Raw genomic sequence first — 57,671 nt, 5'->3', positions numbered from 1 at the left:
GCCCTCGAGGATCTCTTTCTTCTCGGCCGCCGACTCACCGCCGGGGCCGCCTTCCTTGACGATGGCGCCGGCGTGCCCCATCTGCTTGCCCTCGGGCGCCTCGAAGCCGGCGATGTAGCCAACCACCGGGGTGTCCGGGATGTTGTCCCGGATCCACTCGCCGGCCTTCTGCTCCTCGGAGCCGCCGATCTCGCCGACGAACGCGATCGCCTCGGTGTCGGGGTCCTGAGCGAACGCCTGGATCACGTCGAGGAACTGCGTGCCGATGACCGGGTCACCGCCGATGCCGACGCAGGTGGAGATCCCGATGCCGGCCTGCGCCAGCTCGTGCATGATCTGATAGGTCAGCGTTCCCGAACGCGACACGAGGCCGACCTTGCCGGGCATGGTGATGTCGGCGGGGATGATGCCGACGTTGGACTTGCCGGGACTGATCAGGCCCGGGCAGTTGGGGCCGATGAGCCGGACGCCGCCGCGGCGCACGACCGTGTCGTACACCTCGGTCATGTCGTGCACCGGCACGCCCTCGGTGACGGCGACGATCGTCTGCACGCCCGCCTCGTAGGCCTCGAGGATGGCGTCCTTGGTGAACGGCGCCGGGACCATGACCATGGAGGTGTTCGCCCCGGCCTCGGTCACCGCCTCCTTCACGGTGGCGAAGACCGGGACGTCGAGCTCCTCCCAGGTCGTGCCGCTCTTCTTCGGGTGCGTACCGGCCACGATGCTGGTGCCGTAGGCCTGGTTGCGCTTGGCGTGAAACGTGCCCTGGGACCCGATGCCCTGGACGACGACCTTGGTGTTCTCGTCGATGAAGATGCTCACGAGTGGATCCTTCCGCCGCGATCGGGCGTTTGCGTTGCCCCGTCGCCGGGGTGCTGTCGCTCAGCTCAGCCCTCGTTCGCCAGCCGGACCGCCGCAGCCGCGGCGTCCTGCATGGTGGGCTCGGACACGACGCTGGGCAGGTCGGCCTCCTCGAGGATGCGCCGGCCCTCCTCGGCGTTGGTGCCGTCGAGGCGCACGACCAGCTTCTGCGGGAACTCCCCGAGCCGTTGGGTCGCCTCGACGATGCCGTTGGCGACCTCCTCGCCCCGGGTGATGCCACCGAAGATGTTGACGAACACACTCTTGACGTTCGGGTCCGACAACACCAGTCCGAGCGACTCGGCCATGGCGTCGGCCGAGGCGCCGCCACCGACGTCGAGGAAGTTCGCCGCCCGGCCGCCGTTCTGCGCGACGACGTCGAGGGTCGCCATGACCAGACCGGCGCCGTTGCCGAGCACACCGACGTCGCCGTCGAGCTTGACGTACTGGATGCCCTTGGACTTCGCCTCGGCCTCGAGCGGGTCGTCGTTGTCGATGCCCTCGATCTGCCACTCGGCGTAGCCGTCGTGGCGGAAGGCGGCGTTGCCGTCGAGGGTGACCTTGGCGTCGAGCGCGATGACCCGGCCGTCGTCGGTCTTGATCAGCGGGTTGATCTCGGTGAGCGTGGCGTCCTCGGCCAGGTAGGCGGCGAAGAGCGCGACCAGCAGGTCGGCCGCCTCCTCGCGCACGTCCTCGGGGAAGTTCGCCTCGGTCACGACCTCGAGGGCGACCTCGCGGGGCAGACCGTCCTGACGCTCGGCCGGGGTGACCTGCCGCTTGACCACCGCCTGGGGGTTGGTCCGGTTGACCTCCTCGATCTCCACCCCGCCCTCACGCGAGCAGATGATCAGCTCGCCCTTGTTGACGCGGTCGTGCATCACCGACAGGTAGTACTCCTCGGCGATGTCGGAGGCCGGCTCGACGTAGACCACGTTGACCGTGTGACCCTTGATGTCGAGGCCGAGAATGTTGGCGGCGTGCTCGCGTGCGTCGTCGACCGACGGGGCGTACTTGACGCCGCCGGCCTTGCCGCGACCACCGGTCTTCACCTGGGCCTTGACCATGACGGCGGTCGCCCCGTCGTCCTCGATGTACTGGCGGGCAGCAGCCTCGACCTCGTCGACGCTGCGGCACGCGGTGCCCTCGGCCGGGACCGGAACGCCGTTGCGCCGGAACAGCTGCTTGCCCTGGAACTCCACGAGGTCCACGTCGGGGCCTCCTCAGATCGGGTGTCGATGGTGGTGCGGGAAGGCACGTCACCGCACCTCCCGGCACGGTGGCGGCCGGTCAGACGGGCTCGCGGACGTTGTCCTTCACCCAGTCGGTGATGGTCTTCATGGGCGTGCCCGGGGTGAAGATGGCGGCGATGCCCTGTTCCTGCAGCCGCGGGATGTCCTCGGCCGGGATGACGCCCCCGCCGAAGACGACCACGTCGTCCGCGTTCGCCTCGCGCAGCAGCGCGACGACCTTCGGGAACAGCGTCAGGTGCGCACCCGAGTGGATCGACAGGCCGACGGCCTGCGCGTCCTCCTGCAGGGTCGCGTTGACGATCTGCTCGGGGGTCTGGTGCAGGCCGGTGTAGATGACCTCCATCCCCGCGTCACGCAGGGCCCGCGCGACGACCTTGGCACCCCGGTCGTGGCCATCGAGCCCTGGCTTGGCCACGACGACCCGGATCGCCATCGTCGTCTCTTTCTGCTCGATCGGTTCGGGCGGACACGGACGCGTCCCACGGCTTCGAGGCGGTCCTCAACGTCCGGCGCGAACCCGTCGCGCGTGTCGGCACGTCGCGCCGAGGATAGTCACCGCCCCGCCACCCCGACCAAGCCGCCCCGGACCATCGACGGTCAGCCCGGCGTTTTCCGCCGGTTCGGACCATCGCGGTCCATCCGGTGGGCCCGGACGCACGTGCGCCCTGATCCGCACACACCCCGCCCCGGACGCACGCACACGCCCGCCCCGGACGCACGTGCGCCCTGATCCGCACACACCCCGCCCCGGACGCACGTGCGGCCGCCCCACACGCCGGGAACCGCGCACCCCGTGGGGTCGTGGCGGTCCGGCTGGCGGTACCGTCCCCGGTGACGATGACCGACTCGCAGCGGACCGGCGCACGGCCGGAGTTCGGCCCCTCCGGCTACCTGCCCGAGCGGGCGTCGAAGCGTGCCCGCAAGATCGTGCTGCGGGCCCCGTTGGGAGTGCAGTGGATCGTGGCGTCGGTGCTCGCCGGGCTGCTCGTCCTCGTCGCCGGGGTGCTGTTCCTGCAGCGCAGCGGCGACCCGCCGTCGGCCCCGTGGGTGGCCGTCGGGGAGCTCGACGCGTTGGCGGCCAGCGCCCCGCTCGACGACCTCGACGCCGTCCTGGTCGCGGCTGGCGGCCGGGTGCGGGCGTTCGCCGACGTCCCGGGGGTGACCTACTGCCCGTCCTCGAACCGGCTCGAGGACGGCGAGCAGGTGTGGAACCTCACCGGCCGCGGTCTGGGCGGTGCGCCGTCCCTCGACGAGCACCCCACCGTCGTGCACGACGGCGTGGTCTACCTCGACCCGACGCGCACGGTGCCGGGCCCGTCCCCCGTCGCCGACCCGGCCACCCCGGGGTGCTGAGCCGGCCCGATCGCGCCGGCGCCGTCCGGTGGCGCCGGCGCGTGGCGGTCAGCTCTGCTCGCGCAGGTGGCGCTCGAGGCGTGCCAGCGTCCGCTCGATGCCGACGAGGTTGCGTCGCGGCACCGACGACAGGTCGAGCCAACGCTTGGTGAGCGCCTGCGACCAGTCGAACGTCTCGGTCACCTGCGTCGCCGGACGGCCGTCCTCGGTGGTGGCGTCCTCGAGCTCGTAGCGCCAGCGGTGCCCGTGGAAGTGCCGCCAGGCGATGCGTCGCCCCTCCTCGAATTCGACCACCGTGTTGAGGATCCGGTAGGGCACGCCGACCTGCATCGACATCCCGAACCGGACCCCGGGGCCCAGACGGTCGGGCCCGCCGGGCTGGACGTCGCGGACGGTCCCGGAGCCGTCGAGCACGGGATGCATCGCCGGATCGGCGAGCAGGTCGAAGACGCGCTGCCGGTCGGCCTCGACCAGCCGGCTCGCCCACACGCTGCGTGTCCGCTTCGTCACCGTGGTTCGCTCCTGGCCGGAATCGCGGTGCGTCAACCGTAGTGGCGGCCGGGGAGCGCGCCGGCCGCGGCGGTCACGTCCGCACCAGCGGGGCATAGGCGAGCACCAGGTGCTTGCGCCCGGCCTTGTCGAAGTCGACCGTCGCCTCCGCGCGCTCGCCCTCACCGGTCAGTGACGCGATCGTTCCGGGCCCGAACTTGGTGTGCAGCACCCGGTCCCCCGGGCGGAACTCCTCGCCCGCGATCTCGAGCAGCTCCTTGTCCCGGCGACGGGACGCCGCCGAGGTGACGCGTGTCGCTCCGCGCCGTTCGACCAGCGCGTCGGGCAGTTCGTCGAGGAACCGCGACGGCGGGTTGTACGAGGTACCGCCCCACAGCGTGCGGTGGTCGGCGTGGGTGACGTAGAGCCGCTGCTCCGCGCGGGTCAGCCCGACGTAGCACAGCCGCCGTTCCTCCTCGAGCTCGGCCGTGTCGTCGAGGGAGCGAACGTGCGGGAACACCCCGTCCTCCATGCCGACGAGGAACACCACCGGGAACTCGAGCCCCTTGGCGGTGTGCAAGGTCATGAGGGTGACCGTGCCGTCCTCGGCGTCGTCGAGCTGGTCCTGGTCGCTGACCAGCGTGACGGACTCGAGGAACGTCTCCAGCCCCGGCATCCCGACCACGCCACCGCCACGCTCGTGGACCTCGGTGGCGACCGACTTCAGCTCGCGCAGGTTCTCCTCGCGACCGAGCGCCTCGACCGTGCGCTCGGCCTGGAGCTCGCGCAGGTAGCCGGTCCGGTCCCAGATCTCCTCGATCAGCTCCGGGACGGCGAGATCGTGCTCCAGCGCCGTGCGCAGCCCGTCGAGCAGTTCGACGAACGACGTGACCGCGCCGATCGCTCGGGTCGCCAGCCCCTGGACGTGCTCGGCCTGACGGCACGCGTCGAGGAAGCTGACGCCCTCGCGGCGGGCGTGCCAGTCCAGGGCCTCGATGGTCCGGTCGCCCACGCCGCGACGCGGCGTGTTGACGATCCGCCTCGCCGAGACGTCGTCGTCGGGGTTGACCAGCAGCCGGGCGTAGGCGAGGACGTCCTTGATCTCCTTGCGCTCGTAGAAGCGCACCCCGCCGATCACCCGGTACGGGACGCCGACGCGGATGAAGACGTCCTCGAGCACGCGTGACTGCGCGTTGGTCCGGTAGAAGACCGCCGCGTCGTCGAAGGTGAAGCCCTCGGTCCGCAGCTTCTCGAGCTCCTCGGCGACGAACGCGGCCTCGTCGTGCTCATCGTCGGCGTGGTAGCGCACGACCTGCTCGCCCAGGCCCTGGTCGGTCCACAGGTCCTTCGGGTAGCGCGAGGCGTTGTTGCGAATGACCGCGTTCGCGGCGTCGAGGATGGTCTGGGTCGACCGGTAGTTCTGCACCAGCGGGATGACCGTGGCGTCTGGGTAGTCCTGCTCGAAGTCCAGCAGGTTCTGCACGGTGGCGCCCCGGAAGGCGTAGATCGACTGGTCGTGGTCACCGACGACCATGAGGTTGCGGTTCCTGGCGGCCAGCAGGTTGACCAGGTGGTACTGGGCCCGGTTGGTGTCCTGGTACTCGTCGACCATCAGGTAGCGGAAGCGCTGTTGCCAGTGTTCGAGGACCGGGTCGAACAGCTGGAAGATCTCCACCGTCTTGACGATGAGGTCGTCGAAGTCGAGCGCGTTGGCCCGCAGGAGCCGCTCCTGATACGCCTGGTAGACGTCGGCGATCTGGATCTCCGGCCATGCGCCGGCGCGCGAGGCGTAGGTCTCGTGGTCGACCAGCTCGTCCTTGGCGTTGCTGATCGCGTGCTGGATCGCCCGCGGCGACAGCCGCTTGTCGTCGAGCCCGAGGTCCTTGGCGATCTGCGTGATCAGTCGCTGGGAGTCCTGGGCGTCGTAGATCGTGAACCCGCTGCGGTAGCCCAGCCGCGTCAGCTCGCGCCGCAGGATCCGCACGCACGCCTTGTGGAACGTGGTGACCCACATCCGGTCCGAGAGTCGGTCCCCGACCAGCCCGCCGACGCGGGCCGCCATCTCCCCCGCGGCCTTGTTCGTGAACGTGATCGCGAGCAGCTCGAAGGGACTCACGTGGCGGTCGCGGATCAGGTGCGCGATGCGGTGCGTCAGCACGCGTGTCTTGCCCGACCCGGCGCCGGCGACGACCAGCACGGGGCCGTCGACGGTCTCGACGGCGTCGCGCTGGGCGGGGTTGAGCCCTTCGAGCAGGCGGGGATCGGCGGACACGGGCGCGGCCTCGGTCGGTCGTGGACGACGCCCCGCGACGCGTGCGTCGCGGGGTCGCCGACCGAGGGTAGTGCAGGGGTCCGACACCCCTTCCGGGCCGCCTCGAGGAGACCTAGAACCGGCCCTTGCGGGTGTCGATCCAGGTCCCGCGGCACGGGGAGGTCGTGCAGCGCTGGTCGTCGCCCCATGCGCTGGCGGTGAGTCGGCTCAACGGGTGGTCGTCGGTGAAGCGGTCGACCGTCAGGCCGTTCGGCAGCGTCGTGGGCTGCCCGCTGGTCCAGCCGGCCTCGTCCGTCGGAGCCGGTCCGGTGCCGGGTGCGGGCGCCGGCGCGGGGGCGGAGTCGCCACCGCCACCGCCATCGCTGCCGCCACCACCGCTGCTGCCGCCGTCGTTGCCGTCGGTCGCGTCCGAACCGCCGCCCTCGGAGCCGTTCCCGCCCGAACCGGTCCCGGTGCCGCCCGAGCCCGACCCCGGGGCCGAGGGGCCGGTCGTCGACGAACCGTCCACGTAGGTGAAGGCGTGTTCGTAGGCCTCCAACAGCCGGCCGCCGGGCGCCCGGACGCTGACGTGGACCGAGCCGGGGCGTGGGTAGGCCGGTGCCCGCACCGCGGCGACGGTGCGCAGCGGGGCGAGCACGACGGCCTCGCGCTCATTGAAGAACACGCGGGCGCCGGCCCACTCGGGCGCGTTCCAGTCCCCCTTGACGTCGACCGTCCGACCGCTCATCGGCCCCTCCGGCGGGAACACCGGGACGAACTCCTTCTCGGTCGGTGACGGCGTGCCGGACGCGGGCGCGTCCGCCGTCGGGGTCCCGGTCGCGGGCGCACCCACCGGGACGCACGTGCCGCCCTGTGGCGTGGTCCCCGTCGGGCAGGCGGCGAGCTGCGGGGCACACGTGCCGTCGGTCGGGGCGCGGCCATCGGCACAGTTCTGCAGCGACGGGACGCACACCCCGTTGCCGTCGAGCGTCGCGTTGGTCGGACAGCCGTCGCCCACCGGCGCGCCGTCGGCCGGGTCCCCGTCACCCGGATCCCCGTCACCGGGGGCTGGGTCGAGCGGCAGCCCCTCGGTGTCACAGGCCGCGGGACGGGGTTCGGTGTCGCAGTCGGGTGCGGCGTCGAGGTCGCAGTCGGCGGCCGACACGTCGCACGCCGGGTCACCGGCGTGCGACCCGTCGTCGGGCCGCGTGGGGTCGAGGGGATCGAGCGGTCCGCCGGACGTGTCCGGGTCGTGCTCGAGCGGTGGTTCACCGACGTGGAACGCGAGGTAGCCGGCCCGGCGGGTCGGAGCGGTCTCCTCGACGAGCAGCACGTAGCGGCCCGTGGGCAGCAGCGAGCCGACCGTGAAGTCGCGTCCCGTCGTCTCGAGGTCGGAGGTGTCCGGCAACCGGGGCAGGCCGAGCCGGCCCGCGCCACTGCTGGGACCGCCGACGGACGCGATGTGACCGGTGGCGGTCACCTCGACGTCACGACCGACCACGGCGTGCACGGCACCGTCGTGCCAGACACCGAGCGTGAACGCCAGCTCGCTGGTCCGGGGGGCCAGCACGTTCAGGCGCGCGACGAATTCCCGGTCCGGGTCGATCGCCTCGAAGCCCTCGCCCGTGACGACCAGCCCGCCGTCGAGTCGCGGCGGCAGTCCGAGCGCACCGGCGGCGGACACGCGCCCGGAGCTGCGCACGTGGTCGCGCAGACCGAACAGCCGGGTCGCGCCCGCCACCACGGCCTGGCGCGCGGCCGCACCGGCGGCATCGCTTCCGAGGTCCTGCCGGGCCGACAGGGTCTGCGCGACCACGCCGGAGGTGACCGCGGCCGCCATCGAGGTCCCGGACAGGGTCGCGTACCCGCCGCCGACACTCGGCCCGACGATCGACGATCCGGGGGCGGCGACGTCGACGGTGGCCCGCCCGACGTTGCTGTAGGTCGCGATGGTGTCGCTCGGCGTCGTCGCGGCGACCGTCAGCAGGTTGTCCTGCGGGAACGACGCCGGGTAGACCGGCGCGACGTCGAGGTCGGACTGCTGGTTGCCGGCTGCGGCGACGACCACGACGCCGGCGTCCCGGGCGTAGCGGATCGCGTCCTCGAGGACCGGCACGTCGTCGGGCCGTGCCTGCCCGGGCAGGGTGCCCCACGACGCGTTGACGACGTCGGCGCCGTGGTCCACGGCGTAGCGGATGGCCGCCGCCGCGCGGGAGACGAGGAACCCGTCGTCGCCGTAGGTGATCGTCAGGGGCATGATGCGGGCGTCGACGGCGACGCCACCCGGACGCGACGTGCCGCCCACCACGGGCGCCGCCGCGATGGCTCCGGCGATCAACGTGCCGTGGGCCGCCCCCTGCGCCGGGCGGTCGAGGGCCAGTGGCGCGTCGGCCACGAAGTCCCAGCCGTAGCAGGTGTCGAGTTCGACGCAGGTCTCGTCGTCCTGGTCCTGCCAGATCCGGCCCGCGAGCGCCGGATGCGTGACATCGACGCCGTTGTCGACCACGGCGACCACGACGTCGGCACCGGTGGCGGCCAGCGACGGCTGCTGTGTGCGTTCCCAGTCGATGTCGGCACCCGGCTCGGCGCCTGGCTGACCCGCGACCCGCTGACCACGGTTGTGCAGGTGCCACTGCTCGGGCCGGGCGGTGGCGGCGAGTTGGGCGTGGGCGTCGTCCTGGGCGGCGAGCACGCCGTCGAAGGTCGCCGCGGTGGCGCCGTCGACCCCGTCGAGCGCGTACCAGTCCCCGAACAGCCGCCGGACCTCTCCCACACCCGGATGTGCGGCCAGCGCATCGGCGGTCGTGGCCGGGTCGTCGCCAGGGCCGTCGACCGGGTCGACGCGCACGACGGCGGCGGATCCGACCTGCTCGAGCGGGACGCCGTCGAGCGTGACGATCGGGCCCGCGCCGAGCACACCCCGCTCCTCGTTCGGCGGGCCGACGTTGGCGGCCACGACGGAGGCGACCAGGAGCAGCGCGACCACGGGCGCGGCGATGGCCGCGTGCCGCGAGGACGCGAACCGGTGCAGAGAACCTGCTGTCGTACGGACCATGGCGCTTGAGGACCTCCGTGTCCCTGCCGACGGGTCGGGGCGGATGGGTCGAGGGACCTGGCCCCTCCGCCTGCCGGGCCGAACTGCGGCCCGGACGCCGAGCGTCGACCGAACCGGAGCCCTGCCGTGACCACCCAGACCGTCCCGTCGAACCGCCGCCTGCGCGGAGTCGTCGCCGTGTCGATCGTGGTGTCGCTCCTCTGCATCGGCTGGTGGGGCGTCCGACTCCAGTGGTTCGCCGCAGAACCCGACGTCTCCGAGCACGTCGTGACCTTCGAGCCGCAGACCGTGACCCTGCGCGACGGCGCCCACGCCCGGATCGGACTCGCCGTCGTGGTGGTCGGTACGGACGGCATCGGCCCGGTCGAGGCCGGGGACGAGCTCGTGCGGGCCGCACTCGTCGACCGGGGGCTCGCCCTCGACGCCGCGACGCTGCGCAGCGGTGACGGTCAGCTCCAGTTGCGCAGCGACCTGCTCGACGCCGTCCGGGGCATCGCGCCCGACACCCGGCTCGACCGGGTGCTGTTGACCGAGGTGCTCGTGCAGTGACCCCACCGCACGGCTGCGCGCGACACGACGGCGCGCCGCCCCCGAGGACGACGCGCGGTCGGTGGCGCCAGCGGCGCCGGACTCACTTCACGAAGCGGACGGTCAACGGATAGCGGTAGCCCTCCCCGTTGGCCGCCTTGACGGCCGCAACGACGGGCAGGACCAGCCAGACCACGCCCAGCACGGCACCGGCGAGGCCGATCGGCAACAGCGCGATGCCCAGGGTGACCACGCCGAACACGATGCCCGACACGAACAGCACCACCGCGTACAGCGCGAACGAGAGGTTGAAGTTCAGCGACTCCTTGCCGTGATGGTCGACGAACGGGTGGTCGCGCTTGATCAGCCACGTCAGCAGCGGTCCCACGATCGGTAGACCGATGAAGGCCAGGTACGCCGACGCGTGGGCGCCGATGCCCCAGGCCCGGATGTCACTGGGCAGGCCGGACGGGTGGAGCGTCGGTTGCCCCCACGCAGCCCCGCCGCCGTAGCCGCCGCCGTAGCCGCCGCCATAGCCGCCGCCATAGCCGCCATAACCGCCGGAGCCACCTTCGGAGCCGCTGGAGCCGCCATGGCCACCCTCGTAGCCGCCGCCCGACGTGCCCGGGTCCGCACCACCGGGGGGCATCCCCCGACCGAGGTCACCCGACGACGGTTCCCAGGCCGCCGACCCGCCCGGCTGCTCCCAGGCCGTCGGATCGCCCGGTCGCCCGCCGGACGCCCGGTCGCCGGGCTGCCGCCACGCCTCGTGCCCGCTGGGCTGTCCGGAGGCGCCCGGCGTGCCGGGCACGTTCGTCCCGCACACGGGGCAGGTCGTCGCGGTCGTCTCGAGGCTCGCGCCGCAGTGCTGGCAGGTCACCGTCGTTCCTTCGTTCGGCGGCCGCTCGGGAGGTGGTGGCCGTGGATCCGCTGCCTCCAGCGTCGTCGTCCGCCGTCGCGACGACCATCGGGGAGCACCCTTGCCCGGCCCTGAGACCGCCCCGGATCCTCAGGGGCCACCGCGACGGCAGGCCCCGGCAGCGGGCCGGATCGTCGGCATCGAGACGCTGACACACGGCTGGGGCGGTCCGTCGGACCGCCCCAGCCACGCTCGTCCCGTCGGGCCTAGGTGCCCGAGCAGGGGGAGCTGTAGTCGTACTCGTCCGCCGTCGGACCCGTCACGCCGGTCGCGATCGTGCGCAGGCGCAGCGGCTCGTCGGCGTCGGGCTGGCCGAAGACGGCCGTGCGCACGGCCGACTCGTTGGCGTCACCGGTCAGCGTGCGCTCGGGCAGCGCACCCTCGTAGTCGATGGTCAACCCGTCGATGGCGTTGCGCACCCCTTCGCGGGTCAGGTCGCCGTTGGCCGCCGCCTGCTCGAGCAGCGACTTCATGGGGTAGGACCAGACCCAACCGAAGGTCCAGCCGTCGTTGGTCGGCAGGTTGCCCTCGCCCAGGTGCTCCTGCATGGCCTGGTGCGCCTCGGAGTCCCCGGTGAAGGGCTCCCACGGACCGACGTGCGTGAAGACCGCCTCGAGCGCGGGCGCGGCCGGGGAGTCCATCAGTGCCGGGTTCCAGGTCGGCACGGAGCCGATGAAGCGCCCTTCGAAGCCGTTGGCCATCGCCCCACCGACGAGCTCGGCGGTCTCCGCCGGACCGACCGCGACGATGACGCGGTCCGCGCCACTGCCCACGACCTGGCCGATGGCGGCGTCCTGCGAGCCGACCACCGCGTTGGGGGCGGTCTCGACGAAGCCGAGGTACTCGACGTCGTTGGCCTCGGCCCAGGCCTCGGCACCGGCCGCCGCGTCACCGCCGTAGTCGCCGGGGTACCCGACCGCCATCACGCTCGTGATCTCGCCCTCGTTCTCGTCGGACCAGTCGAGCGCGATCTGGGACTCGATGCAGTACGAGTACCCGGAGTTGAGGATCAGGCCGTAGTCGGCGGACTCGTGGTCCCAGCCCGACCACCAGGACGCCGGGACGCCGACCACGTTGTCCTCGTCCATGTCGGGCAGGATCGCCTCGGTCGGCGGCGTGCCCAGCGTCTGCGCGAGCGCGAGCACGTCGGGCTCGATCTCGCGGTAGAGCTGGGACTGGGTCTGGGGGTTGTACTCGTTGTCGCGGGTGTACTCGGTGACGTTGACGTCGTAGCCGCCGATGCCGCCCTGCTCGTTGACGCGCTGCCAGAACGCCTCCTGGCCCTCGACGATCTGCACGCCCAGCGCCGCGAACGGGCCGACGGTCAGGTCCGAGAGCGTGCCGAGGTAGATGCAGCCGTTGTCCGGGTTGACCTCCTCCGGACAGGGCTCGTCGGTGACGCCGATGTCGGTCTGGATCTCCCCACCGGCGGCGTCGTCGCCCTCACCGGCCGCCGGCGCGTCGTCCTCGCCGGCCGGAGCGGCGCCCTCGTCCCCTCCGCCACATGCCGTCGCCACCAGCGCGACCACACCCAGTGCGGCCACCGTGCGCCGCAGTCGCCTTGTCTCCCGCATCCCTTCGTCCTCTCTGTCGTCTGAAGGGTCTCCCGACGTCCGACCCGAGCGGGGCGGACGAGAACTGCCGTCGTGCCGACCCGGTTCCCGGCCGGGCCGTGCGACGCCTGCCTCCCCTTCCGTCCACCGGTACGGCGGCGGGAGGAGTACTACATGGGTCGTAGATCATCGAGCGTAGACGTCGGCGCGCCCGACCGGGCCGGGTTCTCCGCGTCGCCGGCGCGAGATCGCGTCTCAGTACGAGAAGGGCCAGGCCTTCCAGTAGTTGCGGACCCGCAGCCACAGGCCGTACAGCCCCCGCGGCTCGAGGACGATGAAGGCCACGATCAGCGCGCCGAACAGCAGCCCCTCGAACTGGAACACGGTCAGCAGCCCGTCTCCGGTCGATCCGCGGCTGATGCCCGGGACGTAGTGGGCGTAGGTCTGCACCAGGCGTGGCAGGAGCACCACGAACGCCGCTCCGGCCAGCGAGCCGCTGATGGTCGCCACGCCGCCGATCAGGATCATCGCGAGGAAGTCGACCGAGAGCAGCAGGTCGAAGCTGGCGGGTTCGATCACGCCGTAGGTGATCGCGAGCAGACCGCCGCAGACACCGGCGTAGAACGAGGAGATGGTGAACGCGAGCACCTTGGTCCGCGTCAGCGGCACGCCCATGACCTCGGCCGCGATGTCGCGGTCACGGACGGCGGCGAAGGCGCGCCCGGCCTTCGAGCGGGCCAGGTTGCGGGCCAGCACCGCCGCGACCAACAGCAGCACGAAGCACAGCAGGTAGAACAGGTCGGCGCCCTCGAAGGTGACGCCGAAGAACTCCTGTCGCCGGCTGAGGTCCAGCCCCCCGACGATCGGGGCGGCGGCGCGACGTCCCACGCCGGGCCCACCGGTGAAGGTGCGGGCCTCCTTGAAGACGTGGTCGCCGATGAACACCAGGCCGAGGGTCAGGATCGCGAGGTAGAGCCCGCGCACCCGGGCCGCGATCGGCGCGACCAGGAAGCCGACGACGGCCGGCACGAGCCCGGCCAGCGGCAGCCAGACCCACAGCTCGAGGCCCAGGCCCCGCAACGATCCGGTCGGTTCGTTGCCGACGAACGCCGCGGTGTAGGCCCCGAGTCCGACGAAGAACGCGTGCCCGAGCGACACCTGGCCGGCGTAGCCGGTGACGAGGTTGAGCCCGATCGCCCCGATGCCGAAGATGAACACGGTGGTGAGCAGGCTGGTCAGGTCCCGGCCGAGGAAGAACGGAGCCGCGAGCAGGCCGACGACCAGCAACGCCGTCCAGGCCCGCTTGGCCGGCGTGTTGAGCATCGCCTGGTCGGTCGCGTAGTCGGTGTAGAGCTCGGGTCGCCCCCGCAGGGTCACGGCCCGCCGGTTGCCGATCGGTGACGTGCGACGCTCGGTCATGCCCGCTCCTGTCCGACCGCGACGGCGGCCGTGCCCCCGCCACGCGTGCCGCGCCGGTGTCCGCGGTGGTCGCTGCTCATACGCGCTGGACCTCCGGGGTGCCGAACAGGCCGTAGGGCCGCACCATCAGCACCAGGATCATGATCACGTAGGGCACGACCACGTCGACGTTGGCACCCACGTAGCCGGTCAGCGCCGCCGAGTTCGCCCGCGTGAAGGCCTCCGCCACGCCGATGACCAGCCCGCCGATGTAGGCCCCCTTGAGCGAGTCCAGGCCGCCGAGGATGATCACCGGCAGGGCCTTGAGCGCGACGAACGCCGTGGTGTTGTCCACGCCCTGCCCACCGCTGCCCACCATCATCCCGGCCAACCCGGCCAGGCCACCGGCCATCGCCCACGACAGTCCGAACATGCGGCCGACGTTCACGCCCTGCGCCAGGGCCACCTCCTGGTCCAGCGAGGTGGCGCGCATCGCCAGCCCCACCCGCGAGCGGGCGAGGAACAGTCCGACCCCGGCGAACGCCCCGGCGGTCAGGGCGATGCGCCAGCCGTCGGCGACCCGCATGCGCACCCCGCCGGCCAGCACGGCCGTGTCCAGCCCCCACGGGTCACCGACGGTGAGCACGTTGGAGCCGATGAGTCGGTTGGCCACGATCGTGAGCACCAGGAAGACACCGACGGTGACCATCGCGGCGCTGAACGGCGGCTCGCCGACCATGGGCCGCAGCGCGATGCGCTCACAGGCGGCCCCGATCATGCCGACGACCAGGATCGAGCCGAGGATCGCGAGCGGGAACGGGATCTCGTAGGTGCGTACGAACAGGGCGGTGAAATAGGCACCGAGCACCATCAGCGCCGGTTGCGCGAAGTTCACCACGTCGGTCGCGCGGTAGATCACCACGAAACCGGCCGCCAGCAGCGCGTACACGCTGCCCTGGGCGACACCCCGTACGAGGATCGTCAGCAGGTCCTCCACTACGCGACCACCCCCTGTCCGCGTCCGGCGCCGGCGCCGGCACCCTCGGTCTGCTCGTCACCCGCCGGCGTGTGCACGTCGACGAGGTCGCCGCCGGCATGCTCGGTGCGGTTGGCGTACATGTCGTCGACGAGGTAGCCGAACATCTCGTGCAGCGAGGCGCGCTTGACCTTCTGCGTCGCCGTGAGCTCGCCGTCCTCGTGGTCGAGTTCCTTGGGGATCACGCGGAACTTGCGGATGTTCTCCACCCGCGCGAACTTGTCGTTGGTCTCCGCGACGACCCGCTGCACCAGCTCGAGGACCTCGCGCTTCTCCGACAGGTCCCGATAGGTGGTGTAGGGCAGCTTCCGGCGCTGCGCCCAGTCACCGACCGTGTCGAGCTCGATGCCGATCAGCGCGGTCAGGTACGGCCGCTTGTCGCCGATGACCACCGCCTCCTTGACGAACGGCGAGGTCTTGAGCGAGTTCTCGATTTCCGAGGGCGAGATGTTCTTGCCACCCGCGGTGATGATGATGTCCTTGATCCGGTCGACGATCTTGACGTGGCTGCCGTCGACCCACTCCCCGACGTCGCCGGTGTGCAGCCACCCGTCCTCGTCGATCGTCTCGGCGGTCTTGTCCGGCAGGTTCCAGTAGCCGGCGAACACGCCCGGGTGCCGGGTGAGGATCTCGCCCGTCTGCTCGTCGATGCGCAGTTCGATGCCGGGCTGCGGCTCGCCGACGGTGCCGAGCTTGACGCGTCCGGGCCGGTTGACCGTGCCGACCGCGGCGTTCTCGGTCATGCCGTAGATCTCGTAGATGATCACGCCGATGCCGAAGAAGAACTTCAGCACCTCCGGCGCGATCGGCGCGGCGCCCGACCCCGCGGAACGCACCTTGCGCAGTCCGAGTCGATCGCGCAGGGCACGGAACACGAACGGGTAGCCGAGCGCGTACAGCAGCCGGGTCCGGGGGGTGTGGCGGCCGTCGTTGCGCACCAGTTCGTCACCGATCTGGTTGGCGATGCGCATCCAGAACCCGAACACGGCCCGCTTGAGCGGTGAGGCGGCGTTCATCTTGATGTGGATGCCGGCGTGCAGCTTCTCCCAGATCCGGGGGACCGCGAAGAACAGCGTCGGCTGCACCTCCTTGAGGTTCGCGGTCACCGTCTCGATCGACTCGGCGAAGTGGACCGTGACCCCGGCCTCGGCGTTGACCCACTCGGTGGCGGCCCGCTCGGCGACGTGGCACAACGGCAGGTAGCTGAGGATGACGTCATCCGGGCTCGCCGGCGGGTTGTAGAACCCGCCACCGGACACCAGCGTCTCGATGGCGAACTCGACGTTGGCCACCGTCAGCATCGCGCCCTTGGGTGGTCCGGTCGTCCCGGAGGTGTAGATCAGGGTGACGACGTCGTCCTCGGTGGCCTCGGTGGCGCAGCGCTCGAGCAGGTCCGGATGCTGTTCGCGGTGGGCACGCCCCTGCTCGAAGAAGTCGTCCCACGCCAGCAGCTTGGGATGGTCGTACTCGCGCACGCCGCGGGGCTCGAGGTAGACGATGTGTTCGAGGTCGGGACACTGCGCCTCGACCTCGAGTGCCTTGTCGACCTGCTCCTGGTCCTCGGCGATCAGCACCCGACTGCCCGAGTCGCGCAGCAGGTAGGCGACCTCCGTGGCGGGATTGGTCGGGTACAGCCCCATCGTGATGGCCCGGATCGCGACCGCACCGACGTCGCCGTAGAGCCATTCGGGCCGGTTCTCGGAGTGGACGGCCACGCGGTCACCCGCCCGCACGCCCAGGGCGCACAGGGCGTGGGCGACGACGCTGACGTGCTCCCAGTAGTCGGCCCAGGTGATGTCCTGCCAGATGCCGTAGCGCTTCTCGCGCATGCAGACCCGCTGCGGGTCGCGTTCGGCATGCTCACGGACGCGGGCCGGGACGGTCCGGATCCCGCGGGGGCCGCTGGCCCGGGACGCGGTCTGTTCCAGGGTCGCGCTCATCGTCCGGCCTCCTCGGTCGTCACGGCGGCTGCGGTGGCCGCCTCCGTCTGCAGGTCGGGACCGTCGTCGCCCTCGCCGAGGTAGGCCCGGATCACCTCGGGATCGTTGGACACCACGTCGGGGGTGCCGAGTGCGATCGGCTTGCCGAAGTCGACGACCAGGATGCGGTCGGCGAGGTCCATGACCAGGCCCATGTCGTGCTCGACCATGATCATGGCCAGTTCGAGCTCGGTGCGGATGTCGAGGATGAACCGCGCCATGTCCTCGGTCTCCTCGACGTTCATGCCGGCGACCGGCTCGTCGAGCAGCAGCAGCTTCGGTTCCATCGCCAGCGCGCGTCCGAGTTCGACCCGCTTCTTGACGCCGTAGGGCAACATCCCCACCGGCAGCTTGCGGAACGCCTCGATCTCGAGGAAGTCGATGATGTCCTCGACGATGCGCCGGTTGTCGAGCTCGGCGCGCTTGGCCCGCCCCACCCACAGCATGCCGGCCAGCATCCCGTACCCGACGTGCTGGTGGCGGCCGAGCATGAGGTTGTCGAGCACCGTGAGGTTGTCGAAGAGCTCGATGTTCTGGAACATCCGGGCGACACCGCGGTCGGCGACGACGTCGGGCTTGAGCCCGAGCAGGTCCTCACCGAGGAAGCGCACCCGCCCCTCCTGCGGCCGGTAGACGCCGGAGAGACAGTTGAAGATCGACGTCTTGCCCGCCCCGTTGGGGCCGATGACCGCGAACAACTCGCCGCGCTGCACGTCGAAGCTGACCCCCCCGACGGCCGTCGTGCCACCGAAGCGCAGGACGAGGTCGTCCACCTGGAGGACCGGTTGCCCCGCGGGAACGTCCACCGAGGTCCCCGTGAGGGCCTCCGACAGCGGTCGGATCTGTGCCACGCGTCGCTCTCCCGTCGCTGGGCCTGGCTGTGGACGTCGCCGTCAGGACAACCAGCGCTTCCGTCGCTTGTAGTGCTTGACGTCCCGGAAGGAGGTCGCCTCCTCGCCGCCGTGGCGGCCGAGATAGAACTCGCGTACGTCCTCGTCCTCGCGCAGCACGGCCGCCGGCTTGTCCATCACGACCTTGCCGGTCTCCATGATGTAGCCGTGACTGGCGATCGACAGGGCCATGTTGGCGTTCTGCTCGACGAGCAGGACCGACGTTCCCTGACGGTTGATGTCCACGATGAGGTCACGGATCTGCTGCACGATCAACGGTGCGAGCCCCAGGGACGGTTCGTCGAGCAGCAGCAGCTTCGGGTCCGCCATGAGCGCACGACCGATGACCAGCATCTGCTGCTCGCCGCCCGAGAGGTAGCCGGCCATCTGCCGGCGACGCTCCGCGAGCCGCGGGAACAGGGTGAAGACCCGGTCCAGGCCCGCGTTCACCGAGCCGCGGTCGGCCGTGTGGGCGCCGATGCGCAGGTTCTCCTCGACCGTGAACTCGGCGAACGCGCGGCGGCCCTCCATGACCTGCCCGATGCCGGCGGCCACCGTGCTCGGCGCGTCGAGCCGGTGGATCGCCTCACCGTCGAAGGTGATGGAGCCCTTGGTCACCTCGCCCCGGTGGATGTCGAGCAGCCCCGTGATCGCCCGCAGCACCGTGGTCTTGCCGGCGCCGTTGGCCCCGAGCAGCGCCACGATCGATCCCTTCGGGACATCGATGCTCACGCCCTTGAGCACGAGGATGACGTCCTCGTAGACCACCTCGAGATTCTGCACGGTCAGCACGAGCTCTCCCAGCGTGTGCGACCACTCGACGACGAGCACCGCGGCCTCCCAGCCACGGCCCGGTTCCGTACGGATCCGGCCCGTCGTTTCGTGGTTCCCACGAAACACTCCCGGTGCGGATTGGTACCGGGCGGCGACTCGGGTGTCAACGACTTCGCGCGTTCGGGCGAATCCGGGATGGACGCACCAACGGGGCAACTCGTAGGATCACCGACCACGGGTTGGGAGACCTCGTGCTATTCACGAGGCGTGTCGGGCGGGAGCACACGATGAGCCAGCAGACCGGCCGACCGCCGACGGGGACCGACGCGGAGGCGCCGCGCTCGCGGACGGACGAGGACGCCGCGTTGCCGACCGGGGACCTGCTGCCGGCCGACCTGCGCGTGCCGCCGGCCGCGGCGTCGTCACGGCGCGCGATTCCCGACGGCTGGGAGGGCATCGCCCAACTGGCGGCCAGCGTCGAGCGCCGGCTCGACACGCTCGCCGACCGGGTCACCGACGACATCCAGGCCGAGATCCCGACCTACCGCCGTGGGCTGGTCCCCACCAGCGACCTGCGCCACTCCGTGCTGCGCAACATCCAGAACACCCTGGCCGGCCTGGCGGAACACCGGGCCCCGCGTGACGACGAGCTGGCCGTGCGCGGCGAGCTCGGGTCGCGCCGGGCGCTCCAGGGCATGCCCGTCGACGCGGTCATCAAGGCGTACCACATCGGCTATCGCGAACTGTGGCTGGCGCTGGTCGACGCCGTGCCTGCCGACCAGCCGGAGACGGCGACGCAGCTGCTCACCGCCGCGACCCTGGTGTGGCAGTGGGTCCACGAGGTCACCGACGCGCTCGCCGAGTCGCACGCGTCCACGGTCCGCTCGCTGGAGGCCCGCACGGTCGGTGCCCGACAACGCCTGGTCGAACTGCTCGTCGGCGGGGATCTCGACAGCGACGAGGTGCCGCGGTTGGCCGCCTCCCTCGGCTTCGACCCCGCCGGCGGGTTCCTGGTGTCGGTGCTCCGGGTGGACGACGTCGACCTCGACGTCGTCGACCTGCAGCACGCGCTGGACGACGGTGCCGGCCGCCATGCGGTGGTCGCCCGCGGCACCCAGCTCGTCTGCCTGTCGCAGGACGCGGAGCAGTCGGCGGTCGCGGCCGCTGCCCGCTCCACCTACCCGTCCGCAGCCGTCGCGCTGGGCGCCACGCGCCGCGGGCTGCGGGGCGCCCGCGCCTCGCTCACGGACGCCGAGCTGACCCTCGCCGTCACGGCGGCGTCGAGCACCGGCCGGTTCGAGGACGCCTGGCTGTGGGCGACGCTGACCGGCGCCCGCGAGCGCCTGGAGCCGCTGCTGGCCGACGGTGCCGGGGCCGCTCAGCGGCACCCGCACCTGGCCGAGGCCGTGCGGGCGTTCGCCGACGCCGGCTTCAGCGTGAGCCAGGCCGGCCGCTTGCTGTCCCTGCATGCCAACACCGTCGCCTACCGGCTCGACCGCTGGGCCGAGCTGACCGGGTGGGACCCGCGCACGTTCGCCGGACTCAGCCGCTCGTTGGCCGCCCTGCGCGTGCCCCGATCCTGACCTGCGTCGGCGCCGCTCGCGACGCACGGCGCCGCCGTCAGCGACACCCGCTGTGCGACGTGGCGCCGGGCGAGGGCGGGTCCCCCACCTGCGACGGGGTCACGAGCGTGGGGGTGGCGGCGGTCCCGAGGCCCCCGGGGAGCCGGGATGCCGGCCACCGGTGCCCGGGAAGCGCAGGGGGTCGAGGGCGTCGGAGCCGCCCCGTGGGCCCGACGACGGTGGTGGCGCGGACGGACCCGGCGACTGCGGCGGTGGCGGCAGCGGGTCGTCGAGGCGCACCGTGCCGGCGTTGAGCCGGGCGAGCCGCTCGATGCGCTCGCCGATCGACGGGTGCGTGGCGAAGCGCCGCGCCATCTTCGCGCCACGGTCCTTGCCCTTGGTGTCGTTGGGCTCCTCGAACCACAGGTGGGCGGTCGCGACCTCGAACTGCCGGATCTCGGTCCGGTCCGCGTCGAGACGCCGCAGCGCGTTGACCATCGACTGCGGGTCACGCAGCAGGTCCGCCGCGGTGGCGTCGGCGAGGTACTCGCGCTGCCGCGAGACGGCGAAGCGGATCAGTTGGGCCGCGATCGGCGCGAGCACGACGGCGAGCAGCCCGAGGACCAGGAAGACCACCTGGGCGGCGCCGGCACTGTTGCCGCCGCGGTTGCCGCCACGCCCGCCGCGGCCACCGAACCACATCGCCCGGACCAGCACGTCGGCCAGCAGGGCGACCAGACCGGCGGTGGCGACCGCGACCGTGACCGCGCGGATGTCGTCGTTGACGATGTGCGCGACCTCGTGGGCCAACACGGCCCGCAACTCGTAGCGGGGCAGGCGCTCGACCAGGCCGGTGGTGACCGCGACGTGGCTGTCCTCGAGGCGCAGACCGGTCGCGAACGCGTTGGGGGCCGGGTCGTCGACCACGTACAGCTTGGGTCGCGTGTTCGCGATCCCCGCCGACACGCACACCTCGTCGAACACGTTGTGCAGTTGCGGGTACTGCTCGCGCGGCGCGGGCCGCGCCTTCGCGGCCCGCAGGGCGATGGCCGGCCCCCCGCGGTAGGCGAGGTAGGTCCCGCCGACCCCGAGCAGGGCGCCGCCGGCGGTGATGGGCACAGCCGTCACCGGGTCCAGGGCCGCCTGCGGCGCGAACCAGCCGACCAGGATCCAGACCAGCACCAGGGCGAGGAACACGGTTGCGCCGAGCAGCAACCGGGTCGCCCGCCGGTTGGCACGCTGCAGCTCGTCGTAGACGGCGGGCTCGGGTCGTCGTGCGCCGTCCCGGTCAGGGCCTCCGCCGTCGGCCACTACTCGAACGAGACGTCGGGCACCGCGCGGACCTCGACGGTCTCGACCTCGAAGTACTCGCGTCCCTCGAAGTTGAACATGCCGGCGATCAGCGAGGTCGGGAACACCTGCCGGGTCTCGTCGTAGGTCCGCACGCTGGCGTTGTAGTGACCGCGCGCGCCGGCGACCAGGTTCTCGGTGTGCGCGAGCTCCTCCTGCAGCTGCCGGAAGTTCGCGTCGGCACGCAACTGGGGGTAGTTCTCGCTGATGGCCAGCAGGCGGCCCAGCGCCTGCGTCAGCTCGTTCTCCGCCTCGGCGAGCTCACCCGGCTGCGCGACCTGCAGCGCGCGGGACCGCGCGGCGGTGACCTCCTCGAAGGTCTCCCGCTCGTGAGCGGCGTAGCCCTTGACCGTCTCCACCAGGTTGGGGATCAGGTCGTGTCGCCGCTGCAGCTGCGTGTCGATCTGGGCCCAGGCCTCGTCGACCCGCACCCGGGCGCGCACCAACCGGTTGTACATGGCGACCACGGCGACGACCAGCACCACCACGACGGCCAGGACGATCAGCCACTCCATGTCCGTGTCTTCCCGTAGTTGTGAGGGCGCAGCCTGCCTCGGGTGCCCATACGGCGGCGCTGCGCGCACGCGCGGTCAACCTACCGCAGGGCCGGCCGACCATGCCGGGTGTCGGCCGCGCGATGCGGCCGATCCCCGGGGCCGCGACCGACGCCGACGACGAGACCTCGGTTACCCGACAGCACGCCCCATCCCCGCTCCCCAGTGTCAGGCCGCCCGTGTCGTTCCCCATGTCGTCCGCCCCCGCTCCCACCGGCTCGCGCCGGCGCTCCGCCGCCGCGTTGGCCGCCCTGCTCGCGCTCGCCGTCGCCGTCGGCGCGCTGGTCGCCCCGGCCACGGCGCAGGCCTCGACGCACACCCCGGTCCTGCAACCCGATCGGGTCAGTGCCGCGGGTATCGCCGCCTGGTTCCAGGCCAGTGCACCGGCCGGCTACCGGGCGACGGTGTCCCCCGAGCTCCTCGCGCAGTACTTCGTCGAGGAGGGCCGCGCCGAAGGGGTCGCCGGCGACCTCGCGTTCGCCCAGTCGGTGCTCGAGACCGGCTGGTTCCGTTGGCCCTCGCACGGCCAGGTCCACGCCACCTACAACAACTTCTCCGGCATCGGCGCCTGCGACGGGGGCACCTGCACCGTCGCGCAGTTCCGCGACGCCCGGATCGGGGTCCGGGCGCAGATCCAGCACCTGCGGGCCTACGCGGACCCGACCGTGACGATCGCCCGTCTCGCCCACCCGCTGGAGAGTCCCCGCTTCCATCTCGTCACCCCCAAGGGCAGGGCCAGCACCTGGGAGCAGATGGGCAGCGGCAACTGGGCCACCGACCCGCTCTACGCGAGCAAGATCCTCTCGATCCACCGGTCGATGCTCGCCCACGCCGAGGTCAACGGCGGGTTGAGCCGTCCGCGGTTCGCCGACGTCGGCAGCGGTCACGCGCACGGCCCCGCGATCGAGAACCTCGTCCGGCGGAGCGTCGTGCAGGGCTGCACCTCCACGCACTTCTGCCCCGAGGCGCCGGTGACGCGTGGGCAGCTGGCCACGATCCTGGCCCGGTCGCTCGACCTGCCGGCGGCGCCGCATCCGTTCCGCGACGCCGGCGCGACGCACGGTGCCAACATCGGTGCGCTGTACGCCGCCGGCATCACGTCCGGCTGCGGCCCGGACCGGTTCTGCCCGGACCAACCCGTCACCCGCGCCCAACTTGCCACGATGCTGCAGCGGGCGCTGGGCCTGCCAGACGCGGAGCCGACCTTCACCGACGTCCGGGGCACCCGTCACCGGCTCGCGATCGGCGCCGTCGCCCAGGCCGGTATCACCACCGGCTACGACGACAACACCTTCCGCCCCGACCAGCCCGTGAACCGCGCCCAGGCCGCCACCTTCGTCACCCGCGCCCTGCCCTGACCGACGACACCGTCGGACCTCGGGTCACTCCCACTCGATGGTGCCGGGCGGCTTGGAGGTGATGTCGAGCACGACCCGGTTGACCTCCCGCACCTCGTTGGTGATGCGGGTGGAGATGCGGGCGAGCACGTCGTCGGGTACCCGGGCCCAGTCGGCGGTCATGGCGTCCTCGCTGGCGACCGGTCGCAGCACCACCGGGTGACCGTAGGTGCGTCCGTCGCCCTGGACGCCGACGGAGTTGACGCCGGCGAGCAGCACGACCGGGCACTGCCAGATGTCGCGGTCGAGACCGGCGGCGGTCAGCTCCTGGCGGGCGATGGCGTCGGCGTGCCGCAGCAGCTCGAGCCGGTCGGCGGTCACCTCGCCGACGATCCGGATCGCCAGGCCGGGGCCGGGGAACGGCTGTCGCCACACGATCGACTCGGGCAGACCGAGTTGGAGCCCGACGCGCCGGACCTCGTCCTTGAACAGGGAGCGCAACGGCTCGACGAGGTCGAACTGCAGGTCGTCGGGCAGGCCGCCGACGTTGTGGTGGCTCTTGATGTTGGCCGTGCCGGCACCGCCGCCGGACTCGACCACGTCCGGGTAGAGCGTGCCCTGCACCAGGAAGCGGACCTCCTCGCCGTGTTCGCCGGCGTCGGCGACGACCTCGCGCGCGGCCTGCTCGAACACCCGGATGAACTCGCGCCCGATCACCTTGCGCTTGTCCTCGGGGTCGGTGACGTCGGCGAGCGCGTCGAGGAAGCGATCGGCGACCTCGACCACCTTGAGCGAGACGCCGGTGGCGGCGACGAAGTCGCGCTCGACCTGCTCGGCCTCCCCCTTGCGCAGCAGCCCGTGGTCGACGAACACGCAGGTGAGCTGGTCACCCACCGCCTGCTGGACGAGGGCGGCCGCGACGGCGGAGTCGACGCCGCCGGACAGGCCGCACACGACACGGGCGTCCCCGACCTGCGCCCGGATGCTGGCCACCTGCTCGTCGATGACGTTGCCCATGGTCCAGGTCGGCTGGCACCCGGCGATCTCGTAGAGGAAGTGCTCGAGGACGGCCTGCCCGTGCTCGGAGTGCAGCACCTCGGGGTGGAACTGCACCCCGGCGAGACGACGTCGGGTGTCCTCGAACGCCGCGACGGGCGTGTCGGCGGTCCGGGCCACGACGTCGAACCCTGGCGGGGCACCGGTGACCGCGTCCCCGTGCGACATCCACACCGACTGCTCGCGCGGCAGCCCGTGGAACAGCGTCGAGTCGGCCGCGACCACCTCGAGCGGGGTCCCACCGAACTCGGCCTGACCGGTCCGTTCGACCCGCCCACCGAGCGCGGAGGCCATGGCCTGGAAGCCGTAACAGATGCCGAAGGCCGGCACGCCGGCCTCGAACAGGGCGGGGTCGACGGCGGGGGCACCTTCGGCGTACACCGACGACGGGCCGCCGGAGAGCAGGATCGCCGCTGGCTCCCGGGCCAGGATCTCCTCGACCGGTGTGGTGTGCGGGACCAGTTCGGAGTACACGCGTGCTTCGCGCACACGGCGGGCGATCAGCTGGGCGTACTGGGCCCCGAAGTCGACGACGACGACGGTGTTGCGGTCCGAAGTGGTCACGGCAGCTCCTGGCGGACGGCCGGGGCGGGGAACGGTCGAGACGGAGGACCGACTCCGCGACCTGCGGCCGGGATGGCGCGCAGGCTATCCGCCGGTGGAGCCGGCTCCCGGCTCGCGACCGGCCCTCGCGGGACGGTTCGTCGCCGGCGCTCCGAGGCCGAGCAGCACCGCCAGCAGGACCTCGTGACCGAGCCGGCCGGACAGAATCTCGATCTGGGCGTGGACCAGCAGGCCCGCGCCGGCGAGCAGCACCAGGTCCCGCCGCCCGGAGCGGGGAGCACGGAGCCCGCGGACCGCGAGCGTGAGCGCCGCGACCACCGTGGCCACCGCCAGTGGCACGCCGCCCTCGGCCAGGGCGTGCGCGACGGCCTGGTGGGCGTGGTCGTTGGGGCGCGGCAGGTCGCCGGCTGCGGACGCGAAGCGCCCCAGGCCGATGCCGAGCAGCGGGTGGTCGAGCCCGGTCTCGACCCCACGAACGGCGAGGTCGATGCGCCCCAGCACCGACGCGCCCAGTGGGCCGGCACCGGCCTGGGTCGCTGGTCCGGGTGGGGCGGTGCCGGCCGGGACCGAGGTGTCCAGCGTCAGGCTCGTGGCGACGAGACCGAGCACGACGATCGCCAGCGCGCCGGCGAGCCCGAGCGTCACCCGTCGACGACTGGCCGTGAACGCCGCGAGGACGACCATGCCGGCGAGCACGACCGCGACCCCGCGGGACAGCGTCGCCGCGGTCCCGAGTGCGACCAGGGCGCCGAGCAGCCACCACCGGGGGTGTCGGGTGGCGCCCAGCACCGCGCTCGCCACCAGCGGCACCAGCAGCAGTCCGGCGGCGGTGTTGTGGTCCCCGAGCGGGCTCGTGATCCGTCCCTTGAGCCGGTAGAAGCCGTGCTCGGCACCCACCGCCGCCGGCAGGGCGAGACCGAAGCGCACCAGCAGCCAGCCGGCGAGCACTCCGCCGGCGACGGCCAGGGCGATCAGCCACGGATCCAGCGGCGGTCCCGACACGTCGGCCCGTCGGCCGCCGCGCCGCAGGGCGAGCAGGAGCCCGAACGCGGCGAGGTAGGGCACGCCGGCGCGCGCGAGTCGATCGGCGTGGCCGGCGAAGGGCGCCACGCCGGCGAGCGCGGCCGTGCACTGGACGATCGCGACGCCGAGCGCTACCGCGTAGGCGACCACGGCCGGGTCCCGCCACGCCGTGGCCGCGCCCGGCTGGCGGTCGGGCGGCGGACCGCTGCCGACGGGTTCCACCGCGTCACCGGGCATCGTGGCCACCTGGCGGGTGGTGGAGCGGTCAGCGCCGCCCGGCGCGGACGGCGAGCTCGGCCTCGCGGAGGCGGGACAGCGACCGGTAGCCGGTGACGCCCATCGCGCGGCGCAGGCCGCCGACGAGGTTCAGGGTGCCGTCGGCCCGGTGCGCCGGTCCCTCGAGCACGGCCTGCATCGGACCGACCGGCTCGACGAGGTCGAAGCGGCTGCGGGGCAGGGTGTTGTGTGCGGCCGCCAGGCCCCAGTAGGCCCCGCGTCCGGGGGCTTCGTCGGCGGCGGCGAGCGCGCGACCGAGCATGACCGCATCGGCGCCGCAGGCGATCGCCTTGGCCAGGTCCCCGCCGGTGCGGATCCCACCGGCGGCGATCACGTGCACGTAGCGGCCGGACTCCTCCAGGTACCGGGTCCGGGCGGCGGCGACCTCCGCGATGGCGGTGGCCAGCGGCACGTGCACCCCGAGCGCGTCGGCGGTGGTCGAGGCCGACGAGCCGGTGCCGACCAGCACGCCGACGGCACCGGTACGCATCAGGTGCAGGGCCGACTTGGCGGAGGCGACGCCACCGGCCACGACGGGGATGTCGTAGCGCGCGGTGAACGACTTGAGGTCCAGCGGCTCGGTCCCGGGCTTGCCGACGTGCTGGGCGGTGACGGTGACGCCGTTGACCAGCAGCAGGTCCAGACCGGCTTCGAGCGCGGCGTGGTGGTAGCGCTCCACCTTCTGCGGGGTCAGGCTGCCGGCGGCGAGCTGACCGCCCGCCTTGAGCTGTTCGATGCGACGACCGATGAGCTCCTCGCGGACGGGCTCGTGGTAGAGCTGCTGGAGGCGCACGGTCGCCTCCGGGCCGGGCCGCAGCGACGCGATCTCGGCGAGCACCTCCTCGGGGTCCTCGTAGCGGGTCCAGAGCCCTTCGAGGGCGAGCACGCCGAGACCGCCGAGCTCCCCGAGCTGCCGGGCGGTGCCGGGCGAGACGACCGCGTCGAGCGGTGCACCGAGGACCGGCAGGGCGAAGCGGTAGGCGTCCAGCGACCAGCTGACGTCGACGAGTTCGACGTCGCGGGTACGTCGACTCGGGACGAGCGAGATGTCGTCGAGCTCGTAGCCGACGGACGCCTGACGGTTGCCGCCGATCGTGGTCGTGTGCACGGCTGATGGACCCCGGGTCGTGGACGAGCCCGGAGCCTACTGGCCGCCGCGTCGCCCGGTGTCGTGCGGGTGTGGGCGAGCGCGCCCGCCGGGGTCGGGGCCGGCGTACGCTGGGTGGCCATGCCCGAGACGGTCGGACCCGAAAGGCTCTCGGTGGCGGACGACGACTTCGACGACGAGCGCTTCGACGACGAGGGCTTCGAGGACGAAGGCCTCGACGACGACGCGGACGGTTTCTCCGACGAGCCCCTCGACGAGCACGAGACGGCGATGATCCGCCAGGACCTGCACGACCTGGCCGACTTCGAGGCCACGTTCCGTCCGGAGGGCTACCGCGGCGTGGCGGTGTGGTGCCACGACTGCGCGGAGGAGCACTACTACCCGTGGGACATGCTGCGGGAGAACCTGCAGCTGCTCCTCGACACCGGCGAGACGCCGGTGCACGAGCCGGCCTACGCGCCCGAGCCCGACCGCTACGTGCAGTGGGAGTACGCGCGGGGCTACGTCGACGCGCTGCGGGACGCCGGGGTGCAGGAGCGCCTCGACGTCGCCGCGTGCCACCGCTGTGGCTTCCCGTTGCCCGAGGCCCTCGGTCAGGGCAACTTCTGTCCGCGGTGCGGCAACCCGCTGCTGGCCGGCCGCCTGACGGTGGCCCTGCAGGAGGCGGGGCTGACCGGTGACGAGGTGCTGCAGGTACTCCGCCGCGCCGGCCTGCCCGGCTGACGCCCGGACGAGGTGCGTCCGCCCGCCGTCGGTGAGCGTTCCCCCACGCCGACGTCCGCTCGCCGACACCCGCGACGAGCAACCGGCGGCGACCACGGTCAGAGCCGTCGCGCGAGGACGACCCAGACGGTGCGCAGCAGGATCTCGATGTCGGCCACGGGGGACCAGTTGACGAGGTACTGCAGGTCGTAGCCGAGCTTGTACTCGGGATCGGTGTGGTACCGGCCGTGGATCTGCGCCAGTCCGGTCAGTCCCGGTGGCAGCGCATGGCGACGGGCGTAGCCGGGGATGACGGACTCGAACCGGGCCGTGAGCTCCGGGCGCTCCGGGCGGGGGCCGACCAACGACATCTCGCCGCGCAGCACGTTCCACAGCTGCGGCAGTTCGTCCATCCGGGTCGCCCGTACCCAGGCGCACGCCGGGATGACGCGTGGGTCGTCCTCGACGGCGAGACGGGCGCCGCCCTCGGCCTCGGCATCGGTGCGCATGGTCCGGAACTTCACCATCCGGAAGCGACGTCCACCGGCCCCGACCCGCTCCTGCCAGTACAGCAGCGGCCGGCCGGCGACGGCCAGCTGGTACAGCGCGATGATGCCGGTGAGCAGCAGCAGTGCCGGGGCACTGATCGCGAGGGTGGTGAGGTCGAACAGGCGTTTGAAGTGGCGTCGCGAGCGCGGCATCGTCTGCGGTCGCAGCAGCACGAAGGGCAGCCCGCCGACCTCGCGCAACCGCTCGAGTCCGAACATCGTCTCGCGCCCGGTGACGCGCAGCAGCATCGTCACGCCGGCGTCGTCGAGCTGCTGCACCGCACGCGGGTACAGCTCGTCGAGCCAACGGCTGGTGACCACCACCACGTCGGTCACGTCGCGGTGTCGCACGGCGGGCAGGATCCGGGCCGGGTCGGACACCTCGACCACGATCTGACTGCGCCGGGGGTCGATGGTGACGTGCCGGCGGGCGATCTCGAGGTCGGCCTCCGTGCCCGCGAGCAGGATCTTCGGCGGCCCCTCACGGCGGGTGCGCACGAGCGAGACGATCCAGCGGTTGGCCGCCACGGCCACCGCCCCGGCCACCAGCAGGAAGAGCAGGTTCGGGGTGGGGATGGGCAGCACGACACGGGCGCGGCTGACGAGTCCGAGCTGCTGGGCGAAACCGGTCACGACCAGGTTGAGCAGGACGAACAGTCCTGCGGCGGCCAGCGTCTGACGCACCGCGCGTGGCAGGGTCGGCGGAGCCCCGAGGCGGGGCTCGCGTTCGTAGAGCCCGCCGAAGTAGAGACAGGCCAGGAACACGGCCAGGAGCACGCCGAACGACAGCAGGTAGTGGGGCACCGAGTACGTCTGCCACGGGCGCCCCTCGAAGGTGAAGCGCACGAGCATGGCCCCCACCATCAGGGCGTAGAGGGCCACGGCGTCGAGGAGCATCGACAGGCGGAACCCGCGGGCGTTGAGCCGGGCGAGCAGCCGCGGGTCGTCGTGCACCTCCGCCCGCGCGGGCTCACCACGCGGGGCGACCGGTCGGGTGTCGTCGGGCGCCGGCTCGGCGCGGTGCGCGGCACGGACGGACGACCCGGCGTCGGAGGTGGCGTCGGGGTGCGGCTCGTCGGGGGCGGAGGGACCGCCGGGCTCAGCGATCGGGGTCCCCCGCTCCGTCAGCGATCGACATGCGACATCCGTGGTGGCCCCAGCAGGAAGCCTATCCCCCACGACACGTGCATCGTCCCGAGTGCGACGACGACCTCGGGCAGCAGACGCAGGGCCGGCACGGCCGGTGCGGCCGCGACGACCAGTGCCGCGACGTAGGTCGCGACCGCCAGTCCGAACAGCGGCCAGAACGCGCTCAGCGCGGACAGCACGAAGGCGGTCCCCAGCCCGACGACCAGCAACGGCGCGGCGAGCTGGCGCGGCCCGAGCGAGTTCCGGTGCGTACGGGCGGTCAACCGTCGCCAGCGGCCGTACTGCAGGTACTGCGCGGCGAGACCGCGGACGGAGTCGCGTGGGGTGTAGTCGACGGCCAGCCGCGGGTCGAACCAGACCGTGTAGCCGGCCGCGGCGAGCCGGACGTTGAGCTCGGCGTCCTGGTTGCGCGTGAAGCGGGGGTCGTAACCGCCGACGGCGGTGAGCGCCGATCGCCGGAACACGCCGAGGTAGACCGTGTCGACCGGACCTTCCGCGCCGCCGACGCGGTAGGTGGCACCACCGGCGCCGGCCGGCGAGGCCATGGCGACGGCCACGGCACGCGCGAACCCCCGCTCGGCCACCGGGACCTGCTTCCCGCCGACGTTCGCGGCGCCGGTGCGCCGCAGGGTCTCGACCGCGCGGGCGACGTAGCCGGGAGGCAGCACGGCGTGGGCGTCGAGGCGGACGACCACCTCACCGTTGCTGGCGTCGATGGCCGCGTTGAGCGCGTCGGGTGTGCGGCCCGAGGGGTTGTCGACCACCCGGACGCGCGGGTCACCGTCGGCCGCCACCGTCACGGCGCGTGCGGTGTCGGGGTCACCGGCGGCGACCACCACCTCGTCGACGAGGTCCTGCGCGAGGGCCGAGCGCACCGCGCGTCCGACGGCGGCCTGCGCGTGCAGGGCGGGCACGACCACCGACACGCCTGCGCCGGCGGGCAGGGGGTCGAGGACACCGTCGGAGGCGCTCACGCGGCGGCTCCGTCCCGGGCCCAGTCCGTGAGCTGGGCGACGAACCGGGGCGCCGCCGCGTCCCAGCTGTGGTGGGCGACGACGAAGGCCCGTCCCGCCGCGCCCAGCGACGCACACCGCTCGCGGTCGGCGGCCAGGGCCAGCACCGCGTCGGCGGCCGCGTCGGCGTCGGCGAAGGGCACCACGACGCCGCCGCCGGCGGCCTCGACCAGCGCGGTCGCGGCGGGCAGCGGGGTCGTGACCACGGGGACGCCGAGGCTGAGGTACTCGACCACCTTCGTGGGCATCGAGACGCGGTAGTTGGGCACGTCGTGGAGCAGGCTGAGTCCGGCCACGGCGCCGTGCACCCGGGCGAGCGCGCGGTCGTTGGGCAGGTACCCCCGCCAGGTCAGCACGCCCCGCGCCTCGGCCTCGACGAGGACGGGCCGGACCTCGGCGTCGGCCGGACCGACCACCTCGAGGTGCGGGCCGTCCGCGGCGTGCAGGCGCTCCCCCAGGCCGACGAGCTCGAAGGCGCCACGGAACCGTGACACGCGTCCGACGTACACGACCCGCTCGGCGCTCCCGGCGGCCGGCAGCGCACCGCTGGGGGCCCACGGCAGGTTGGGCACGACCGGATGGGGACGCAGGAACCGTCGCTGGTAGGCGTCCTCGGCGAGCAGCAGGTGCAGCGCGCCCTCGGCCCACCGCTCCAGCGCTCGGGCGAGCACCGTCGCCGGCGGTCGCAGTGCCGCTGGCACCCACGGCCGGTCCGGCAGACTGCCCACGAGGTCCTCGTGCACGTCGAGCACGACCGGGGGCAGTCCGCCCAGGCGGCCCACGACCGCCGCGGCGAGCTCGGGATCGTGCAGCAGCACGAGGTCGACGCCGCCGGAACGGGCGACGCTGGCCAGCAGGCGGCGGGCCGCCAGCAGCGCGCCCAGCCGTCGGCGACCGACCGCGTGCGGCAGGTCGATGGTCCGCACCCCGGCGAGGACCTGTCCCGGGTCGGTGCCGGTGGCACGGAACGGCGCGGCGTAGGTCACCTCGACGCCCGCGGCCACCAACGACCGGATCTGTCGGTGGTGGACACGGGCGTCCAGCGGCGTGTGGACGGTCGTGACGACGAGGACGTGCACGCGCCTCATCCGTTCCGGCGCTCGGCTGCTAGAGCGCGACGACGTTGTCGGCCTCGATGCCCTTGCGGCGGTAGATGCCGCGCGTGTCGAACACCAGGTCCACCTGCGCGGCGACGGCCGCGTAGTCGACGTCGTCGTGGTCGGTGAGCACCACCGCGAGGTCCCAGTCGGACAGGTCGGCGTCGTTCTCCAGCGCGTGGAAGCCGTGCCGGGCCAGCCGCTCGGTCGGGACGTGCACGTCGAGGACGCCGACCTCGGCACCCCGGCGCTCGAGCAGCCGCAGCACGTCCATCGACGGCGACTCGCGGTCGTCACCGATGTTCTTCTTGTAGGCGGCGCCGAGGCCGACGACGCGGCTCGACGACAGCGCCTTGCCGGTGTTGTTCAACAGTTCCGTGACGCGGTTGACGACGTAGTCGGGCATGTGGAGGTTGACGTCCTCGGCCAGGTCGATGAACCGCGTCGCCACACGCAGCTCGCGGGCGCGCCAGGCGAGGAACTGCGGGTCGAGCGGGATGCAGTGTCCGCCGACGCCCGGGCCGGGGTAGAACGGCTGGAAGCCGAACGGCTTGGTCGCCGCCGCGTCCACGACCTCCCAGATGTCGATGTCGAACACGTTGGCCACCTGTGCCAACTCGTTGATCATCGCGATGTTGACGGCCCGGTAGGTGTTCTCCAGCAGCTTGGTCAGCTCCGCGGCGCGCGCGGAGGAGACCACGTGCACGTTGTCGACCAGGCGACGGTAGGCCGCGGCGGCCACCTCACCCGAGGTGTCGGTCACGCCACCGACGACCTTGGGGATCTGGTGGGTGTGCAGGACGTTGCCCGGGTCGACCCGCTCGGGCGAGAACGCGACGAACCCGTCCTCGTCGAGGGTCAGGCCCGCCTTCTCGATGGCCGGCAGCAGGTAGTCCTCGGTGGTGCCGGGGTAGGTCGTCGACTCGAGCGTCACCAGCTGTCCGGGACGGGCGACGCGTGCGACCGTCTCCGCCGCGGCCTCGATGAAGGACATGTCGGGCTGGCGGTTGCGACCCAGCGGCGAGGGCACCGCGATGAACAGGGTGTCGGCCTCGCGGAGGTCGGCCTCGGAGGCCGTGAACCGGGCCCCGCTGTCGAGCGCCTGGCGCAGCTCGTCGTCCGAGACGTCCTCGACGTAGCTCCCGCCGGCGTTGAGGGCATCGACCTTCGCCTGGGCGACGTCGAAACCGATGACGTCCAGGCCGCGGCTGGCGGCCGTGACGGCCAGCGGCAGCCCGACGTAGCCGAGGCCGATGACGCCGGCGGTCCACCGCTGGGACGCGAATTCGGAGGCGCGAGGATGCATGGAGGTCGCTTTCGCAGCGCGGAGGGAGCGCACCGTGCGCCGGGTGGTCGCCGTCGGCGGACCCACCGGCCGGGGGCGCGTGCAGCCGGCGAGGATAGTGCCCGCTCCCCGTGCACGGCCCGATGTCGAGCGTTCGGTGTGTCAGCTGCCGCCGTCGGGGTCGGTGCCGGGACGCGTCGTCCCGTCGAGCGCGACGGGATAGCCGAACATCGGCGGCAGCTCGCGGCGGACCCGCTCGGTCAGCTGCGCGAACTGTTCGGCGTCGAGGTAGTCGGCCGCGCCGCCGACCTCGCCGCGACGCATCTTGTACGACTCGGCGTCCGACGCGTCGCCGGGGCGCATGCGCTTGGCCGCGATCGCGCCGCTGGACTCCAGCTCGCGCATGCGGTCGAAGTCCCCGGCCGCGACCGCGTGGTCGAGTCCTTCGGGACTCGCCCGCAGCCCGAGGAAGTCGACCACCCGCGCGAGCTCCCCACGCGTGTCCCGGTGCAGGTCCTCGTAGCGGACGAGCAGGAACCGACGAGGGACCGAGCGTGCGGCCGCCCAGGTGCCGTAGAAGCGCAGGATGGTGTCGAACCCGCCGACCGGCGCGGCGATGAACTCCTCGAGCGTGCCGGTGAAGCGGGCGTCCCTGCGGCTCGCCTGGAAGTAGGACGAGACGACCACGTCGCGGGGGTCGCGCACGAGCAGGATCACGTCCTTGGAACGGAACCGGCGCTTGTCCGACCGGATCTCCTCGCGGCGCGAGCGGTGTGGCCGCCCCTCGTGGCGGACCGCCAACGTCGGCAGGTCGGACCGCGGGGCGGTGATCCCGTACAGGTCGGTGGGGTCGTCGGTGTCCACGCCGTGGTCGACCCGCAACAGCTCGCCCAGCATCAACCGCAGCCAGGTACGTCCCGACTTCGGATAGGACACCAGGTAGGTGTCGACGCTGCGGTGCCAGCGCCAGTCGGCCACGCGCGAGCGCAGCCCGGCCAGTGCAGGGGTCCTCGGCATCCCGGCTCCTTCGCCTCGCCTCGACGCGCCGAGGCTAGGGCAGCCTCGCACGTGCCACCCGGACGCCCCACCGACGTCGGGGGCGGGACCGTCCGGCAGCGCTCACCACCCGCCCGGTCGCGTTGACCCGCTCCGCCGCGTTCACCCGCCCAGGGCGCGGTAGATCTCGGCGTAACGACGACCGTTGGCGGCCCAGGTGCGCTCGGCCACGACGCGTCCGCGGGCGGCCCGACCGAAGCGGGCGCGCGTGCCGGGGTCGTCGAGGAGCGGTTCGACGACGTCGGCGAGGTCGACCGGGTCCTCGGCACGGAAGGTCCGGCCGGTCACGCCCTCCTCGACCATCTCGGCGAGCGCCGGGAGGTCGCTGACGACGACGCAGCGTTCGAGCGCCATGGCCTCGACCGGCTTGAGCGGGGTGACGTTGCGGCACACCCGCTCGTCGCGGCGGGGGACGACGAACACGTCGATGGCCTCGTAGAAGGCCTGGATCTCCTCGTGCGGCACGCGTCCGGTGAACGTGGCGCGCTCGCCGAGCCCGAGTTCGGCGGCCTCGTGCTCCCACCCCGCGCGGGCGGTGCCGTCACCGACGACGACCACGGCGACGTCACGGCCGCGGTCGAGCAGGTGGCGCACGCCCCGCAGCAGCACCTCGACCCCTTCGTAGGGCACCAGCGACGAGATGTAGCCGAGCAGCACGCGGCCCTCGGGCAGCCCGAGCCGGTCGCGCACCGGCCCACCCCGGCCCTGCGGCCGGAACACGTCGGTGTCGACGGCGTTGGGCACGACCGTGATGCGCCGCGCCTCGACCCCGCGGCGCACGAGGTCGGCCTTCATCGCCTCCCCGAGGGTGACGACGTGGTCGGCCTGGGCCGCGCACCATCCCTCGGTGGCCCGCATGCGTCGGTAGCGGTCGACCTGCTCCAGCCCTCGCACACCCGGGTGGCGCGACAGCCAGGTCTCCTCGAGGAAGCCGCGGACCTCGTAGACGACCGGGACGTCGAGGGCGCGGCCGAGGGCCAGCATGACCTGGGCGTTGTCGTACGGCGTGGTCGGGTGCAGCACCGCCGGGCGCAGGGCGGCCACGACCGGCCCGGTGCGTGCGACCGACCGCTCCACCCGTTCGGCGGTGCCGAACACCGTGTCGCCGCCGGGGTCGGGGACGTGCACGTAGGGGATGCCGTCGACGACGTCGCGCTCGCCGGCGTCGGCCAGCCCCTGGCGCCACGGGAAGCCGAGCTTGGTCACCATGACCGGGTCGATGCCCTGGTCGCGCTGGGCCAGGGCCACGCGGTGGGCCCGCAGCGTGTAGCCGGCCTGCACCTGCGGCAGGGCGTTGTTGAGCAGGTGCACGGCGCGTCCGGGTCGTGGCGCCTGGCGGGCGAGCCGACCGACGCTCGGCAACCAGCCGGGTTCGAGCGCACGCAGATCCTCGGCGACGCGGTGCAGGGTGCGCCGGGTGGTCGGTCGCGGGTCGGCGTCGAGGGCGGCGGTGAGCTCGTCGCGGGCCGCCTCCCAGTGGCCCGCCCGCCAGCGGATGCGCCCCCGCACCCGCTGGACGCGCGGTACGGCGGCCAGCGGCTCGACCAACGCCAGGGCGGGATGCGGCCGCTCCACCTCCGCGAGCCAGCCCGCGACCGTCAGCCGCCCGGTGGCCGACAGGCGCTCGCCGCGCCGGGTGGCGACGGCCACGGCGGCGTCGCGCTCGCCGGCGAGGTCGAGCGCCACCAGTTGCAGCAGCAGCGGCCAGCCGGCGTGGGGGGCGACCAGTGCGACGAGGCGTCCGACGGTGCGCAGCGGGACCACGAGCCGGCGACGCGCCGCGGTCGGCAGCATGCCGAGCACCCGCACCAGCACGTGCGCGGGCTCGTCGCGGACCCGGGTGACGACCAGGTTGGCCGCACCGACCGGGTCGGTGGTGGCACGTCGGGCCAGGGCACGCAGCAGGCGCGCGAGGGTCATGGATTCTCCTGTGCCGGACCCGACCGTGCGCGCCGGTGGGCACGCAGCGGCTACCGCGGTCGGGGACGGGGGCGGCGGTAGTCTGCCAGCCGCAGCCCTCCTCGAGACCCCGGACGTCCTTCCATGCCCCGTACCGTCGCCCACGTCGTCGGCGCCCGCCCGAACTTCATGAAGATGGCGCCGGTCTTCGACGCCCTGGCAGCGCTCGACCAGCCCCAGCTGCTGATCCACACCGGCCAGCACTACGACGAGAAGATGTCCGACGTCTTCTTCCGCGAGCTCGGCATCCCGGAGCCGGACGTCAACCTCGGCGTCGGCTCGGGGTCGCACGCGGCGCAGACGGCGGCCCTGCTGACCGGTCTCGAGGCGACCGTCCTCGAGCACCGACCGGCGGCGATGGTGGTCTACGGCGACGTCAACTCGACCATCGCGGCGACGTTGGTGTGTGCCAAGCTGTCGATCCCCGTCGTGCACGTCGAGGCGGGTCTGCGCTCGTTCGACATGACCATGCCCGAGGAGGTCAACCGCCGGGTCACCGACGTGCTGGCCGACCTGCTGCTGGTGACCTCGCCGGAGGCGTACGCGCACCTGGCCAACGAGGGCTGTGACGTCGAGCGGATCCGCCTGGTCGGCAACCCGATGATCGACACGCTGCTGCGCAACCGCGACCGCTTCGCCCCCGGTCCGGTCCGTGCGGCGGCCGGTCTGCCGGAGCGGGTCGCCGTCTCCACGCTGCACCGACCCGCCAACGTCGACGACCCCGTCGTCGCCAAGCAGATCGTGGACGCCCTCAAGCAGGTCGCCGAGACCATCGACGTGGCCATCCCCTTGCACCCGCGTGGACGCCAGCGACTCGCCGACCTGGGCCTGGTCTCGGGCGAGGGCATCCACGTCATCGACCCACTGGGCTACGTGGACTTCGTCTCGCTGGTGTCGGGCGCCGACCTGGTCATCACCGACTCCGGTGGTGTGCAGGAGGAGACCACCATCCTGGACGTCCCCTGCCTGACGGTGCGGCCCAACACCGAGCGCCCCATCACGATCACCCACGGCACCAACCGGCTGGTCACCCCCGAGCAGCTCGCTGACGCCGCCGCCGCGGTGCTGCAGGGCGAGGCGGTCTTCCCGACCGACCGACCGCCGTTCTGGGACGGTCACGCCGGTGAGCGGTGCGCCCGGGAGATCGTGGCGTTCCTCGACCGCCTCCGGTGACCGACGTGCGTGCGGTCGCCTCGCGGCCGTCGCGGGAGCGCCGGCGGCGTCGGACGGTGACCCCGCTGGGCCTGGTGACCCTCGCCGGCCTGCTCTTCGGCGTCCTCACCGTGGTCACCGTCGGACTGGACCGCGAGCTGCGCTGGGACGAGGTGACCTACCTGGCGCAGGTCACGCCCGGGCAGACCGACGTCTGGTTCGGCCCCCAGCGGGCCCGCGGCATGTCGCTGGTGGCGCTGCCCGTCGCGCTGCTCGGCGCGCCGCTCACGCTGCTGCGCCTGTGGCTGGTGCTGGTGTCCTCGGTGGCACTGGTGCTGGCCTTCCGCCCGTGGGCCCGGTTCGCGGGCTGGACGGGTGGTGCCGCGGCGGTGGTCGCCGCCGTCGGGTGGGTCCCGCAGTACTTCGCGGTCGAGCTCTACCCGAACCTGCTGGCCGGTCTCGCGGCGGTCGCGACGGCGGGACACCTGGTCGTGTGGTGTCGCGACCGCCGGCCACGCGACCTCGCCGCGACGGCCCTGGCCCTGGCCGTGGTCGCCTGGCTGCGGCCCGCCGAGAGCGTGTGGCTCGCGTTCGGGTTGACGCCGGTGCTGCTGGTCCTGGCCGGGCGTCGGTCCCTGCGCGGCCTGCTGGCACTGGCCGTCGGCGGGTTCGTGGGGTGGCTGCCGTGGCTCGTCGAGGCGATCGTCCGGTTCGGCGGGCCGTTCGCGCGGCTGGGCGCCGCCGCCGGCGAATCCGCCTCCGGCGCCGACCGCGACCAGCTGATCCAGTACCTCAACCTCGTCGAGGGACCGGTGCGGCAGGTGACGGCCGAGCCGGTGCTGACCTACCGGGCCCTGGCGCTGCTGGTCGGGCTCGCGCTGCTCGCGCTGCTCGGTGTCGTCCAACGGCTCGATCGCGAGCGGCGCGTCGCGGCGCTCGCCGGCCTGGTGACCGCGGCGGCCACGGCGACGCCGTACCTGGTGCTCAACGCCGGCGTCAACCTGCGCTACGTGCTGCCCGCGATGCTGCTGGCCACCCTGCCGGTCGGCGCCGGCGTGACGACCGTGGTCGCGGCGCTGCGGCGGTCACGGGCACGCGCCACGTCGGTGGTGGTGCTCGTCGTCGCCCTGGTCGTGGTCGGCTGGCAGGGCGTGCTCGCCCGGGTCAACAGCGAGCAGATCGCCCCGCTGCAGGCGCGGGCGCGCGGCCTCGGGGAGGCCCTGGCCGAGCAGGCCGACGGCGCCCCGTGCGCGTTCGTCTCCGAGACCCAGTGGCCCGAGATCCAGTGGCACTCCGGCTGCCTCGGCGAGGTCCTGCACCTCGACGCACCCCTGCTGCAGTGTCACGACGCGCGCCGCGACCTCGCGGCCCTGGCCGAGGACGGCCACCGGGTCTTCGCGCTGGCACGCGGGCGGCCGCCGGCCGGCGAGGGACTGGCCGGGTGGGACGTCCGGCCGGTCGAGGACGTCGAGGACGGCGGTTGGGGGCTCTACGAGCGCCCCGCCGACCTCGGCCCCACCGACCCACCGACGATCCCGGATCCGGCCGACAGTCCCACGCCGTGCCCGCCGAGCCGGGCTCCCGACGCCTCCGACGCCCGTCTGGAGCTGCGCTGGGACCGTCCCGCATGACCCGGCGGGACGGGCGTCAGCGCACGCCCAGGCGGACGGCCGCGCGTCCGGCCAGCGTCTTCGCCGGCGCCGGCAGACGGCCGACGAGCCGACGCACGCCGTCGGGCACCGTCGACACCGCCGCCGGGCGCGTGGGCAGCTCGGCGAGCAGGTCGACCCACCGGGCCGCCACGACCGGCAGGTCGTAGCGCGCGACGACGACGTCGCGTGCGGCCTGCCCCCGGGCGGCGAGCTCGCCGGCGGCGCGCAGGTCGAGGACGCGGCGGGCCGCCGCCGCGGTGTCGGCGACGACGTGCTCGGCGGGGAACAGTTCGTGCACGCCCTCCCGCTCCCACAGCAGCGGGAGCGTGCGGGAAGCCATGCCCTCGGCGGGCGCGAGATGGAACGACTCGACGTCCGACGGCGACAGGATCCAGCCCACGTGCCGGAACCACCCCGGGACGTCCGCGACCGGCCCGACGAACCGCACGGCGTGGCGCAGCCGGGGGGTGGCACGGATCCGCTCGAACTGCCGCTCGTAGTAGCGCTGCTCGGTCGGCCGTTGCCGCACCCAGGCGCTGTCCCACGGCAGCGCTCCCGCCACCTCGAGCCGGAACCGGTCGTCGGCCGCCCGCAGGCGTTCGAGCAGGTCCAGCGCCCGGTCGAGCCGCTTGCGCTCGGGCAGGGCACCGAGCAGACCGAGCACGTGCTCGGCGCCGGGGAGCTTGGGCCGGTCGAAGGCGTCGGCGTCGACCGCGTTGGGCAGGACGTGCAGTCGGTCGCGCCAGCCGATCTCCCGCACGGCCCGGTCGCGGGTGAAGCCCGAGACGAAGACGGTGGCGTCCACGGCCTCGGACCGGATGCGGTGCGGGAAGGGCGTGGCGAGTTCCTGCAGGTGCAGGCGCACCACCAGCCGCTGGTCGGGACGGCGACGCTCGCTGTACCAGACGGCGTTGCCCAGCGCCCACTCGCACAGCACGGTGTCGGCCCAGTCGAGGTGCCGTTGTGAGCGGGGCGGGTGGTGACGGGTGTGGCCGCGCCACGGGTCGACGCGTACCTGCGCCCCGGCCCGCTCGAGCGCGGGGATCAGCGGCGCGAGGAACTTCTGGTCGTGTCCGGCGACGGCGATGCGCCGTCCCCGCAGACGCGGTCTGCCACCGTCCGCCGTCGCCCGGATGCGTCGGGCCAGCGGCGGGGTGCCCAGCACCTGCGTCCGCCACGTGACGGCCGGGAACCGTCCGACGACCCGCGCGCGCTCGTCCTCGTCCCGACACAGGACGACCTCGACGTCCGCGGCGATCCTGCGCCACAGGCCGTCGTCGGCGGCCAGCAGCTGCGGGTCCGGGGCGACCCAGCGTCGTGCCGCCGACCGGCGGGCCAGGAGTTCGCGGACCGCCTCGGGCCCGCGGGCCAGGATCGCGTCGCCGGCGGTCGCGGCCCCCGTCGCGACGGTGAGCAGCCGTGCCGCGGAGGCCGGTGCGGTCCCGCCGTCGGAGGCCACCTCGAGCCCGGGGACCTCGCCGGTGGCGTCCGCGAGCAGCGTGCGCAGCCGCCCGCTGCGGGCGACGACCCGGACCTCGGCGCCCGCGGCGACCAGCGCCCGGGCGCTCGCCGCGGTCCACGCCGCCATCGCCCCGACGTCGGTGGTGGTGTCCAGGACGACGACCCTCATGCGGTGCCGCCCGGCGCAGCGGCCTCGACGGCGTACAGGCGGGCGCCCTCGTCGCGCAGCTCGGCGAGCAGCGGCGCGAGCACGGTCGGGTCCGAGGACCAGCCGATCCGGGCCACCAGCTCGCGGCGTACCAGGGCCGGACCGACCGCGACCGAGGTCACGTAGCGGTGGCTCGGCCCGCCGTCGACGGCCACACCGAGCACCTCGGCCCGGGTGTAGCGCCGCGCGGTCGCCAACCGTGCGACCAGCGCGGGATCCGGGGCGCCCTCGCCGACGAGCACCCATCCGGCGCCGGCCAGGTCCGCCAGCTCGCGGTAACGGGCCCGCTCGTCGGTGCCGGCGAGTGCGACCCGGTGCGCGGCGCCGGGGGCCGTCCCGGTGGCGTCGTCGGCCAGCAGCACCTCCTGCTCGCCCTCGTCGGTCGCGACGGGGACACCGGTCGCGACCGACGGGCGCAGCACGGCCATCCGCTCGTCACGGTGGGCGGCCACGTCGTAACCGCACCAGCGGCCGACCTGCGCGAGCCGGTGGGCGTAGGTGTGCGCCGACATCACGCGTTCGAGGCCAGCGAGGCTGCGTCGACGCCACCAGTCGTCGTCCTCGGCGAGACGTCGGATCGCGGCATGCGCCGCCTCCTCGTCGTCGACGACGTCGACGACGTCCCCGAGCATGGTCGACAACCCGAGGCTCGGCGTGGACACCACCGGGGTGCCGCACGCGAGCAGCTCGAACACCCGGCGCGAGAACATCGTCGGGGACGAGACCACCGAGTTGGTGTTGAGGAACAGCCGGTGACGGCGGTAGTGGCGCACCATCTCGTCGTAGGGCAGACCACCGACGACGTACGGATCGAAGCGCTCCGGGAAGCCCGTCGAGGGGTCACCGTCGCCGTGCGTGCGCGAGTAGATGACCAGGTCGAACGCCCGGGCCGCGTCCAGCAGCTGCTCGAGCGAGCGCTTGCGGGCCTCGTGGCGCTGCTTGTAGTACGTGCCGGCGAAGGCCGGCCGCGGGTCACGTACCCCCATCCCGCCGGTCGGATGGTGCAGGACCGGCTGGGCGGCGAAGGGCAGCGCCTCGACGATCTCGGCCGACTGCAGCTGCAGCCGCGTGTACTCCGGCACCCGCTCGGCATCGGTCGTCAGCACCACGTCGAACAGCGTCGACGCCCGCCGGAACCGGTCGAAGTGGATCGGGTCCTCCTTGTTCCAGAAGACCGTCGGGACGCCCCGGTCGCGACACCACGCGGTCAGCGCCGCCAGGTCCGGGTGCCCGATCGAGGCCACGTCGTCGTACTGACCGATGCGGTACTGCCAACTGCCGTCGTTGCCCTGCCACGCCGACTCCACGAACAGCAGGTGCGGTGGCCGCTGCTCGAGCTGGTCGCGCCAGCTCTCCGGGCTGAAGGTGACGAGGTCGACCTCGGGGGCCACGCACGCCCGCGTGAACGTGTCGAGGATGCCGGCGACGCGCAGGTCGGCGACCGCGACCGGCTCGACCGGATCGATGGCCCGCGGCCGCATGCCGGTCACCACCGGCAGCTCCTCGTCGACGGTCAGCTCGACGTGACGGTGCGTCGGCGGGGGCAGGCTCGGGCGGGCCGGCGGTCCGGTCAGCACCTGCCAGAGCCGCCACGGCAGCAGCAGCAGGGCCGAGCGGCTCGAACGTGCGGCGGCCAGCAGGGACCCGAGCCGTTGCCAGCGTCGTGCCCGCAGCGCCGCGAGCTTGTGGCGGGCCTCGTCGCGCTCGTAGGCCATCGTGGACAACTGCTGCTCGGCCTCGTCGACCAGCTCCTGCAGTTGCTGCTCGAGTCGTCCCCGGTCCCGGGCGGCCACGCTGCGACCCCGGATGGCCGGCTGGAGCCCCTCGAGACGCTCGCGCATCCCGCGCAGTTCCTCCCGACCCCGGTGCAGGTCCGCCGCGACGTCCTGCCACGCCTGCTCCGCCGCGTCGGACACCGCCGCGACCAGGCGGTCGAGGACCGCGCGGTCGGCCGGGCCGGTGGAAGCGATCATCCGGAGCTCGCCGTCGGCCAGGCTCAGCTCACGCGGGGCGAGGTGCTCGGCCAGCCCGTACGCGAGTGCCGCCGGCGTCGACCAGCGACGCGGTTCCGCACTCCCCGCTCCGGCGACCCGGTGGACGACCAGCACCCGACCGTCGGCGGCCAGGACGCGGCGCAGCTCGGCCAGCACGACCCCGGGGTCGTCGAGGGAGTCGAGCACGTCGGCGAGCACGACCACCGTCGTCGCCTCGTCGCCGAGGTCACCGAGACGCCCCGCGGCGGTGCCGGCGTCGTCGAGCACGACGGCACCGTCCCCACCGTTGGCCGCCAGCCACGCCTGCCGTGCGCCGGTCTGTTGCGGATCCACCACGCTTCCGGCTCCCGTCACCTCGCCGTCGCGGTCGACGACGTCTGTTGGCCGGGAACCTAGCGGCGCGGAGGACCGCTCCGGCGGGTCGTCGCCGCCGGCGGCCGGGCGGTCGCCCGCCGACCGCCCCTGCGCCTGCTCACCCGCCGGCGGCCCGGCGGCGGCGATCCTCGACGTCGGCCTTGTACTGGTCGACGACCTGTCCGGGATCGCCGTCGGCGCGCAGCTGCCCGTCGTGGAGCCACAACACCCGGGTGCAGGTGTCCAGGATGGTGTCGAGCGCGTGGCTGACCAGGAACACCGTGCCCGCCCCCTCGCGCAGTTCCTTGATCCGGTTGCGCGACTTGTCGCGGAACTCCTCGTCCCCGACGGCGAGCGCCTCGTCGATGACCAGGATGTCGGGGATGACGGTGGTGGCGATGGCGAACAGCAGCCGGGCCCGCATGCCCGACGAGTAGGCCCGCAGGGGCAGGTCACCGAAGTCCTGCACGCCGGCGAACGCGAGCACCCGTGGGATCGCGTCGTCGACCTCCCGGCCGTTCATCCCGAGCGCGAGACAGCCGAGCTCGACGTTGCGGCGTCCCGACAGGTTGGGCTGCAGGGCGGTGCCGACGCCGAGCAGGGTCGGCTGGCTGCGGGCGTAGACCTCACCCGCGTCGACCGGCAGCAGGCCCGACAGCGCCTGCAGCAGGGTGGACTTGCCCGAGCCGTTGCGCCCGACGATCCCGATCGTCTCGCCGCGGCGGGCGACCAGGTCGATACCGCGGACCGCCTGGATCTCGCGGAAGCGGCGTCGCTTGCCGCGGGCGAGGTCCAGCAGCCGCAGGGCGCGGTCCTCGTAGATGCGGTAGGTGACGTGGACGTCGTCGAGCCAGACGTTGACGTCGTCGTCCGCGAGCGGCGCGTCGGGCCGCCGGTCCTGCGCGGCGGGCGCGGTCGACTCAGCCACGGCCGTACCGCTTCTCGGCCGACGTGAAGAAGAAGAAGCCGCCGACCAGCGCCACGCTCGTCCACGCGAGCGCCGAGACCCACAGCCAGGTCAGGTCGAAGTGCCCGTGCGAGTGCATCAGGTACTCCCGCGACAACGAGATGAACACGTAGAACGGGTTGAGCAGGAACACCGGCTCCAACCAGCGCCAGTCCGGGGCGTTGTCGGTGAAGCGCGTGATGTCGTAGAGCACACCGGAGAGGTAGAAGCCGAGCCGGAACACGAACGGCAGCAGGTTGCGCATGTCGCGGACGGTGTCGGTCAACCGCGCGGTCACCATGGCGCCGCCGATGTCGAACAGCGTCATCAGCACGAACACGACGGGGAACACCAGCATCCCGAGGTACAGCCCCTCGCCGGTCAGCACCATCGTGGCGAGGATGACCAGCAGCGAGGGCCAGAACCCGATCGCCTCCTTGATCGCCACCGACAGCGGCAGGATCGCGCGCGGGAACTGCAGGGAGCGCAGCAGGCCGACGTTGTTGACGATGGAGCTCGCGCCCCCGCTGATCGTGCGCTGCATGTAGCCGTAGATCATCACGCCCACGGTCAGGAACGCGATGTAGTTCGGCGGACGGACGTCCTCGGCCGGGTCGACGTTCGCCGTGCCGGCGTCGAGCAGCACCCCGAAGATGAAGTAGTAGATGCCGATCAGCAGGATCGGGTTGATCAGCTTCCACAGGCTGCCGAGCACGGTGTCCATGTGCTCGCCGCGCAGCTGCCCGGTCGCGAGGTTGACCGCGAACTGTCGTCGCGCCCACAGGGCACGCAGGTAGTCACGCGCACGGGGCTTGCCGCCGAGCGGGATCAGGCCGCGCGGCGGCGAGGTGCGTTGGGCCACGGGGACACTCGTGTCGAGTCAGCGACGGGCGGGGACGGCTCGCCATGCTACTGCGCTCCCGCCCGGTTCCCGTGGCGGCGCAGGTCGCGCAGGCCTGTCCGTGCGCCACCGGCGGCGCGGTCCGGGGCACAGGGCCGCTGCTATCGTCCGGCGACGTCGCCGCCGGCTGGTGGCGACGGTCGTTTTCGCCGCGAGGAACCGCCCGCACCATGCGCCATTCGCCCGCACGACCGCTGCGCACCGTCGATCTGCTGCGCCCGCACCTGACGGGCGTGGGCCACGCCCTCGACCTGCACCCGGGCGACCCCGACCTGCGTGGCGTGCTGGGCCTGCCGGCCGACGTCGCGCACGTGCCGGTGACCTCCCCGCTCGCCGCGGCGCGGGACGCGTCCTGCCTGCTCGTGACCCGGCTGCGCGTCGGCGGCGACCCGGCCGAGGTCGCCGGCGACCTCGACGACGCCGGGCCCGGTGCCCGTGCCCTCGTGCTGCTGCTCGGTCCGCCGGAGTCCCTGCCCGTGCTGGGCCTGGGCAGCGCGCTGGCGGAGGCCGGCTGGCGGGTCCTCGCCTTCGGCGAACTGCTCTACGAGCTCGCGCCCGGGGCCCTGGTCGCGGTCCGCGACGAGGACGGCGACGACCTCGGTGAGGACAACCGTCGGGTGCTGGAGCGGGCACTGGTGCCGCTGCTGCTGGCCCGGCTCGACGCCGACGAGGACGGACAGGTCGACGACGCCGGCCACCTGCGTGACCGGCTGGCACAGCTCGAGCGGCAGCTCGAACGGCTGCGCGACGACGCCTCCGAGCGGCGGGGACGCGAACGCTCGCTCGAGCGCGAACTACGCCAGGCCCGTCGCAGGCTGGCACAGATGGAGGCGTCCACGAGCTACCGCGTCGGACACGCGCTGGTGCGCACGTCGAAGAACCCGAAGGCCGTCACGCGCCTGCCGCGCGAGGTGGCACGCGCCGTCCGCGACCGGGGGACCTCGGCGTCGGTGACCGTGCCGGGGAACGGCACGGGTCCGCCCGACGCGACGTCGGCGGACGCGCGTGGCCCGCAGCCGGCCGAGCGACGTCGGCTCGTCGACGGCCTGAGCGTCGCGCACACGGCCGACGTGGCCCCCAACCTCGCGCTGGTCGGCACCCCGCGTCTGGCCACCCTGCTGGGCCGGCACGCGTCGGTGACCACCCTGCTGCCCCACGACGCCGACCTGCTGCTCGAGCGTCTGCGGCCCGCCGCCCTGGTCGTCCAGGCCAGCGCGGTGCTGCGCGGCTCGCCGTGGGCGGGCGCGGGCACCAGCGTGTCCGTCGAGCGCGACCGCGACCTCGCCCGACTGCTGACCACCGCCTCGTCCGCGGGCGTGCCGACGGTGTGGTGGTGGGACGCGCCGGCCGCGGCGCTGCCCCTGCTGCGCGCCGTCGCCGCGACCTGCGACGTCGTGTTCTCCGCCGACGGTCGCCTCGGTCCGGCGTGGACACCCGGCGCCGACCTGCACGCGCTCGACCTCGCCGCCCACCACGCCGCTGCGGCCGGCGGGGGGGTCGTCCACGTGCACACCGGTGGCCCACGCGCTCCGGTCGGCCTGCTGCGCGACGCCCTACGCGTCGCCGCCCAGCGCGCCCGCACCCGGGTGGTCGTCGACGTCCTCGACCACCCCCGACTGGCCGACATCACCGTCGAGACCGGCGCCGAGCTGGCCCTCGCCGATCCGCACGACGCCTCCGCCGTCTACGCCGACGCCGCGGTCGTGCTCGCCTCGCCGTTCACCGTCGCGCCCGACGGCACCGATGCGCTCGGCCCGACCCTGGCCGCGCTGCTCGCCGGTGCCCGGGTGATCACGGGTCCCAATCCGGCCCTGCAGGAGCTGGTCGGCGAGCTCGTCACGGTGGTGACCGGCGCGGACGAGCTCCCCGGGGCGCTCGAGGCAGCACTCGCGGCCGAACCGATGGACGACGCCCAACGGTGGCGGCAGCTGCGTCGGCTGGCGGCCGTGGCCTCGCCCTACACCGCGCTGCGCCGCCTCGGAAGCGCGGTCGGCGGAGCGCTCGACCCGGCCCCGCAGCGTGCGGTCACGGTGGTGGCCGAGTTCGGTGGGCACGACGCGGTCGTCGACGACCGCGCCCCCGGTGACCCCGATGCCCTGATCGACGGCGTGCTGGCACAGCGTGACCGCCCGCAGGTGCTGGTCGCCCGCGGGGTGCGCCCCGGTCACCGCGACCGGGCGCTCGCCGAGCTCGAGGCGGCCGGGATCCAGGTCGTCGCGACCGCACGCGCCGACGGGGCGCTGCCGTCCACCGTGGACACCCCGTGGACGGTGCGGCTCGACGCCGGGACCCGCCTGCACCCCGACCACCTGCACGAGCTGTTGCTGGCGGCCGAGCTCGGGCCGCGCCCCGACGTCGTCGGCTTCGCCGGCCGGCTGGGTCCGACCGAGGACCTCCCGCCCACCGGCACGCTGCTGCGTTCGGCGCTGGTCGGCCGTCGTGCTGGCGGTAGCGACCGTGCGATGCCCCTGGGACGGCGCACGCTCGGCGTCCCGCCGATCCACCTGGCCGACGCTCCGACCGACGAGGGACGCCCGTGACCCGCCGGCTGCGCGCACTGCTCTACGGCGACGTCGACATGAACGTGATCGACGGCTCCGCCGTGTGGGCCCAGTCCACCGCCCTGGCGCTCGCCGACGCCGGCGTGGAGGTGACCCTGGTCCTCAAGGCGGCCGTGACCACCGACCGGTTGCTGCAACCGTTGGCCGACCACGACCGCGTCGTGCTGCATGCGCCCCACGACCAGGGCAGTGTCCCCGGGCTCGGGCAACGGCAGCTGACCCCGGCCCAGTTCGCCGCGCTCGCCGCCTCCCTGGACGCGCAGGAGCGCTTCGACCTGGTCGTGCTGCGGGGGTTCGGGCTCGTGCGCGAGGTCGTGGCCGACGGGCGTCTGCACGGCCGGCTGTGGACGTATCTGACCGACATCCCGCAGACGGTGGTGGAGCTCACCGACGAGGCCGTGGCCCCGCTCACGGAGATCGCCGACGCCTCACGGATCGTGTTGTGCCAAACCGAGGAGCTGCGCAGCTTCCTCGAGCACGGCGTACCGGCGACCTGCGGCAAGACCGCGTTGTTCCCGCCGATCGTGCCCGAGGCGTTGGTCGCCGCGCCCGAGGAGCCCCCGACGCCCGAGGACCTGCAGCTGGTCTACATCGGCAAGTTCGCCCGCCGGTGGAACACCCTCGAGATGACCCGCCTGCCGGCCCGCCTGGCCGAGCACGGTGTCACCGCGCAGTTGCACGCCGTCGGGGACAAGATCCACCGCGGCGACGAGGTGCTGCCCGACTTCCCGCAGCGCATGCGCGAGGGGCTCGAGCAGGCCCCGGGCGTGGTCTGGCACGGCGGCCGGCCACGCGCGGAGGCGATGGCGCAGGCGGCACTCGCCCACGTGGGCCTGTCGTGGCGCGACGCGGAGCTCGACGCCAGCCTCGAGCTGTCGACCAAGGTGCTCGAGTACGGCTCGCTCGGCCTGCCGGTGGTGCTCAATCGCACGCCGGCCCACGAGGCCCTGCTCGGCGCCGACTACCCGCTGTTCGCCGCCAGCGAGGACGACGTGGTCGACGCGCTGGTCGAGGTGACCCGCGACGGCGAGCGGTGGAAGCTGGCCGCGGAACGCTGCCGGACGGCCGCGGCGGCCTACACCCTGCGGCGTGCCAGCGAGGACCTGCGCGCCGAGCTCGACCGGGTCTTCCCCGACGCGCCCGAGCTCACCCGCGACGGCGGGCGACCGTTGCGGGTCGTGGTGGCCAGCCACGACCTGAAGTTCTTCACCCGCATCCTCGACGACCTCCGCGCCCTGCCCCAGGTCGAGGTGCGCCTCGACACCTGGGCGTCGCTCAACGACCACGACGAGGCGACCTCCCGCGAGCTGGTGGCCTGGGCGGACGTCGTGATCCTGGAGTGGTGCGGCCGCAACGCGGCCTGGTACTCGCGCCACAAGCGCGACGGGCAGCGCCTGATCCTGCGCCTGCACCGCTTCGAGCTCTACACCGGCTACCCCGCCGAGGTCCAGCACGACGCCGTCGACCAGGTCATCGCCGTCAGCCCGCACTACGCGAAGCTGACCCGCGAGCTGACCGACTTCGCCCCCGAACGCGTGGTGACGATCCCGAACTGGGTCGACGTCCACGCCTTCGACCGGCCCAAGGACCCGGCGGCCCGCTTCCACCTCGGGATGATCGGGGTGTCGCCGGTCACCCGCAAGCGTCTCGACCTCGGCATCGACGTCGTCGAGCGGCTGCGGGCCGTCGACCCCCGGTTCACCCTCTTCGTGAAGTCGAAGCTGTCGTGGGACTACTGGTGGATCTGGAAGAACCACGACGAACAGCGGGAACTGCAGGCCAGCCTGGACCGGTTGCAGTCCTCGTCGTCGTTGCGCGACGGCGTCGTCTTCGACGGGTTCGGCCCCGACGTGGCGGCGTGGCTGCGCAAGATCGGCTTCGTGCTCTCGACCAGCGACGACGAGTCGTTCCACCTCTCCCCCGCCGAGGGCATGGCCTCGGGCGCCGTGCCGCTGGTGCGCGACTGGCCGGGGGCCGACACCATCTACGCCGACCAGTGGATCCAGACCGACGTCGAGGCGATGGTCGAGCGCATCCTCGACCTCGTCCACGGCGGTGACTGGGACGAGGCAGCGCACGTCGCCCGGCGGCAGGTCGCCGACGCCTTCGACCTCCCGGCGGTGGTCGAGCAGTGGCGGCGGATCCTCGTCGAGGACCTGCCCACCGACGCTCCAGGGACACGGTTGATGCCATGAACGTCGCGGTCCGGATCGCCCGTGGTCTGCTGCGACGTGCCCGCCGCCGGTGGGGCGCCGGCCCCGGGCGTGGCGGCCCGGCCACCGCGGCCACGGGCCGCACGACGGCGCCGAGCGCGGCCGCCGCGGTGAGCGGCCCGCCGGAGGCAGCCCAACGGCCGGCACCGGCCCCGATGCTGACCCAGCGGCGGTTCACGACCCGGCTCCCGGTCCCCGCCGGCACGGCTCCGCTGCCGCCGCTGGTGATCGAGGCCCCACCGCGGGCGTTCGTCGCCCGGCGGCTGCAGGAGGTCGGACTGGCCGGCTACGAACCCGACACCCTGGCCGTGTGGTGTGCCGCGCTGCAACACCGGCCGGCGGGGCTGGTGTACGACATCGGGGCCAACATCGGCGTGTTCGCGTTGACCGCCGGACTGCTCGTGCGTGCCGGCCTCGCGCCCGCGCACGAACTGATCGCGGTCGAACCGACGCCGGAGCTGGTGGAGGTCGGCCGCCGGCTGGTACGGCGCAACCGGTTGGAGATCGAGATCCTGCAGCTCGCCTTCGGGCGGGAGGACGCGGCCGCGACCTTCCACCTCTCGGACCAGTCGGACGCGTCGTCGTCGCTCAACGAGCGGTTCCGCCCCTCGACCCGCAAGATCGACGTGCGCATCCGACGGCTCGACGACGACGTCGCCGCCCGCAGCGCCACCCCGACGCTGTTGAAGATCGACACCGAGACGACCGAACCGGACGTGCTCGAGGGGGCGGCGAGGACGCTGGCCGACCATCGTCCGTGGCTCGTCTGCGAGGTGCTGCCGGGACGCGGGGCCGAGGAGCGCCTGCAGCCGCAGCTCGACGAGCTCGGCTACCGCACCTACCGCCTCGACGGCAACGGCCCCGACGCCGAGGCACCGGTGACCGGCGACACCGGCTACGAGTACCTCAACTGGCTGTTCGCCCCCGAGGCGCCCGCCGACGACTTCTGGGCGACGGCCGACGCCTGGCGTCGGGCCTGGGGCTGAGCCGTTCGCGCCCGCCCCGCGGTCACCGCAGCTCGAGGGCGGCGACCAGCAGCGTCGCCACCTGCCCACGCGTCAGGCTCCGGCTCGGGCAGTAGTTCCCACCGTCACGCGTGCACCCGCTGGTGACGCCTGCCTCGGCGAGCCGGTTGATCGCGTCCTCGTGCGTGGTGCCGTCGTCGTCGCGGAAGTGGTCACGACTCGCCGGCGGCAGGTCGAAGCCGTTGACCAGCATCGTCGCCGCCGCGGCCCGGCTCACCGGGACGTCGGGGCGGAACCGGTCACCGCCGACACCGCGGACGATGCCGGCCTCGTAGGCCTGGTTGATGGCCGCCTCGTGGGCACTGCCCGTGTCGTCGGTGAAGTGGTCGCCCGTCGCCGGCGGCAGCTGCAACGCCCGCGCGAGGAAGGAGGCCAGCTGCCCGCGCGTCACGTTCGCGTCGGGGCAGTAGCGCGGCCCGATCGTGGAGCACCCGGCGGTGATCCCACGGGCGACGAGTCGCTCGATCGCGTCCTCGTGCACGTTGTCGTCGTCGTCGACGAACGTGCCCCGGTGGCGTGGTGCCGACGCGCGTCCGAGGTAGCCACCCGGGCTGATGCGCACGTCGAGCGACTCGGCGCCGACGCGCACCCGCAGCAGCAGCCAGCCGTCGTCGAGACGACGCAGGTCGGTGGAGACGTCCGCCGACGGGTCTCCGGCGGCGAGCACGGTCAGCTGCTGGGTCGAGGTGCCGACGCGCCGCAGCTCCACGGTGGGCGCGGGGGTGCGCTCACGCACGCGGAACGACCGCCAGCCCTGCAGCGGCTCCGTGCGGCCGCGGACGACCTGGGTCGAGCCGGGCGGCAACTGCTGGCCGGGCAGCGGCACCTGCTGCACGACGAGCCGGGTCCGGCCGTCGGCGGTGCGTGCGTCCGCGTACGAGCGGCCGACCGGCGTGGCGGTCATGTCCGGTGCCAGGTGCCACCGCTGCACGAAGGTGCGGTCGGTGCGGGTGCTGGCACGGTCGAAGACGACCACCACCTCGGGGTCGGACGCCACCAGCACGCTGCGCTGACGAGGGGCGCCGGGGTACGAGCGGTCGTCGAACTCGAAGAAGTCCGCGCCGGCACGCAGCTCGGAGCGGGTGAGGCGGGTGGGGCTGCTGCGCCACGGCTCGCCCTCCACCGTCAGGACGTTGTGGGCCTGCGGGCTGCGCAGGAACTGCCGGTAGGCCGAGGTCTCGTAGCCGACGTGGCCCGAGTCGACCAGCAGGTCGGCGTTGCGGGCGTGCCACAGGATCGACGTGCGGTCCTCGTGACCGTGGACGTCGCGCGCGGGGCCGAACCGGGCCGACCACCAGCTCTCGTCGGCGAAGCTCCGGGTGCCCTGCCCCCAGCCACTGCGCCCGAACGCGTAGCCGACCTCGAAGATCGCGGCGCGCGCGCCGGGGGGCGTGCCCCGTTCCCCGGCCGTGCGCGCGTACTCCATCGGCGTGCCGACGAGGTCGTCGGGACGGTCGTAGGCGTAGCCGTCGCCGATGTTGGGCAGGTAGCCGTTCGGCTTGGTCGCATGGGCGAGGAAGGCGGGCATGGCGTCGACGAGCCGACGGGTGGTCGCGTCGACCGGGTCGCCACACCGCTGCGCCATGTCCAGCAGGAGCCGGAAGCGCCGGTTGACGTAGAGGTCGTAGCCGACGGCCTGCTCGTTGCTCCCGCCGCCCGGGTGCAGCGCGACCCGCGCCAGGTTGTCGTTGCGCTGCAGGGCGGCGCGGCGCAGGTCGGTCCGCCCGAGGGTGCAACCGACGCCGTACAGCGCGAGGTTGTCATCGAGGCCGTGGTTCCAGTCCCCGCTGTAGTTGGCGAGCAGGAAGTCGGCGTGGTCGGCCAGCGACCGGTCGAGCCAGTCGCGTCCGCCGACGCGCTCGCGCAGACACAGCAGCACGTTCGCCCGGTGGCGCACCGCCTCGGCGTCCTGGCCACGCAGGCGGGCGACGTCGTGGGTCCGGACCCAGTCGTGGGCGATCTCGACCGCGCGGTCCACCGCCGCCGGGTCGTCGGCGCGGATCAGCGCGCCGGTCCAGCGCAGCGACGAGAACCACAGCCGCCACGTCGCGTCGTCGTAGGGGTCCAGGTCCCAGTCGACCCGACCGTTGCGCACCACCTGCACCGCCGGCCGGCTGGTGAGCACCACCTCGCCGCGCAGCACCTGCGCGACGGGGTTGTCGCGGTCGATGCCCGAGAAGCCCAGGCACAGCGACCCGTGCGCGGTCGTGGCGTCCTGGGTGGTCGCGGCATCGGGCGCTTGCTCCGCTGCCTCCTCGTCCGGTGGCGCGAGGACGGGCGGCGCGAGCTCGAGCTCCCCCGGCGCCGGAGAATCCCCGTCGGGCGCTGGCGGCGCCCCGTCCGGCGCAGCAGGCACACCGTCGGGGGCGGCGTCCGGGGCCGGTTCGGTCTGGGCCGACGCCGCCGACGGGGGCGTCGCCCCCAGCACGGTCAGCGTCATCGCGCCGGCCAGCACCGCGCCGAGCAGCCGTGTCGCCGTCGTCATCCGTTCCCCGTTCCCTGTGCTGCGCCGCGCGAGACCCGCGCCGAAGAAAGACAACGTCCGAGACCGCCGCCGCAGCACGTGTCGTGCGGACACCGCGCTCCGGACGCGCCGCCGGGCGACGTCGGCAACACCGGCGGCCGATCGCGGCACGCCGGGCAACGGCACGGTGTCGGGACGGTGGAGCCTCGTCGGCCCGGTACCGGAGCCGGTGTCGACCTCCCGTCGCACCACGGCCCGGCCGGCCGTGGTGCCCGGCCCGACGTCATCCGACCCGGATCGTCAACTGACGGACGACGGCACGGCCACCGCTGTCGGTGACCTGGACGTTCACCGTGCGCGTCGTGGCGGCCGTGGTCGGCGTGCCGCTCACGATCCCGGTGGTCGAGAGCTTCAGCCCGGCGGGCAGGGTGCCGGCCGTGACCCGCCACCGGTAACCACCGGTGCCACCCGACGCGGTGAGTGAGGCCCGGTACGCGGCACGCACCCGGGCGGAGGGCACGGCGGTGGTGGTGACCTGCAGTTGCGGCACGACCTGCAGCGTGAAGGTCCGCGAGCCCGTACGTCCCGCGGGATCGGTGGCGCGGATCTGCACCGTCGTCGTGCGTGCGGCCGTCGGCCGACCCGCCAGTCGCCCGTCGGCTCCCAGCCGGAGCCCGGCGGGCAGTGCGCCGCTGGCGACGCTGAACGTCAGCGCACCGCTCCCCCCGCTGGCGGTCACCCGCTGCTGGTAGTCGTCCCCGACGCGCCCGAGTGGGAACTTCGTCACCGGAAGCGTCACCGCCGGGGCGACGTCGACCCGGACGTCACGCCGTGCGACCGCGCCACGCTGATCGGTGACCTGCACCGTCACGGTTCGGGTGACCGCGCTCGAGGAAGGGGTCCCGCGCAGCAGCCCGTCGGTCGTCAGTGACAGCCCGGCCGGCAGGGTCCCGGCGACGATGCGCCAGCTGACCGTGGACGTCGCGTGGTTGGCCTGGAAGCGATGGCTGAAGGCACTGCCACGGGTGGCGGGAGGCAGCGGTCGTCCATCCACGGCCAGGACGGCCGGCGGCAGCGAGGAGGGGGCGACCAGCAGGTCGACGAACCGGGTGTTGAGCAACCGGTCGGGGCTGCCCGTTCCGGCCGAGGCGATCCGCCCTCGGGTGGCGCCGGTGAGCATCGCCGTCGTGAGCGCGTCGGCCGACCGGGTCGGGGCCGCCTCCAGCGCCCGCGCCAGCACGCCGGCGACGTGCGGCGCAGCCATCGAGGTGCCGCTGATGGTCGCGCTCGCCGTCGCCGAGCCGACCCAGGCCGAGCGGATCTGCTGCCCGGGGGCGAACACGTCCAGACAGCGACCGAAGTTGCTGAACGACGCGCGCTGATCGACGTTGGTGCTGGCCCCGACCGTGACCGCCGACGGTTCCCGGGCCGGCGACTGGCTGCACGCGTCGACGTTGCTGTTGCCGGCGGCGACGACCACGGGCAGACCGGCCGCGACCGTGCGGGCGACGGCGGCGTCGAGCACCGCGCTCGCCGGTCCGCCCAGGCTCAGGTTGACCACCCCACGGCGCTCCGCCGGGTGGTTGGCCAGGATCCAGTCGAGACCGGCGACGACGGCGCTCGACATCCCCGCCCCGGCGCAGTCGAGCACCCGGACCGGCACGATGGTCGCCTGCTTGGCGACCCCGAAGGTGTGTCCGGCGACCGTCGCCGCCGCGTGCGTGCCGTGGCCGTTGCAGTCGTCGGTGCCGGCGCCACCGGGGACCAGGTCCACGCCGGCCTCCAGCCGGCCCACCAGGTCGGTGTGGGCGGCGTTCACGCCCGTGTCGAGCACGTAGACGCGCACACCGGTGCCCGCGTTGGTGGAGGTGTAGCGCCCGTCGAGCGGGAGACCGACCTGGTCGAGCCGGTCGAGGCCCCAGGGCGGCGAGGTCTGCGTGCCACCGGTGGTGGTCGACTGCACACGCACGACGACGTCCGGGGTCACCTCGAGGGCCGGGTGCCGGTCGAGGGCCTGCGCCGCGTCGGGCGGCACGTGGACCGTGACGCCGTCGAAGGCGTCGTCGAAGCGGTCCAGGACGGTCCCACCGACCGCGCCCACGGCGCGTTCGACGGCCGCGCGCTCCCCCTCGACGAAGTACGTCGCGCCGTCGTCGACGGCCCCGTCGACGGACGCGCCCGACGCCCTCGTGCCGGCCGCGCTCGTCTCGGCCGCGGTCTCGTCGGCGGCGACCGTGGCAGCGGCAGCCGGGACGGACGGCACCGTGAGCGCGAGCGCGGTCGCCATCACCAGCAACCGACGCGGGACCCCACGTCCGACGCCGGACACCGCCATCGCCCCGAACACTGCCATCGTCGGTCCCCTGCGCGGCGCCCTCCGTGGCGCCCGGCCGCTGGCGGGACGGTACGGCCGAGCACGCCCGAACGGTGCTTCGGCAGCGGATCCGACGCGTCAGCGCGCGTAGCCGCGGATCCTGCTCAAGTCGGCGCCCGACCGGCCGACACCGCCGGGCGCCGCCCCCCGTTGCGAGGCCGGACTACAGGCCCATGTTCTTGATGCCGGCGAACGCCGGTGAAGCGGACAGCACGGCCGTGGTGGCGAGCAGTGCGACGGTGGTCAGGCGGGCCTTGAGACGCGACATGAGCGGGTTCCTCGCGGGATCGGGGAGGGAGACGACGGCACGAGCGTGCCGGTGCGGTGTCTCGGAACTACCTCAGATCCCGACCCCGTCCGGGGTCGGCCAGGCGTCATCCCGTGCGGCTGCCCCGGGTCGTCAAGGGCCGCCCGGCCGCGCGCAGCGCCTGCAGGTCCCGACGCACGGTGGCCTCGCTGACCCCGAGCAGCGCCGCCAGGTCGAGGGTGGTCGGGGCACCCCCCTGGTCCTCGATGTCCGCGACGACCAGGGCGAGTCGCGCCCGCCTGGCTTCCACCGGATCGTCGGGGAGCGGGACGTCGGTCGTCAGTGACACCTCGACCTCGAGGCGCTCGGCCGGTCGCAGGGGACGTCCGCGCGGTGCACCGCGCGCCGCGACGACCAGCCGCACGCGTGACGCCGGCGACCGCGCCGCGGCGGTCAGGATCCGACGGTGCTCGGGCACCGCCTCGGCCTGCGCACGCAACTCGGGCGGCAGGTCGACGAGCAACCTGCCGAGTTCGTCGGCCGCCCGGGTGGCGACCGTCGCCGCCTCGGCCTCGTGCCCGAGGGCGGCGAGGACCTCGGCGTGGGCCAGTCGCACCAGCTCCGGGCGTTCGACCGACCCGGTGAGGCCGTCGACCGCCGCGCGGGTCGCCTCCAGCGCGGCGTGCGGTCGGCCCCGGGCGAGCAGGATGCGCCCCTCGAGGGCGCGGACCTCGACGCGGCGGTCGGCGAGCTCGGCGCGCCCCACGAGCAGCTCCGCCCGCGCGACCGCGGCGGCGGCGGCGGCCGTGTCCCCCGCGGCGAGCTCGACCTCGCCGGCGCGCAACAGGATCTGCACCTGCCCGCGGAGATCCTCGTCCGCCACGTCCAGGGCGAGCGCCGCCCCGATCTGCCGTCGTGCCTCGGACAGGTCACCGGCCCGCAGGGCGAGACGGGCGAGCGTCTCCCGGCACGCCGCCTCGAACGCCCGGTCGCCGGCCTCGGCGAAATGGTCGAGCGCGGCCACGAGGGCACGGGACGCGCGGGCGTCGTCGCCGAGCACGTCGGCGGCCACGACACCGAGGTTGAGCCGGACGGTGGCCTCCCCCCGTCGGTCGTCGATGGTCGCGAACGTCGTGGCCGCGGCCTCGTAGGCGTCCAGCGCCTCACCGATCCGTCCCTGGACGTAGCGGACGTTGGCCAGGTTGACCTGCGCGATCGCCATCCCCTGCGGCAGTCCGAGAGCGGAGAATCCGTCGATGGCCCGGGTGTACAGCGTGCTGGCGTCCGCATGGTCGCCGGTCTCCATGCGCACCGTGCCCAGGACCCCCAGGGCATGGGCCTCGGCCCGCAGCTCGCCGGCCTGGGCCGCGCGATCGAGGATCGCGTCGAGCTCCACCGCGGCGGCGCGGTAGCGGCCGAGCTCGCGCAGCACCGACGCCAGCGTGGTCCGGATCTCGAGCGCCAGGGAGGGGTCGATCCCGGCGGTGCGGACCGCGCGGACCAGCAGCGGCAGCGAGGCGCGTCGCTCGCCGCCCCAGGCCAGCACGCGGGCCAGGGCGAAGCAGGCCTGCGCCGCGCGACGGTCGTCGCCGACCGTGTCGGCGGTGTCGACCGCCCGGTGCGCGTCCCGACGGGCCGCCGCGTGCTCGCCGGCCTGGGCCCGCACCAGGGCCCGCCGGCGCAGCGCCTCGACCTCGCGGGCGGGCGAGCCCTGCGCGAGCGCGACCAGTTCCTCCACCACCGACTGCTGGGCGGCCCGGTCACCGAGCACGTCGAGGACGTCGGCCAGCTCGGCGAGCAGGTCGAACCGGGCGGCGACACTGGCCGGACGCTGTCGCTGCTGCACGACCGCCCGGTGCAGGTAGTCGGCAGCGGCGGCGTACGCGTGGACCGCCGCCGCTGCCCGCCCGGCGGCCAGCAGGTAGTGGACGGCCTTGCGGACGTCGCCGGCCTCGGCGAAGTGGTGCGCGAGCCGGTCGACGGCCTCCGGCTCGAGCCGCTCGCGCGCCGTGCCCACCCGCCGGTGCAGCGCCCGTCGGGCGGCCTCGGTCAGCACATCGAGCGTCACCCGACGCAACTGCTCGTGCGACAGCGACACCCCGTCGGCGGCCTCACGCAGCAGCGCACGACGGACCAGCGTCGAG

41 protein-coding genes (2 of these 41 cut by a window edge) are annotated in these 57,671 nt (G+C 73.5%); 10 read left to right on the top strand and 31 right to left on the bottom strand.

The window, feature by feature from the left end:
* From sucD to ELR47_RS03670, 3 genes are all read right to left on the bottom strand, one after another.
* On the bottom strand, positions 1 to 822 hold the 5' portion of the coding sequence (gene sucD / locus ELR47_RS03680; RefSeq protein WP_130648657.1) for a succinate--CoA ligase subunit alpha. It extends 69 nt beyond the left edge of the window; only the first 822 of its 891 coding nucleotides appear in the window; it begins with the start codon at positions 820 to 822; the stop codon falls past the left edge of the window.
* Between the two features lie 65 nt (positions 823 to 887).
* A complete protein-coding gene (gene sucC, locus ELR47_RS03675; protein ID WP_130648656.1) occupies positions 888 to 2,069 on the bottom strand; it encodes an ADP-forming succinate--CoA ligase subunit beta in 1,182 nt (393 codons plus the stop codon).
* 79 nt (positions 2,070 to 2,148) lie between these two features.
* The gene (locus ELR47_RS03670; RefSeq protein ID WP_130648655.1) at positions 2,149 to 2,544 is read right to left on the bottom strand and encodes a cobalamin B12-binding domain-containing protein; all 396 of its coding nucleotides are present in this window, start codon (positions 2,542 to 2,544) and stop codon (positions 2,149 to 2,151) included.
* Between the two features lie 404 nt (positions 2,545 to 2,948).
* Here ELR47_RS03670 and ELR47_RS03665 point away from each other — a divergent pair, with 404 nt between their 5' ends.
* A complete protein-coding gene (locus ELR47_RS03665) occupies positions 2,949 to 3,464 on the top strand; it encodes a Rieske (2Fe-2S) protein (RefSeq protein ID WP_130648654.1) in 516 nt (171 codons plus the stop codon).
* Between the two features lie 48 nt (positions 3,465 to 3,512).
* On the opposite strand, the gene ELR47_RS03660 is transcribed toward ELR47_RS03665, so the two are convergent.
* The 3 genes from ELR47_RS03660 to ELR47_RS03650 all read right to left on the bottom strand — a co-directional run bounded on the left by ELR47_RS03660 (position 3,513) and on the right by ELR47_RS03650 (position 9,259).
* Positions 3,513 to 3,974, bottom strand: coding sequence for an SRPBCC family protein (locus tag ELR47_RS03660; RefSeq protein ID WP_205745424.1), 462 nt, complete (start codon positions 3,972 to 3,974; stop codon positions 3,513 to 3,515).
* A gap of 73 nt (positions 3,975 to 4,047) precedes the next feature.
* Entirely contained in the window at positions 4,048 to 6,225 is a 2,178-nt protein-coding gene (gene pcrA / locus ELR47_RS03655; RefSeq protein ID WP_130648652.1) for a DNA helicase PcrA, read from the bottom strand.
* A 112-nt stretch (positions 6,226 to 6,337) separates the two neighbouring features.
* A complete protein-coding gene (locus tag ELR47_RS03650) occupies positions 6,338 to 9,259 on the bottom strand; it encodes a S8 family serine peptidase (RefSeq protein WP_130648651.1) in 2,922 nt (973 codons plus the stop codon).
* A gap of 126 nt (positions 9,260 to 9,385) precedes the next feature.
* Here ELR47_RS03650 and ELR47_RS03645 point away from each other — a divergent pair, with 126 nt between their 5' ends.
* Positions 9,386 to 9,808 carry a flagellar basal body-associated FliL family protein gene (locus ELR47_RS03645; RefSeq protein WP_130648650.1) on the top strand — a complete coding sequence of 141 codons (423 nt, stop codon included), beginning with the start codon at positions 9,386 to 9,388 and terminating at the stop codon, positions 9,806 to 9,808.
* A gap of 82 nt (positions 9,809 to 9,890) precedes the next feature.
* Here the strand turns inward: ELR47_RS03645 and ELR47_RS03640 are convergent, their stop codons facing one another.
* The 7 genes from ELR47_RS03640 to ELR47_RS03610 form a co-directional block, all read right to left on the bottom strand.
* Complete coding sequence (locus ELR47_RS03640) at positions 9,891 to 10,667, bottom strand: zinc ribbon domain-containing protein (protein ID WP_130648649.1); 777 nt, start codon at positions 10,665 to 10,667, stop codon at positions 9,891 to 9,893.
* Between the two features lie 245 nt (positions 10,668 to 10,912).
* Positions 10,913 to 12,280, bottom strand: a complete 1,368-nt coding sequence (locus ELR47_RS03635; RefSeq protein ID WP_130648648.1) for an ABC transporter substrate-binding protein — start codon at positions 12,278 to 12,280, stop codon at positions 10,913 to 10,915.
* 234 nt (positions 12,281 to 12,514) lie between these two features.
* Entirely contained in the window at positions 12,515 to 13,678 is a 1,164-nt protein-coding gene (locus tag ELR47_RS03630; protein WP_130648647.1) for a branched-chain amino acid ABC transporter permease, read from the bottom strand.
* Between the two features lie 76 nt (positions 13,679 to 13,754).
* The gene (locus tag ELR47_RS03625; protein ID WP_130648646.1) at positions 13,755 to 14,654 is read right to left on the bottom strand and encodes a branched-chain amino acid ABC transporter permease; all 900 of its coding nucleotides are present in this window, start codon (positions 14,652 to 14,654) and stop codon (positions 13,755 to 13,757) included.
* Positions 14,654 to 16,633 (bottom strand): AMP-dependent synthetase/ligase, encoded by a 1,980-nt coding sequence (locus ELR47_RS03620; protein ID WP_130648645.1) that lies wholly within the window; start codon positions 16,631 to 16,633, stop codon positions 14,654 to 14,656. The genes ELR47_RS03625 and ELR47_RS03620 overlap by 1 nt, the downstream gene beginning before the upstream one ends.
* Positions 16,630 to 17,514, bottom strand: coding sequence for an ABC transporter ATP-binding protein (locus ELR47_RS03615; RefSeq protein ID WP_130651203.1), 885 nt, complete (start codon positions 17,512 to 17,514; stop codon positions 16,630 to 16,632). Before ELR47_RS03615 ends, ELR47_RS03620 begins: the two co-directional genes overlap by 4 nt.
* 51 nt (positions 17,515 to 17,565) lie before the next feature.
* Complete coding sequence (locus ELR47_RS03610; protein WP_130651202.1) at positions 17,566 to 18,354, bottom strand: ABC transporter ATP-binding protein; 789 nt, start codon at positions 18,352 to 18,354, stop codon at positions 17,566 to 17,568.
* 269 nt (positions 18,355 to 18,623) lie between these two features.
* Here ELR47_RS03610 and ELR47_RS03605 point away from each other — a divergent pair, with 269 nt between their 5' ends.
* A complete protein-coding gene (locus ELR47_RS03605) occupies positions 18,624 to 19,919 on the top strand; it encodes a PucR family transcriptional regulator (RefSeq protein ID WP_130648644.1) in 1,296 nt (431 codons plus the stop codon).
* Between the two features lie 99 nt (positions 19,920 to 20,018).
* Here the strand turns inward: ELR47_RS03605 and ELR47_RS03600 are convergent, their stop codons facing one another.
* Complete coding sequence (locus ELR47_RS03600; RefSeq protein ID WP_130648643.1) at positions 20,019 to 21,209, bottom strand: M48 family metallopeptidase; 1,191 nt, start codon at positions 21,207 to 21,209, stop codon at positions 20,019 to 20,021.
* Positions 21,209 to 21,763 carry a LemA family protein gene (locus ELR47_RS03595; RefSeq protein WP_130648642.1) on the bottom strand — a complete coding sequence of 185 codons (555 nt, stop codon included), beginning with the start codon at positions 21,761 to 21,763 and terminating at the stop codon, positions 21,209 to 21,211. Before ELR47_RS03595 ends, ELR47_RS03600 begins: the two co-directional genes overlap by 1 nt.
* A gap of 230 nt (positions 21,764 to 21,993) precedes the next feature.
* On the opposite strand from ELR47_RS03595, the gene ELR47_RS03590 reads away from it, so the two are divergent.
* Positions 21,994 to 23,160: an S-layer homology domain-containing protein gene (locus tag ELR47_RS03590; RefSeq protein ID WP_165403821.1), complete on the top strand. Its 1,167-nt coding sequence runs from the start codon at positions 21,994 to 21,996 to the stop codon at positions 23,158 to 23,160.
* Positions 23,161 to 23,184: 24 nt separating this feature from the next.
* On the opposite strand, the gene guaA is transcribed toward ELR47_RS03590, so the two are convergent.
* The 3 genes from guaA to ELR47_RS03575 form a co-directional block, all read right to left on the bottom strand.
* Positions 23,185 to 24,759, bottom strand: coding sequence for a glutamine-hydrolyzing GMP synthase (gene guaA / locus ELR47_RS03585; protein WP_130648640.1), 1,575 nt, complete (start codon positions 24,757 to 24,759; stop codon positions 23,185 to 23,187).
* 84 nt (positions 24,760 to 24,843) lie between these two features.
* Positions 24,844 to 26,019, bottom strand: a complete 1,176-nt coding sequence (locus ELR47_RS03580) for an O-antigen ligase family protein (RefSeq protein ID WP_130648639.1) — start codon at positions 26,017 to 26,019, stop codon at positions 24,844 to 24,846.
* 28 nt (positions 26,020 to 26,047) lie between these two features.
* Complete coding sequence (locus ELR47_RS03575) at positions 26,048 to 27,166, bottom strand: GuaB3 family IMP dehydrogenase-related protein (protein ID WP_205745421.1); 1,119 nt, start codon at positions 27,164 to 27,166, stop codon at positions 26,048 to 26,050.
* A gap of 120 nt (positions 27,167 to 27,286) precedes the next feature.
* Here ELR47_RS03575 and ELR47_RS18125 point away from each other — a divergent pair, with 120 nt between their 5' ends.
* Positions 27,287 to 27,889 (top strand): DUF5319 family protein, encoded by a 603-nt coding sequence (locus ELR47_RS18125; RefSeq protein WP_165403820.1) that lies wholly within the window; start codon positions 27,287 to 27,289, stop codon positions 27,887 to 27,889.
* A 98-nt stretch (positions 27,890 to 27,987) separates the two neighbouring features.
* Here ELR47_RS18125 and ELR47_RS03565 read toward each other — a convergent pair whose 3' ends face one another.
* From ELR47_RS03565 to ELR47_RS03540, 6 genes are all read right to left on the bottom strand, one after another.
* Positions 27,988 to 29,370, bottom strand: a complete 1,383-nt coding sequence (locus ELR47_RS03565; protein WP_130648638.1) for an exopolysaccharide biosynthesis polyprenyl glycosylphosphotransferase — start codon at positions 29,368 to 29,370, stop codon at positions 27,988 to 27,990.
* A 170-nt stretch (positions 29,371 to 29,540) separates the two neighbouring features.
* A complete protein-coding gene (locus ELR47_RS03560; protein WP_205745420.1) occupies positions 29,541 to 30,539 on the bottom strand; it encodes a glycosyltransferase family 2 protein in 999 nt (332 codons plus the stop codon).
* A complete protein-coding gene (locus ELR47_RS03555; RefSeq protein ID WP_130648637.1) occupies positions 30,536 to 31,657 on the bottom strand; it encodes a glycosyltransferase in 1,122 nt (373 codons plus the stop codon). Before ELR47_RS03555 ends, ELR47_RS03560 begins: the two co-directional genes overlap by 4 nt.
* A 28-nt stretch (positions 31,658 to 31,685) precedes the next feature.
* Positions 31,686 to 32,981 carry a nucleotide sugar dehydrogenase gene (locus ELR47_RS03550; protein ID WP_130648636.1) on the bottom strand — a complete coding sequence of 432 codons (1,296 nt, stop codon included), beginning with the start codon at positions 32,979 to 32,981 and terminating at the stop codon, positions 31,686 to 31,688.
* 141 nt (positions 32,982 to 33,122) lie between these two features.
* Positions 33,123 to 33,977 (bottom strand): sulfotransferase domain-containing protein, encoded by an 855-nt coding sequence (locus ELR47_RS03545; protein ID WP_130648635.1) that lies wholly within the window; start codon positions 33,975 to 33,977, stop codon positions 33,123 to 33,125.
* Positions 33,978 to 34,118: 141 nt separating this feature from the next.
* A complete protein-coding gene (locus ELR47_RS03540; RefSeq protein ID WP_130648634.1) occupies positions 34,119 to 35,936 on the bottom strand; it encodes a glycosyltransferase family 4 protein in 1,818 nt (605 codons plus the stop codon).
* Between the two features lie 123 nt (positions 35,937 to 36,059).
* Here ELR47_RS03540 and wecB point away from each other — a divergent pair, with 123 nt between their 5' ends.
* Both wecB and ELR47_RS03530 read left to right on the top strand, forming a co-directional pair.
* Positions 36,060 to 37,148 carry a non-hydrolyzing UDP-N-acetylglucosamine 2-epimerase gene (wecB, locus tag ELR47_RS03535; RefSeq protein ID WP_130648633.1) on the top strand — a complete coding sequence of 363 codons (1,089 nt, stop codon included), beginning with the start codon at positions 36,060 to 36,062 and terminating at the stop codon, positions 37,146 to 37,148.
* Positions 37,149 to 37,204: 56 nt separating this feature from the next.
* Entirely contained in the window at positions 37,205 to 38,758 is a 1,554-nt protein-coding gene (locus ELR47_RS03530; protein WP_130648632.1) for a hypothetical protein, read from the top strand.
* Between the two features lie 16 nt (positions 38,759 to 38,774).
* On the opposite strand, the gene ELR47_RS03525 is transcribed toward ELR47_RS03530, so the two are convergent.
* From ELR47_RS03525 to ELR47_RS03510, 4 genes are all read right to left on the bottom strand, one after another.
* Positions 38,775 to 40,409, bottom strand: coding sequence for a glycosyltransferase family 4 protein (locus ELR47_RS03525; protein ID WP_130648631.1), 1,635 nt, complete (start codon positions 40,407 to 40,409; stop codon positions 38,775 to 38,777).
* On the bottom strand, positions 40,406 to 42,775 hold the full coding sequence (locus ELR47_RS03520; protein WP_130648630.1) for a glycosyltransferase family protein: 2,370 nt from the start codon (positions 42,773 to 42,775) through the stop codon (positions 40,406 to 40,408). Before ELR47_RS03520 ends, ELR47_RS03525 begins: the two co-directional genes overlap by 4 nt.
* A 139-nt stretch (positions 42,776 to 42,914) precedes the next feature.
* A complete protein-coding gene (locus ELR47_RS03515; protein WP_130648629.1) occupies positions 42,915 to 43,724 on the bottom strand; it encodes an ABC transporter ATP-binding protein in 810 nt (269 codons plus the stop codon).
* Positions 43,717 to 44,604 carry an ABC transporter permease gene (locus ELR47_RS03510; protein WP_130648628.1) on the bottom strand — a complete coding sequence of 296 codons (888 nt, stop codon included), beginning with the start codon at positions 44,602 to 44,604 and terminating at the stop codon, positions 43,717 to 43,719. Before ELR47_RS03510 ends, ELR47_RS03515 begins: the two co-directional genes overlap by 8 nt.
* A gap of 209 nt (positions 44,605 to 44,813) precedes the next feature.
* Between ELR47_RS03510 and ELR47_RS03505 the strand changes: the two genes are divergently transcribed.
* From ELR47_RS03505 to ELR47_RS03495, 3 genes are read left to right on the top strand one after another with little or no spacing between them, the layout of a single operon-like run.
* Positions 44,814 to 47,183 (top strand): hypothetical protein, encoded by a 2,370-nt coding sequence (locus ELR47_RS03505; RefSeq protein WP_130648627.1) that lies wholly within the window; start codon positions 44,814 to 44,816, stop codon positions 47,181 to 47,183.
* Positions 47,180 to 49,399, top strand: a complete 2,220-nt coding sequence (locus ELR47_RS03500) for a glycosyltransferase (protein WP_205745419.1) — start codon at positions 47,180 to 47,182, stop codon at positions 49,397 to 49,399. Before ELR47_RS03505 ends, ELR47_RS03500 begins: the two co-directional genes overlap by 4 nt.
* Complete coding sequence (locus ELR47_RS03495; protein ID WP_130648626.1) at positions 49,396 to 50,403, top strand: FkbM family methyltransferase; 1,008 nt, start codon at positions 49,396 to 49,398, stop codon at positions 50,401 to 50,403. Before ELR47_RS03500 ends, ELR47_RS03495 begins: the two co-directional genes overlap by 4 nt.
* A 22-nt stretch (positions 50,404 to 50,425) precedes the next feature.
* On the opposite strand, the gene ELR47_RS03490 is transcribed toward ELR47_RS03495, so the two are convergent.
* The 3 genes from ELR47_RS03490 to ELR47_RS03480 all read right to left on the bottom strand — a co-directional run.
* A complete protein-coding gene (locus tag ELR47_RS03490; RefSeq protein ID WP_165403819.1) occupies positions 50,426 to 52,927 on the bottom strand; it encodes an S-layer homology domain-containing protein in 2,502 nt (833 codons plus the stop codon).
* A gap of 262 nt (positions 52,928 to 53,189) precedes the next feature.
* Complete coding sequence (locus ELR47_RS03485) at positions 53,190 to 55,259, bottom strand: S8 family serine peptidase (RefSeq protein ID WP_130648624.1); 2,070 nt, start codon at positions 55,257 to 55,259, stop codon at positions 53,190 to 53,192.
* A gap of 395 nt (positions 55,260 to 55,654) precedes the next feature.
* A protein-coding gene (locus ELR47_RS03480; protein WP_130648623.1) for a BTAD domain-containing putative transcriptional regulator crosses the window boundary here: on the bottom strand, positions 55,655 to 57,671 show its 3' portion. Its footprint extends 1,793 nt past the window's final position; the window shows 2,017 of its 3,810 coding nt (coding positions 1,794-3,810); its start codon lies beyond the right edge, outside the window — the gene reads right to left on this strand; its stop codon occupies positions 55,655 to 55,657.

Source organism: Egicoccus halophilus, from assembly GCF_004300825.1.
Lineage (GTDB): Bacteria > Actinomycetota > Nitriliruptoria > Nitriliruptorales > Nitriliruptoraceae > Egicoccus > Egicoccus halophilus.
Note: the sequence above shows the minus strand (reverse complement) of the source record. Positions and strands in the feature narration are given on the sequence as shown.

Excerpts from the sequence above, each read along its gene's own strand:
- ELR47_RS03670 (WP_130648655.1), bottom strand. The coding sequence starts at position 2,544 with ATGGCGATCCGGGTCGTCGTGGCCAAGCCAGGGCTCGATGGCCACGAC.
- ELR47_RS03665 (WP_130648654.1), top strand. The coding sequence starts at position 2,949 with ATGACCGACTCGCAGCGGACCGGCGCACGGCCGGAGTTCGGCCCCTCC.
- ELR47_RS03650 (WP_130648651.1), bottom strand. The coding sequence starts at position 9,259 with ATGGTCCGTACGACAGCAGGTTCTCTGCACCGGTTCGCGTCCTCGCGG.
- ELR47_RS03635 (WP_130648648.1), bottom strand. The coding sequence starts at position 12,280 with ATGCGGGAGACAAGGCGACTGCGGCGCACGGTGGCCGCACTGGGTGTG.
- ELR47_RS03630 (WP_130648647.1), bottom strand. The coding sequence starts at position 13,678 with ATGACCGAGCGTCGCACGTCACCGATCGGCAACCGGCGGGCCGTGACC.
- ELR47_RS03620 (WP_130648645.1), bottom strand. The coding sequence starts at position 16,633 with ATGAGCGCGACCCTGGAACAGACCGCGTCCCGGGCCAGCGGCCCCCGC.
- ELR47_RS03605 (WP_130648644.1), top strand. The coding sequence starts at position 18,624 with ATGAGCCAGCAGACCGGCCGACCGCCGACGGGGACCGACGCGGAGGCG.
- ELR47_RS03595 (WP_130648642.1), bottom strand. The coding sequence starts at position 21,763 with ATGGAGTGGCTGATCGTCCTGGCCGTCGTGGTGGTGCTGGTCGTCGCC.
- ELR47_RS03590 (WP_165403821.1), top strand. The coding sequence starts at position 21,994 with ATGTCGTCCGCCCCCGCTCCCACCGGCTCGCGCCGGCGCTCCGCCGCC.
- ELR47_RS03580 (WP_130648639.1), bottom strand. The coding sequence starts at position 26,019 with ATGCCCGGTGACGCGGTGGAACCCGTCGGCAGCGGTCCGCCGCCCGAC.
- ELR47_RS18125 (WP_165403820.1), top strand. The coding sequence starts at position 27,287 with ATGCCCGAGACGGTCGGACCCGAAAGGCTCTCGGTGGCGGACGACGAC.
- ELR47_RS03550 (WP_130648636.1), bottom strand. The coding sequence starts at position 32,981 with ATGCATCCTCGCGCCTCCGAATTCGCGTCCCAGCGGTGGACCGCCGGC.
- ELR47_RS03545 (WP_130648635.1), bottom strand. The coding sequence starts at position 33,977 with ATGCCGAGGACCCCTGCACTGGCCGGGCTGCGCTCGCGCGTGGCCGAC.
- ELR47_RS03540 (WP_130648634.1), bottom strand. The coding sequence starts at position 35,936 with ATGACCCTCGCGCGCCTGCTGCGTGCCCTGGCCCGACGTGCCACCACC.
- wecB (WP_130648633.1), top strand. The coding sequence starts at position 36,060 with ATGCCCCGTACCGTCGCCCACGTCGTCGGCGCCCGCCCGAACTTCATG.
- ELR47_RS03525 (WP_130648631.1), bottom strand. The coding sequence starts at position 40,409 with ATGAGGGTCGTCGTCCTGGACACCACCACCGACGTCGGGGCGATGGCG.
- ELR47_RS03505 (WP_130648627.1), top strand. The coding sequence starts at position 44,814 with ATGCGCCATTCGCCCGCACGACCGCTGCGCACCGTCGATCTGCTGCGC.
- ELR47_RS03495 (WP_130648626.1), top strand. The coding sequence starts at position 49,396 with ATGAACGTCGCGGTCCGGATCGCCCGTGGTCTGCTGCGACGTGCCCGC.
- ELR47_RS03490 (WP_165403819.1), bottom strand. The coding sequence starts at position 52,927 with ATGACGACGGCGACACGGCTGCTCGGCGCGGTGCTGGCCGGCGCGATG.
- ELR47_RS03485 (WP_130648624.1), bottom strand. The coding sequence starts at position 55,259 with ATGGCAGTGTTCGGGGCGATGGCGGTGTCCGGCGTCGGACGTGGGGTC.